This is a genomic window from Clostridium sp. AF34-13, from assembly GCF_003477845.1.
GTDB classification, from domain to species: domain Bacteria; phylum Bacillota; class Clostridia; order Lachnospirales; family Lachnospiraceae; genus Butyribacter; species Butyribacter intestini.
In genome coordinates this window covers 1-57,671 of record NZ_QUEB01000015.1, presented here as the reverse complement: position 1 = coordinate 57,671, position 57,671 = coordinate 1, and the positions used below count along the sequence as shown (strand labels likewise).

Genomic DNA, 57,671 nt, shown 5'->3' with positions numbered 1-57,671 from the left:
GTTTTTTTTCTGGCATCTGCCATATCTCCCGCCGCCACCGATGATACAAGATTTGGTATCATTGAGGACGCTATCGCAGTAGAAACAGCAATAGGCACACTTACAAGCAGTCTGTATTTTGTACTGTATATTCCCTGTAATGTCTTAACCACTTTATCAGAATATCCAAGTGTTCCCATTACATTGTTAAAGATGGTCACATCTATTATTCCGCTTAACTGATAAACCGTCTGACTGAGTATTATAGGCACGACCGTCACAAAAATTATTTTGTATGTCTGAACAAGAGACTCTCCTGTTGTAACCCTGTCCCTTTTTGCCTGCTTTCTCATAACCGGACGATACATCATATATATAAATAAGAGTATTATAAGTGCCGTCACTGCACCTATACAGGTTCCGAGTGTTCCACCGGCAGCTCCCCATGCCGGCAGCTTTGGCGATGCACTGTGTGCACGCATAAAGAAATATGCTGCACCGACACTTACAAATGCATTTACAACCTGTTCAAATATCTGCGATATTGCTGTCGGAAGCATAGTCCTGTGCCCCTGGAAAAGACCTCTGAACACACCCATTACCGCAACTATAAATATTGTAGGAGCCAAAACCCTGAGAGGTACAGCTATACCACTGTATTTAGAAAAGAATTTTGCCTCTATCCAGTCTGCTCCGAAATATACAAATAATGCCGCTATTCCGCCGGTACATATCGAAACTGTCATAGAACATCTGAATATTTTATATGCACTTTTATAACGCTTCTGAGAGATTTTTGCCGAAACCATTTTTGAAACAGCCATAGGCATACCATATGATGAAATTATCAAAAGAATATTGTATATCTCAAAAGCCGCTGAATATACACCATTTCCCTCATCTCCGATTATATTTGCCATCGGTATCCTATATATCATACCTATAAGTCTTACAAGTATTGACGCAACTGCCAAAATACTTCCCTGTTTAAGAAATCCGCTTGCCACTTTATTGTTCTTACTTGTTTCCATTACTGTTTTCCCCTTTAACAATCTCTTTTTATCCCAAGTGCATTAAGAATTTCTTCCTGTTTTTTCTCCATGACAATGCGTTCTTCATCTTCCATATGGTCATATCCGAGAAGGTGAAGCATACTATGTGCCGTCAAAAAACACATTTCTCTTTTTATAGAATGACCGTAATTTTCTGCCTGTTCAAAAGCCCTCTCTACAGATATGACAATATCGCCAAGCAATAGTTCACCGCTTTCAGGATTAAAATACATTGCAAGTGCATCGTCACTTTCAAGGATTCCATAGTCAGCCGGTGCCTCATAATCAACCATAGGAAATGAAAGTACATCCGTAGGAACATCCAGTTCCCTAAACTCCCTGTTGATATTTCTTATTCCCTCATTGTCAGTGAAAGTCACATTTACTTCGCACTCATATGGACATTTTTCAAGTTCTAAAGCCTTTTCTATAACCTGCCTGAGTACATTTTCATAATCGAAACCAATATCAAGTTCCTGTTCGTCTTCCATTAATATAGTCATTTATTCCTCCGCTATCATTATCTTATACTTGCGATTTTTACATAATGTTTTCATATACTTTCTTTAATTTCTTTAACTCGTCATCACTAATATCACATTCTGAAAGATTGCCTTTCTTTAAACGGTTTAGAAATATTCCTTCTATTATCTTTTCTTTTGCAGGCATGGTCTTGTCCGTATTTTTTTCAAAATAATCCACCATTGAGACAATACTGTCTGAAAGCATAACAACCGCCGTTTCTTTATTTTCAGGTTTTTTTCTGTAATTTTGTATGATAAGTCCGGTCAGAGCATTGCAAAAATCATACTTTTCAGCCGTCATTTTTACAAAATCTTCAAATTCATCCTTTTTTATCCTGCCAATCTCGTGATACATTCCTCCGGCTTTTGCAAGAGCACTGTCATATCCCATTTTCTTGGCGACACCTTCTGACATTCTGCCTACTGCCACCGAATGTATATACAGCCTTTCAGAAAAACTCTTAAGCTCTGACATAAGCTCACAGTCCTCGTTCAAAATTTCCTTTGGTATCACCGTTTCTTTGTTTTTTATGCCATAAACTGTACATACACCGGCATTTTCAAGCTGCTCTATGGTATGCCTTACTATGAGTGTTATCAGCACAACAACGACTGCCGATAAAATCTGTATTATCGCATATGCTTTACCGGCACTTATCTTTCGCATATCAAATCCATATCTTACCATGACAAACACAGCAGAAAATACCGGCAGTGACAATCCTGAAAATACAAGTTCCCGCATTGTGTTATCGGCAAACATCAGAACCATAGCTGCCCCGATTATCACATAATACAAAAGTATATTTTTGTCACCCGCATATCCACCCGAATACAATAAATATTGAACAATGCACAAAATATAGCATACTGTTCCGTGCTTCATGCCATCAATAGCTGATATAACTGCAACTGATACCAGCCACAGACAACCTATAAACAGATATTCGTTTATAATGATTAGCAATATCGAAAGGATTATATTAAAAGCATAAAGAACATTTGAATATATATTTTCCTTGTTTCTATTTTTCTCACACCTGAAAATTTCATGCTCATAAAATGATTGCAAAAGTATAATACATATAACAGCCGTCACAATATTTACAAGATTTTGCGTAAAATCCAAACCTTGTATTTTTCCCATCAGGACAGCTTCTAAAAGGATTGCTGCATATATGACACAAAAAACAATTTTACTTCTTGAAAATTTATTTCCTTCTGTTCGTTCTGTGCTCATTTTCTTTTGATTCATTTATCTTCTTTCTTCTTTCCATCTTTTTCTCGTAATCATCATAAGCAGATACAATCTTCTGTACCAAAGGATGTCTCACGACATCTTTATTTGTCAGATAAGCAAATCCTATATCCTCAACTTTTCCAAGTACCTCCAGTGCCTGCTCAAGCCCTGATTTTGTAGTTCCCGGCAAATCTTTCTGCGTAAGATCCCCTGTAATAATGACTTTTGAGCCAAAGCCGATTCGTGTAAGGAACATCTTCATCTGAGCCGGTGTTGTATTCTGGGCTTCGTCAAGTATTATAAATGAATTGTCAAGCGTTCTTCCTCGCATATACGCAAGCGGAGCAACTTCAATAAGACCTTTTTCCGTATTTCTAAGATAGCTTTCTGCACCCATTATCTGATACAAGGCATCATATAACGGTCGTAAATACGGATCCACCTTGCTTTGTAAATCACCCGGCAGAAATCCCAATTTTTCGCCCGCTTCGATAGCCGGTCTTGTAAGGATTATCTTATTGACCTCATCCTTTTTAAAAGCTTCTATCGCCATAGCCATTGCAAGATATGTTTTTCCTGTTCCGGCAGGACCTATTCCAAATACGATCATCTTTTTTCTTATAAGCTCTATATAATTTTTCTGTCCGGATGTCTTAGGCTTTATCGGTTTGCCCTGTATCGTCCTGCACACTATATCTGAGTCAAGTTCAACAACCTCGCCCTCCCTGTTTTCCATCGAAAGTGCAAGTATATAATTAATATTCTGTTCTGTTATGGTATTTCCTCTCTTAGAAAGTTCGAGCAGTTCCATAAGGATGCTCTCTGCCTGCTTTACGCTTGCAGCCTCTCCAACAAGTTTTAAATTTCCATCTCTTGCAACCATAGTCACATTAAGATTTTTTTCTATCTTTTTTATATTTGAATCAAAATTTCCAAATATATTTCTCTCATGTTCAGCCGGTATTTCCAGAACTGTTTCCATTATTGCCATTTTTCATATTCCTTTTTTGTCTGATTTTCTCATAATGCGTCTGTCTTTTAAGCCACACGAGTTTTCCCGTCGCCTTATATCCCGTACCTTCACTATCAACCATAAAACTGCTGTCAACAAGCTTATACCCTATTTTTTCTTTTTTGCAGATATAATCTTTATATTTATATTTAAGCTCTGCTGCAGCTTCATCAGGTGAATATTTTTTCCTGACATATGCATATTTTGCAAATGTCACTCTCCGAAACGAAACAGGAAATCTTTTTGTCAAAAAAGGGCATACGCATCCACCATCATAAAGTATAGCACATTTTTTTGAAGTTTCCAAATCATTTAATGGATTATGTATAAAAAAATCCTTTTTAAATGCAGTTATCTTATAAACAACCTTTTTTCTGCCGGTATATTCCTTTATTTTCTGCACTCTTTTATAATAATCCGTATATAGTTCTTCATTTTTAAGCAAAACTATACCATCTGCTCTTACCTTTAACTTTCTTATCACTTCATCATTATCTCCGACAACCGGCACTATCCCTGATATGAGCACTTTTCCCTTTTTTACTTTTTTGCCTTTTCTTACTTTAGCAGTTCCCGCACTTGTAACTATTGAAATAACTTTTCCATCATCCGACGCGACCAGATCCGCCGGTTTCTTCTTTGTTATAATCTTATCCTTTGTCATTTCCCTTACATTTACTAAAAGCCTGCTTCCTTTCTTGTTGACTGACACCCAGCCTATGCCATCATAATGCTTTCTTATCTGTTTCTCTATCTTTTCATGGTCGATATTTCCACCATACATCCCACAGTAAATATTCTTAGTATCGAGATAATCTACTATATTTTCCTCTGTATAATAGCTTTGTCCACTTATCTCTATACCCCATATCCGTGACGAAAACACTATCAGCATAATAAAAAAAATGGCAATTCCCATAACCATATTTATATTTTTCTTTGCTGCCGTCAAAAGAAAAGGAAAACCTATTCTCCTGTAAACTCTTGGAAACACATGACATTTCTTTGCTATATGATGTAATTTCCAAAAATCCGAAAGCCTTATGCAAAACCATATTATTCCTTTTTCACGATCTGCTCTTATATTCCATATCTCAATCCCGTTATTCCTGCAAAGGTTTATAAACCTTCTTGACTCACCGTATTCCATGTAAACATTTAAAAACCCAAATATCCATCCGGTTATTTTATGTACCATACAACTCCTCATTTCTGCATTTTTTGTTTTTCATAAGACTTTTAGTGATATTCTATTGAGCTTATATTTCCCAGAACACACATCTCATCTTCCCTGAAATAAGCTATAACAAGCCTGCTTCCTTTTACATATATCTTTTTCTGCTTTGTCTGAATTTTTATGCTCTCCTCTGTATATTCTATGATGCTCCGGTAATTATCTATACATAATCTGTTATTGCCGTATGCCAGAAGCATCGGTGCTTTTGCTATTATATCCTGCGGTATGTCAAATCGTTCAGAAAGTCTTTTTGATACTACAGGCTCTCTCGCCTCCGGCTTTGTCTGCATTTTATTTCCATGTTTATGTTTATGCATGATAAGCCTCCTGCATACACTAATCTTATATTATTTATATGCAGCAGCTTCGTATTCGGTCACACACATCACAAACCTCCTATTTCCATTTTACTTGCTATAATATGCCAAATAATATATAATAATGCAAAGTTCAAAATAAAATAAAACATTGAAACAGTACACCAGGCAAAATCGGTGAACAAAACAGAAACGAGGAGCATTATGCGTGAAAAAGAAAAATACAACCGCGAAATACTTGATCTTATTCGCAGTATGCAGAATATAGATTTTATCACACCTGAGGACATTCCAAACATAGACCTCTATATGGATCAGGTGACTACTTTCATGGATGAACATCTCGTATCTTCCAAGAGATTTGACGACGATAAGATACTCACAAAGACCATGATAAACAATTATACCAAAAATAATCTCCTGCCTCCACCAAATAAAAAGAAATACTCCAAAGAACATATGCTTCTTCTGATATATATATATTATTTTAAAAATTTTCTTGCCATAAATGATATAAAGGATATATTAGACCCGGTAAGCAATCTCTTTTTTGACGGAAACGGTTCAAAAAAGATGGATGACATATATTCAGATATTGTAAATCTCATACTTGAAAACATGGATTCACAGCTTAGGGATATAATTAGAAAATCAAACAAATCAAATAAATTGTACTCCGAATTAAGTGACGAAGATGAGAAAAAGACTCTCTCAAAATTTGCTTTCATATGTATGCTGAGTTTTGATGTATGGGTCAAAAAAACTATTATTGAAAATCTTGTCGATGATACACTTGGCAAGAAAAAAAATACTGTTTCGTCAAACTCCTCAAACACAAAAGCCAAAAAAAACAAATAAACAGATTAAAAAACTCCAAAAAACATCTGTGATAATATTTATCACAGATGTTTTTTGGAGTTTAATTTTATGTGCAGCCTATATTTTATCACACGGGTACAACATTCATCACAATCCGCTTTGCGTTCTTCCAGTGGTGGTTTATCCCTGTTCAAGTTCTAGCCGAAGCTGAACTTCGTCCTCGGCTTCAAGTTTAAAATCTTCGATTTTTTCCGGATTTACAACCGGAAGATCTTCAAGAGACTCAATTCCAAAATTTCTCAAAAATTCTTCCGTAGTTGCAAAAAGAATAGGTTTTCCCGGAGCATCAAGCCTGCCCGCTTCGCACACGAGATTATATTCAACAAGTTTATTTACGGCATGATCGGTCTTTACCCCTCTTATATGCTCTATCTCCATCTTTGTAACAGGCTGTTTGTATGCTATAATAGATAAAGTTTCCAATAAAACATCAGTGAGCACATGTTTTTTCGGTACATGAGCTATACGGACAAGTGATTCATATGTCTCAGGTTTTGAACACATTTGAAAAGCTCCGTCAAGTTCTATTATCTGTATTCCTCTGTTTCTCTCTGAATAATTGTCCATCATATTATGTATAACTTTGCGGCAGGTATCTTCATCCTGTCCGGTCGCAAGTGCTATCCTCTCTAGTTCAACTGCCTCACCCATTACAAACAAAATTGCTTCTATATTTGCCTCCAACTCCGGCAAAGTCATTTCTACAGCCATATTATCCCTCATTTCTGCACACATTTTTTACATAATGTGAAATATAACATATTTCACATATATGGATTTTTCGCACCAATCTCCATGCCTGTTAAAGTGCAAACTTACCCTGCACTTGACGGTATATATTCAACATCAGGTGCAAGACTATTGTATGTTATCTTTATATCGTCAAAAATCCTTTCCTGAACGATAAGCAGCTTTCCAACTTTCATAAGCTCAAGTATTCCAAGAAAAGTTACTATCACCATAGTCTTGCCCGGATTTTTCTCAAGCATTGTCCTGAAGCTGAAACTTTTATGTCTCATAGCATACTCCTCGATATAGAGCATCCTGTCCTGCAAACTTACCGTCTCTTTTTTTATCTGCCCAAACTTACTCCTTATAGGGTCTATCTTGTCTATCTGCTTCTTCATAACATCATTAAATATGCTGCGAAGCCTTGCCAGAGTAACATCTCCTAAAAGTTCAGATACATCTACTGTCTCCTTATAGTCTGCTATTCCCTTTGGAATCGTAGATTTTTTATAAAGTATTTTTTCTGCGTCCATCTGTTTATCTTTAAGCTCATATGACGCATATTTAAATGTCTTGTATTCCAAAAGTCTTTCGACAAGTTCTGCCCTCGGATCTATCTCTTCTCCGTCCTCATCAACTTGAACCGGAAGAAGCATCTTAGATTTAATCTTAAGAAGTGTTGCCGCCATAACAAGGAAATCACTCATAACATCCATATCATCAGTCTCTGATGCCGACAATATCTCCATATACTGTCTTGTTATCTCTGCGATAGGTATGTCAAAAATATCTATTTTATTTTTTTCTATCAGATGTAATAACAGATCAAGAGGTCCGTCAAACACTTCCAGTTTTACAGATATACTACTCATTTTCTCATATCTCCTTTTAATACTATAGACAGTTTTACTTTTCAGTCACAAAACAGCTATAAACAGCGACAAAAATTTTATAAAACCCATATAGCCTGCATTTATCAGATTAAGGAAAAGCGTCAGGATTAGAAGAAGTTTTATCTGAGTATCAGCTTTTATTATCCCAAGATATATCCTTGCAGATTTTCCGGCTATGATGTGCCCCATATCAAAGGTCGATACCGGAAACAGATTTACGATAAAATAATCAAAACTGAGCATCTGCATATACTGCCAGAACAATATGCCTGCCCTGCGATTTCCGGAACTATTTAGTGCAGCGGCGGCATTTGCGTTTGTACCGTAAATAATGTGAAGCATCTGAACCGACCCGAAAAATATTACTGCAAGAAACACCAGACCGCTTATTCCTATTATAAGATTTGTTTTCTTATCCCTTATCCTGAACATAAACGGCTTAGAAACCGGAACATAGCAGGTAACAGCCAGCACAAGTCCCACTGGGTCTATATAACGCCACAGTTTCCATATTCCTCTGTGTTTTATGATTTGCTTATTGTTTTCTTTTACACGCAGCAGTACAAATATGACAGCCTTAAACAGTTCGTGTAAGACCATCAAAAGTACTGCAGCAACCAGACATATCACAATCTCCAATATCAGTCTTTTCACATTCTACCTTCTTATTTATAATAATCAAACTGAAGGTCATACATTGCAACTGTATCGCCCTCCTCAATTCCCATGGCTTCAAGGTCATCAAGTATTCCGCTTGTTTTAAGGAATTTTTGGAAGAACTGGAAACCTTTCTCAGAATCAAGATTTGTATATCCAAGCATTTTCTCAATACGAGGTCCCTCAACATTGTAAACCTTATTTTTCTCATCATAAGTTACTGTGTATGGTTCATCCTCAAATTCCATCTCATCAAATGAAAATTCTTTTTCAAATACAGTCGGTTCATCAGGCATCTCGTCAAGAAGTGATTTGACATAATAAAGAAGTTCTTTGACACCTTTGCCGCTAACGGCAGATATAGGAAATACTTTTATTCCCTTTGGCTCAAACTCCTCTTTTAGAAGAGAGATAACAGTATCTTCTTCCGTACCGTAAAATACATCACACTTGTTTGCTGCGATAACCTGTGGTCTTTTTATAAGTTCATCATTGTATCTTGCAAGCTCGTTGTTTATTACATTTATATCATTGAGAGGATCCCTGCCCTCTGTCGAAGCTGCATCCACCATATGAATAAAGACCTTTGTTCTCTCGATATGCTTTAAAAACTCGTCACCAAGACCGATTCCGTCTGCCGCACCTTCAATAAGTCCCGGTATATCAGCAATAACAAATCCATCTGCACCCTCAAGATCTACAACACCCAAGATAGGCTGTAATGTAGTGAAATGATAATTTGCAATCTTTGGCTTTGCATTGCTCACTCTTGAAAGAAATGTTGATTTCCCAACATTCGGAAATCCCACAAGTCCCACATCAGCAATAGTCTTTAACTCAAGTATGACCTCAAGCTCCCTCGCAGGTTTTCCCGGCTGTGCATACTTTGGCACCTGCATTGTAGGTGTGGCATAGTTCATATTTCCTTTGCCACCTCTGCCGCCCTTTAATACAATTTCCCTCTCGTGTCCGAAAGACATATCAACAATGACTTTTCCGGTACTTGCTTCCTTTATGACCGTTCCCTCAGGCACTTTGAGGATAATATTCTCACCATCTGCACCATGGCATCTTCTTCTTCCGCCCTGCTCACCGTCTCCGGCACAGAACTTTCTGCGGTGTCTAAAATCATTCAGAGTGTTTATACCTTTGTCCACCTGAAATATAACATCCCCGCCGCGTCCTCCGTCACCTCCGTCAGGTCCTCCGGCGGCAACATAAAGCTCACGCCTGAAACTTACATGACCGTCCCCACCTTTTCCGGAACGAATATATATTTTGGCACTATCTGCAAACATCATTCCACCTTCTTTCTAAAGTAATATCTGCTATTTCAGAATAATTTATATAATAGTATTCTATAATTACGCATAATTTCTATATAATAATCTTTGATTGTATGCTAACATTCTATCTATATAACATTTTTAATGCAATAATATCAAGATGTTTGGATCAAAAGGTATTTTGCCACTAACTAATGTCACGAATTGCTTCATTGCTATCTGCTTTTGACCCTTGCATTATATCAATGTAGTACGATTCTTCTTAACTTTAATTATAACATTTCTCTCTATATAAAACAAAGAGAGACTGTCTTAGAAAGCCTCTCTTTGTATAGGTTTATCAGTTCCGGCAACAGCCGGTTAAATACCGATTATAGACTATTTAGCTTCTACAGGATATACTGAAGCCTGCTTCTTGTCTCTACCTTTTCTCTCGAAACGAACAACACCGTCAACTAATGCGAACAATGTATCATCGCCACCACGACCTACATTAACACCCGGAAGAATCTTTGTTCCACGCTGTCTGTAGATAATGTTACCTGCAAGTACAAACTGACCGTCTGCTCTCTTTGCTCCAAGTCTCTTTGACTCTGAGTCTCTACCATTCTTTGTAGAACCCATTCCTTTTTTATGAGCAAATAACTGAAGGTTCATGTTTAACATAGCCTTACACCTCCTGCTTTCTCTTTTTTCTAATCTTAATATACTTTTTTCCATATTCCGCCTGTATGCCTTCAAGACCAAGTACAAGCGAATTAAGTAACAGTTTAGCAGATTCGCTAACTTTTTCAGATTTTATACCAAATAACACTATGTCTTTTTCCTCATGGACTGCACTGTTAAATTCGTCATCCGTGAATTTTTCAACACTGTTTATCGTGTTTATAACAAGTACGGAAACAGCAGCACAAACTATATCACTGCCATACTCAGCATACTCAGCATGTCCTGTCATACGAAAACCGACATAGTCTCCACTATCATTCTGAAATAATGTCACATCTATCATATACTGTCACCTTTTCATCAACTAAGCGTTGATTTTTTCAATCTTTACCTGTGTGAAAGACTGTCTGTGACCGTTTTTCTTATGATATCCAGATTTTCTCTTATATCTGTAAACGATAACCTTCTTTGCACGGCCTTCCTTAACTACAGAAGCAGTAACTGTTGCGTTTGCTACATCGTCTCCAGCCTTCATAGTTCCATCATTTACAGCAACAACCTGATCAAAAGTAACTGTCTCTCCTGCGGAAACAGCAAGTTTTTCTACGTTAATGATATCACCTTCGGATACTTTGTACTGCTTTCCACCTGTTGCAATAATTGCGTACATAATCGCACCTCCTATTTATCATTACTCGCTAACTTTGGCGTGACAAAAGTCATCTTCAAGGAGCCTCGTCAAGCGGCATCTCATATATCATACATATATTTTTACGGATTGTCAAGCGTTTTTTGAATTTTTTGGATTAAAAAAGTAACCGTTCATTTATTACATTCATAAAAGATTGAACGGTTACTACCTGCCGTCTATCAGCACCTCTTTGTCGCAGTTTAAAAAACAAACTGCAACAGATTTTGGCAATGCTTCGCATCCTAAATTGCCAAAATCCTCACACGAAACTTTTTCTTACGATATTTTCGGTTCCGAAAATATCTACCGTCCATCTATCAACACCTCTTTACCTCTAAACGCAAAACCATAGTGATGAATGTTTTCTTCTTTCACTCCTCTTTTGATAATCTCTGCATCATAGTTTTTGTCCTCTATCTGCTTTAATGCCGCTGCAACTGTCTCCTCAAGCGAACTTTCTTTTCTAGGATTTATTACTTTAAATTCTATTACGATACCCGGATATTTTTCATTTGTTTTGTCTATTGGCTCCAGCATTATGTCATACCGTCCATAGCCGCTTTCACGATTTGAGGTAATGATGTAGTTTTCTGTCTGGTCTACCATAAGTCCTAGTACAAAGCCATGGAAAAAGTTTTCCGGTGCTTTTCTTTCTGAATTATGTTTTCCTGAGTCAAATGAACTAAATGTATTCAATGCTACATCATTCATGTACTCATTCATACTTTCTATATCACCACTTATGAGTGCTCTTATAAACTCATTTGTTTCATGCTTTGCGGGACTGAACCATCTGAGTATCATATCTTCAAACATAAATTGTATTTCCAAATTTGTTAGTGCAAGCGTATATTTGCGTGCTTTCCTTCGATTTCCAACAAGTGGCTCTGCTGATACTACCTTAAGATAGCCGCTCGCAAGCATAAGACTCCACACGGCATCCTCCGAATAATCAAGCTCTGAAAATACTATCTGCTCATTTATTGGTACATCTATTGTTTCTTCTTTAAGAAGGGTTTCCATCATCATCTTTATACATGGACTTCCTTTTTGAACAAGATTATTTATAAGTCCATTTGAACTTGAGTCCGCCCAATAAGTGTTATATTCTTTTTTATCTAAAAAGTTGATTATCGACCACGGATTATAAATATCTTTTTGTTTTCCAAAAATAAAACCATCGTACCATTTTTTTACATCTTCCTTTTCATCCGGCAGCCCCTGTTCATCAAGTGCATTAAACACCTCTTTTTCTGTAAAACCAAATGAAGTTTCATATTTTGTTGACAATGTCGTGACTATTTCAAGATTATTGAGGTCACTAAAAATGCTTTCTTTAGATACTCTCGTAATTCCTGTCATTATTGCTCGCTCTAAATATGGGTTTGTCTTAAAAGTAGAATTAAAAAGACTTCTTGTAAATGCTATAAGTTCCTCCCAATATCCATTTACATATGCTTCCTGCATAGGTGTGTCGTATTCATCAAGAAGTATGATTACTTTTTTTCCATAATAACGGCTGAGATAGTTTGAAAGATTTTTCAATGCCTCCTGTGCCACAGTATCACTCATACCAACGCACACAGATTGATATTGCATTTTTTCATTGGTATTATATATACCACTTTTCATTATATAATCATATTCATTATATATTCTTATAAGCTCATCTTTTATCTTTATAACCGTCTCATTATACTTTACCTGTTTTATTCCCGCAAAACTAAGAAATATCACCGGATATGTCCCCTGCAACTTGCGATACTTTTCATTGTTCCATATTTCAAGACCCTCGAATAAATCCCCTCTGTCCTTGTATTTGTTTGAGAAAAAACATTCAAGCATACTCATGTTTAATGTTTTTCCGAATCGGCGTGGGCGTGTTATAAGCGTTACATTATCCTTATTTTCCCACCACTCTTTTATAAAAGATGTTTTATCTATATAGAAACAATTATCTTTGCGTATTGACTCAAAACTCTGATTTCCTATACTTATAACCTTTGCCATATGCACCCCTCCTGTTTATATTTCAAATCAAACTCCGTATTTAGTAGCTTTATTTTAACATTGAAGTAACTTTATGTAAAGCAGTGCACCGCTATTTATAATTCCTTTAGTAACAGTTCAGCCCCAAAAAAGATAAGTCAATAATACATGAGCTTGCTCAATGTATTATTGACTTGTTTTTTGGGGTGGAACAGCCTTTCAATTATGAAATGAAGTAAACACAAGCTGCATAGCAGCGACTGACAGCTTGCTGGCAAGTTTACGAATGTAATAAATGAGGGGCTGAACTGTTACTTCCTTTAATTTCATCACACTAACAACGATATCCCCCACAGTACAAGTATATGTACCGGATAAAATGCATAAAAGAAATACTTAGGCATTTTTACATCATTTTTTGTGTCATCATATGCCATTATAAACGGTATTGCAAGCACCCCGAATGACTGCATCCTGCCCTGTACAAACATCAAAAAGCAGGTATATAACAAAGCATTTCTTCTGTCATTTCTCTGCATATAAAATATGGCTATTAATAATATTCCCCATATGCTATAGTCTGTTTTTAATACAACCGCAACAAATCCTGCAAGAAATACGAGTGCCATTTTTACTGCAAAACTGTATTCCCATTTTTCTACAAAATACATCATTATCACTCCGAGTAATAATGTCCACATTACATTCTGTTCGCCTACATCTATTAACTTATGTCCAAATGCAAGGTCATATGGTATCTCCGATATAACAGCAAATATCAGCAGATTTATCATATATTTTTCCCTGCTGCGGGTGTGTATAAATCCCTCCACGAGCAAAAAGCATATAATAGGAAATGATATTCTGCCTACCGCTCTGAACGCTTTATATATTATATCGCCCCTCTCCATTAAGAATACACAGCCTATATGATCGATAAGCATTGTCAGTAAAGCTGTTATTTTTAAAAAGTTTCTTCCATATCTTTTGTCCCAGAATGTTTTTTCTGTTGCTACCATTTTTATCCTACTTTCTTTTTTATATTGTTATTTATTTTATAATTTTGTATCTTATGGTTTTGTATTTTATAATATTTTCTGTTATTCTGTTGTTTTCCCTGCAAATACGAAATAAAGTATCAATCCCTGCGCAACATTTTAGTCATAAAAAGATAATTAACAATACAATGCGCTTGTATATGGATATGGTATTATTGATTTTCTTTTTATGACAGATAGCCTTTCATTTTAATCATATATCAATTTCTCAATTTTAAACTCTGATTTTTATTCTTTGTTTTTCATTTTGCAATATCAAATTTAAAATTCGACTTAAATACTTTTTTTAACCCATCCGTTATCGTTATATTTCCATTATCCTCCACGAGTACGGTATCAAATTCATTTTTATGCTCCCGCCAATAATCCAACGCTTTTTCTTTTCCCATGACAAATAATGATGTGGACAATGCATCGGCAAGCGTTCCGTTATCGCTTACTATCGTCACGCTCTTAAGACCTGACTCTGCCGGATACCCTGTTTTAGGGTCTAATATATGATGATATGTCTTTCCGTTCTTTTCAAAATATCTCTCATATCCCCCCGATGTGATGACCGCCTTGTCTTTTACCGATACCACTCCGATATAATCCGATGATTTGTCGGGATTTTCGATTGCTATCTGCCAATCTGTTCCGTCAGTTTTTGTACCGAGTGCCTGAACATTTCCACCAAGCGATACAAGACCGGAAGTCACACCACAATCCTTAAAAATCTGCATTACACGGCTTGAAGTATAGCCTTTTGCTATGCCACCAAGGTCGATTTTCATATTTTTGCCAAGTTTTATACTGCTGCTTTTTTCATCAAATTCTATCTTAGATGAGTCTACATTTTTGAGAAGTTTAGAAATCTCTCTTTTTGACGGCACATTATATTTTTGTGTTGTAAATCCCCACTTTACCATCAGAGGATATATGCTTATGTCAAATGCCCCATTTGTTGTTTTATTTATCTTAAGTGCTTCTGAGACAATGTCTTTTGTGTCTTCCGAAAGTGTACCGCTGCCTGTCTGATTAAGTTTATATATATCACTTTCTTTTTTCTGTGCACTAAGCACCGTTTCAAGCCTGTTTATCTCATCCACTGCTTCATCCACAGCATTTTCAGCATTTTTACCATATGCTGTCACCGTCATATATGTATCCATCGCAAATATGTCTTTTGATGCTTTTTTATTCTCATCACTGTTCTGGCAGGCGGTAAATGCAGCAATACATAATGTGAGTAAAAAAATCCCACCAAGTTTAAAATAAAACTTTCCTACTATCTTATGATATTTTTCTGTTTCATCTGGTGCTGTTTTATTGTATTCATGGCATGATTTTTGTGCTTTAAGTGATAGTTCTGACGGAAATTTTTCATATCCGCTCTTATATACATCCATACTTTTCATTGTCTTAATCACTTCATCTCTATCTGTAGTCATATCTGTACCTCATCTTTCTATTTCCATCCTATTTTATCAACAAATCTTTTAACCGTCTTTTCTATTCCTTATCAAAATCCTTAATAAACTTTTTAGTTTTCTTGTTTTTTCAATTTCATTAACAATCCTCATAGTTTTTTATTATCCTTTTTCAAAATCCTTAACAAACTTTTTATTTTTTTATTTCCTGTCAATATAATAAACAAACCTTTTATCTATTTTCCTCATCATAATTTTTTTCCACCTCCAGAACCTTATTCCTGACCGCCTCATCATAGCCTTTCAATGCCGCAAATGAAGCAAACTGTGCCGCCCTGTCATGTATGCTCATCGGCATATGTTTCTTTGATAAAGGCCTTTCTAAGTCTATTATATCCTCATATTTTTTCCAGTCACCATTTTCAAGCATCATGCCCTGTGACCTCCTATCTGCCTGTTTCTTTCCATAGCCGTCGCACCTTCCTCAAGGTTCATACCTTTTAATATAGCATTTTTGCCGTATTTTTTCTTTACATCTATCATCGCTTTTTGCAATCTCTTTTCTTTTTCAAGCCTTAACTTTTCTTCCTGTTTCTGCTTTTCTAACTCTCCATAATCAGTAAAAAGGTCAAGCTGTTCAAAGTCTTTCTTTTCGACTACATCTTCCTGCCTTATAATGTGATTTGCAACTACATTCATTCGTCTTACAAGAAGGTCTTTATTTATTATATCATCATATAATTTTTCGATATGCTCCATTATAATTTTTGTTGATGAAGTCATTTTTCCGAGATTTGTCGTACCATGTGCGTGCTTTGGTATCTTTCTTCCATATCTGTCTACAGTATATTCGCCTTTGTATTTTTTTCTTATCTCAGGATTTTTCAGATTTTCTATATCATACCCCACTGTAAGCACCATCTGGTCAGTCACAAGATCCTTTTCCACCAAATCAAGTACAAGCATATCTGTCATTTCCATAACGACGAGTTTAGCTTTTTTTGCATCATACGGACAGGTAAGCACCTGCCCCGAACTTATACTGTTGTTCTCAGGTTTATATGCTTTTATATCAGCAATGGTGCATGGTTCATACCCCCACGCATGGTCTATAAGAAGTTCTGCATTTATCCCAAACAATTTATAAAGAAGCTCCTCATTATAAAAATCACCTGCTTTTCCGACAGAACACATCGCCACATCTCCCATTGTGTAAATGCCGCACTCCGCAAGTTTTTTCGCATATCCCCTGCCGACCCGCCAGAAATCAGTTATAGGCTTGTGCGTCCACAATATCCTCCTGTAGCTTATCTCATTTAACTCGGCAATCCTCACACCATCCTCATCGGGTTTGATATGCTTTGCAACTATATCCATTGCGACTTTGCAAAGATAAAGATTTGTTCCAATCCCTGCCGTTGCGGTAATGCCTGTTTCCTTTAAAACTTCCCTGATAAGCATCATGGCAAGTTCTCTCGGTGTTTTTTCATAAGCCTTAAGATAAGATGTGACATCAATAAAAACCTCGTCCACTGAATAGACATGAATATCCTCAGGTGCTATATATTTAAGATAAATATTGTAAATTTTTGTGCTGTACTCCATATAATAAGCCATTCTGGGCTTTGCCACAATATATTCTACCTGCTCTCCTGTAGCCGCCTTTATCTCTTTCACTTTCTGCACAACTTCAAAAAGCCTCGCCCTCCCCGAAATTCCATATGCTTTCAGGGAAGGTGAGACTGCCAGACAAATTGTTTTTTCGGTTCTAGACTCATCAGCTACCACCAGATTTGTCGTAAGAGGATCAAGCCCCCTCTCGACACACTCAACAGATGCATAAAATGATTTTAAATCTATTGCTATATAAATGCTATTATTATTTTTGTCTGATCCGCCTTTATCAAAGCCCTCAAAACTCATCCCCATTTAACACCTCTCTTTTATCAAATTATGCACAGGCAGTCCCGCAATACTGTCACTTTGACACAGCATACAGGTAGTTTTGACCTGATAACATCACAACCTTTTAAAAAACAAACTTACCTTAAATATGTTATCATTAAGTTCTGCTTCTATTTTTCCACCCATATCCTCTGTCATTTCCTTTGCGATTGCCATCCCAAGTCCTGTTGAAGTTTTGCTCCTTACCACATCCGCCTTATAAAACCTCTCAAAAATTCGGGATATATCAATTTCATCAGGTTTTGTCACCTCATTTTGAATTGTAAGTCTTATCTCATTTTTAATTGAGTTTAAACATATCTCAACCTTCTTCTCACCATGTTCCAATACATTTTTTATTATATTTTGCAAAATACGGTGCATCATCTGCTCATTTCCATAAAAATACAATTTTTCTTCGGTCAGCTTCAGCTCAGGTACAATAGCTTTTTTCTCCCACTCGTCAAAATAAGAAAATAATGTTTCCCTGACTATCTCACTCATGTCACATTTGTACAATTTAATATTATAAGTCTTATTCTCCAGTTTTGTAAACATAAATAATTCCTCAAGCATATCTGAAAGAGCTTTTATCCTGCCTTTTATCACTGAAATATACCGTTTGTTTTTCTCCTTATCTTCTGATTCTGACAAAAGCTGAAAATATCCGTCAAGTGATGTAAGCGGAGTTCTTATATCATGTGAAAGATTTGTATATATACATGAAATTTCATTTTCTTTTTTCTTCCACATCACACGCTCAGCCCTGTGATTCTCAAGCATTTCATTAAGTGCAGCTGCAAGTGCTTTTGATCCGCCTGCTTTCACCCGTATCGTTATCAATGCATTACTCCTGTTTTTTTCAATAAAATCAAGCTGAGCGGTGATATCCTTAATCTGACTGCGTAATGTAAAGTACATATATATAAATATACCTAATGTAATAATGAGCATTATAATTATTATTTTTTCCATTTATTTCCGGCTCCTCCCTCCATTAACACAATCAGACATTTTCAAAACTCAGTCGTTCTTTAAATAAGTCAAGCAGATATTCGCAAACAAAAAAACATATACTGAGTTTCACAACCACCTGTATATCATACCATATCTCTCTTTTCCACGCTAATTATTCCCACAAATACGGAAACAATGAAATATACAGCCGCAAATACTATGATGTTCCTTATCTGTGCCATGTCCATATTTGGAAGCATGTTGCCTATTTTTGTTGTAATGAGATATTTTTCCAAAGAAACCTCACGGTTTAAAAGCTTATATATTCCGGCGTCAATTCCCATACACGCCAGCTTGCCCATTCCAAATGACATGCATACCGCTACCGTCATACTGAAAACCCTGCTTTTTGTTATTATTGCGATTGCCGTACAAACGGTTACAAATACATATTGTAACAAAAACTGCGAAATAATAAAAGTAATATATTCGCTAAAGCTGCCTGCCCCAAAATTTCCTTTTGCAATAAACCATATTACTGACTGAACAACCAGCAATATAAGGTCAAACATAAAAATATATATAAATATAGCTGTCAATTTGGAAACAAAAAGCTGCCAGCGGTGTCTGACCTGTCCTCCGATGTTTTTAATATATCCGTTTTTATTTTCACTTAACGCAAATATCATTGTGAAAATAACACTAAAAAAGAGATAGAACCCTGATGACATAAAGCTGCTGTATATCGTTAAAACATTCTGCTCAGTTCCAAGAAGCTGCGAATCATCAACATCTACCCCAAGTTTAACATTCTGATCTTTATCTTCATATACAGTAGTAGCATTGCTGCCCTTTAAATCTGTTTTATCAGCATCAACAACCACAAACAACAGCATGATTGCAACAGATACCATTGCAATTATATTTACAACATAAAACGACCTCATTTTAAACATTTTATATAAATCCATTTTTATTATATTAAACATAATAATCTCCATTTCTGCACAAATTTTGTGTTACACATATTTTGTGTTACACATATTTTTATCTTTTATGCTATATAACTTTGCGTCAGGTATGCACAGACACAAAGCCTGTATAGTAACACTTTTACTTCCCACACCACTGTTTATCAACGGCTTTCTAATCCGCCGTCATATTCAAAAAATAACTTTCAAGTTCTTCCTGATTTACTTTTATCTCTCTCGGACACACTCCTGAATTTACAAGTCTTTCATTTATATAAGCACTCTCCTCAAGTCTTTCATAAATGTAAATATGTGACTTATCAATGACTTCATAATCGTGAACTCCTATTTCATCAAGTGTGACAACTGCCTTTTTAGGCTCATCAAGCACCAGTTCAATACGCTTACTGCACTGCTGCATAAGCTGTTCCTGCGAAAGCTCCTGTAAAAGATTTCCTTTGTGTATTATGCCAAAATCCGTACATACTTTTGAAAGTTCCTCTAATATATGACTTGATATAAGAATGGTAATGTTCCTTTCCTTAGCAAGTCCTGCAAGCATATCCCTGACTTCCACAATTCCCTGCGGATCAAGTCCGTTTATCGGCTCATCAAGTACCAGAAAATCAGGATTTCCAACCATTGCAAGAGCTATGCCAAGACGCTGTTTCATACCAAGAGAAAAATTCTTTGTTTTTTTCTTTCCGACATCTGCCAAGCCTACCATATCAAGAAGCTCAGAAACATATTTTTTATCACTTATCCCAAAAAGCTTTGCCTTTATCATAAGATTGTCATATGCTGACATATTTATATAAAGACCCGGTTCTTCGATAAGACAGCCAACCCTTGACCTAACCTTTGATAAATCCTTTCCCGAATAACCAAACAGCGAATAATCACCGGAAGACGGATTAGCAAGACCACTTATCATTTTTAAAAAAGTGGTCTTACCGGCACCATTCCTCCCAATAAAACCATAGATACCTCCCCGTTTTATATGCATATTGATTTCATCAACTGCCTTATGTTTCCGAAACTGTTTCGTTAATGCGTGTGTTTCTAATAAAATATCACTCATAATAGTTTTTCCTTTCTATTTTTATTTTACAACATTTATTTTAAGAGCCATTTCATAATAAAACGCTAAGAAAAAGTAAAGAAAAAGTAAAGAATTTATATTTTCCCATAAAACAGTAAAATCAAAGCAATAAGCCGTAAATCTGCCGGCTAATGCTTTGATCTGTTTGTTTCTACACATATATTTAGTCCGCAAAGCGGTATCCGATACCCCATACCGTCCGGATAAACTCTTTGTCAGTTATCTTTTTTATCTTTTTTCGTATATTGCTTATATGCACATCGAGTGTTTTTGTTTCGCCCATATATTCCTCCTGCCATGCATATGTAAAAATTGCCTCTTTGCTAAATACTCTTTTGGGATTTTGTGCAAGCAGCCTTAAAATTTCAAACTCCTGCCTGGTGAGCTTTTTAAGTTCCTCTCCCTCTATCCATATCTGATGTGTTTTTATATCCAGTTCAAATCCATCAATTTTTATTTTCTCATCCTCTTTTTCATGTCCTGCATGGCGAAGCTGTATCTTTACCCTCGCAGCTACCTCGTCTATATTAAAAGGCTTTGTAATATAATCGTCTGCTCCGTTTTGCAGAAGATTAAGTTTTTCGTCCATCCCGTCTTTTGCAGTAAGCACGATAACCGGTATATCGCTGTTTTCTCTTATTTTTGCAAGCACCTGTTCTCCCGTCATACCCGGTAGCATAAGGTCTAACAGTATGACCGACGGTTCTTCCCTCTCAAGAAGCAATATGGCTTCAGTCCCCGAAAATGCCTGTCTGCACACATACCCCTCACGCTCAAGAGCCTCTTTCAGCAGATTGTTTATATTTACATCATCCTCCGCTATCAATATATTTTTGCTTTTCAATCTAATAACACCCTTTCCATATATAAATAGTAAATATAACTTGGATTACTATAACTAAAATAAGACCACACAGAAACACGGACAACTCCGCATTTCCATATAGCCTTATTCTAAAACAACTTAAAACAATCCGTCAACCATCTCTTTAGTGACAGTAACGCTCTCCACCTTATCGACCTCTATCTGATAAAGTGTATTTGCCGCAATGTGCTCTGCTGCCTGCTCAAGGTCGCGTATTCCTGTTGTATTTGAGAATTTTTCGACTACTGCTGCCACCGCCTCAGGTGTAACGATACATTCCTCATTTCTCATGCCCATTCTCTTAAGTACCTTTGGCATACAGAAATTCTTGAAAATAACCTGTTTTTCCTCTGCCGTATAGTCAGGTATATCTATAACCGCAAATCTCGACATTAAAGGTGCACTTATCTTTGATTTGTCATTTGCGGTCGCAATAGGATAGACACCGACTGTCGGAACCATACATTCTATGTAGTTGTCAGTAAATCCGATATTGTCAAGGAGCGTGAGAAGTACATCCGCCGGATTTCCATGACCTTTGTTTGATGTTGCCTTGTCAAGCTCGTTTATGATAAATACAAGATTTGACTCTCCTGCCATCTCAAACGCATCTATAATGATACCTGATTTTGCATTTGAATATATTCTTGAACTTCCCGTAAGCTGTTCCGGGTCACTTATCGAACTCATATCAAGTGTTGTCCATGGAAGTTTGAGTATTCTTGCAACCGCATATGCAATCTGTGATTTACCTGTTCCTGCAGGTCCTACAAGCAATATTCCATATGCCGGAAGTGTATGCGTACGGTTTATCTGTACTATCGTTTCTATGATACGCTGTTTTACTCTCTCCATTCCATAGAGTTCTTCATCGAGTATCTTTCTTGCCTCGACAATATCTATCGTTTCAAAGTAATTGCTTTTCCACTTTATGTTCATCATGATAGATAATGCTCTCTGTGCGTGCCGTCTTTCCTCCGGAGATACTTCGTGCGATTTTGCTACCGCAAGGTTTCTTCTCGCCCACAGTCTGATATTATCAGGAAGTGTTGCCCCCGCACAGTTGATAAAATCGGTAACACTCTGAAGGCTTGTCAGCTTCATTCCATCTCCGCTCTCGTCTTCCTCCTCGTCATTTACGACCTTTGAAGGAGCATCACTCGCAAAAAGTCTTTCTATCATATATTGAAGGAAACCGTCCTCCGCAGATAACTTTGAAGTATTTCCGTGTGCAACTTCGCTTATCTTATAAACAGCATATCCCTCAGCCGTATTTTCGCCTGAAAGCCTTACATTGATATGGCTCTCTCCAAGCCATTTGAGCAGACTTACAAATCTTGCATCAACCTTTAATATATCTGAAACTTCAACTCCCGCATCTTCATTAAATTCAAATGTTGTGCGTTTTATGGGATTGGTAAACATTCCATATGAATGATGCTTCCATTGTTTGTTTTTATTATCTATCACCAGTATAGGCTTTTGAGGTGATGCACTCTCCTCGCTTGACATAAATATCTCGTATGTGCATACCGCATTTTTCTTTTCTTCATCAGGTACACTGTTAAAATCAAATACAGGCATCATTTTCTCCTCTCGTATTAAAATTCGATTTCCTTTAAATAACGCTCAACTGCATCCTGCCATGTCGGAAGCGGCTTAAATCCATTCTTAACAAGTTTGCTCTTGTCAAGTCTGCTGTTAAATGGTCTTGCGGCTTTTGATACACCGTACTCTGCCGTTGTAACAGGACTTACCTGAACTTTTTCTTCGCTGTACTCAGTTCTGCCAAGTTTTACTGCCTGTCTGAATATCTCCTTTGTAAAATCATACCAGCTTATATAACCGCCCTCATTTGTAGCATGATAATAACCATACTTGTCAGTTTCTATCATATCGACAAGAAGCCTTGCAAGGTCAAATGTATAAGTTGGTGTACCTATCTGGTCATTCACAACAGTAAGTTTGTCATGTGTCTTTGCGACATTGAGCATTGTCTTTATAAAGTTTGAACCGTTTTTTCCAAATACCCATGCTATTCTTACTATAAAATATTTATCTAATATGCCTGATACGGCAAGTTCACCCTTAAGTTTTGAACTTCCGTAAACATTTAAAGGCTTATAATCCTTGCAGTCAGGCTCCCACGGTTTTTCTCCCTGACCGTCAAACACATAATCAGTGCTTATATACATCATAGGAACATCAATCTCTTTACATACTTTTGCTATATTTTCTGTTCCTGTTGAATTGATTGCAAAAACTTTTTCCTGCTTGTCCTCATCTTCTGCCGCATCAACCGCTGTCCATGCCGCACAATGGATAACCGCATCGGGTTTGATTTCTTTGATATTTTTTGAAACTGCATCACCATCTGTTATATCCATCTGCACATAAGGTGCATCAATAGATGTAACCTCAGCTAAAATATCACTTCCAATGCCTTCATGACCACGCTTTGCAAGTTCGTTCATCACATCAAAGCCGAGCTGTCCGCCGACACCTGTAACTAAAATTTTCATGTCTGTTCCCTCACTTTATAATATTGCATTTTCATTTTTTATAATGTTTACCCAGACTCAACCGGTCCTTAAAATTGCTGCATTATTATGCAATCATCACTGTTTTTCCAATAGATGACAATTTATATGTAAAAATACATTTCTATCTGTTTCCTAACATACTGCATCACTTTATATTTATTTACAGGGATGTATGCTTAATATCACACATCCCTGTCTTATTTTTTATCAAGCTCTTTGTAAATTCTCATCCTCTTGAATTTCAGCCAAGAAACATTTTACTCTTTCAGCCTTTGATTATTTTCCTGACACTATTTCAAAAAGCTACCTTTATTTTCAGCTTTTGATTATTTTCTTAACCTTAATCCAAAAAGTATCCTTCACTTTCAGCTTTTTTTACTGTCTGTTTCCGTACATCTTCTCGTAGTAATTCTGATATTCGCCTGAAATGATAGTCTCCCACCACTCTTTGTTATCAAGATACCATTTTATTGTCTTCTTTATTCCATCTGCAAATTTTGTTTCAGGAAGCCAGCCAAGCTCATTGTGAATCTTTGTAGGATCGATGGCATAACGCATATCATGTCCTTTACGGTCAGCAACATATGTGATAAGGCTCTCAGGCTTTCCAAGTTCTTTACAGATTATCTTAACAATATCAATATTTGTCATCTCATTATGACCACCAACATTGTAAACCTCTCCTACTCTGCCATTGTGAATGATAAGGTCGATGGCACGGCAGTGATCCTCAACATAGAGCCAGTCACGCACATTTTCACCTTTTCCGTAAACAGGAAGTGGCTTATCATTGAGTGCATTTGCAATCATAAGAGGTATAAGTTTCTCCGGGAAATGGTATGGTCCATAATTGTTTGAGCAACGGCTTATCGTTACAGGAAGTCCATAAGTTCTGTGATAAGCAAGTACAAGAAGATCTGCTGAAGCCTTAGATGAACTGTAAGGACTGCTTGTATGTATCGGTGTCTCCTCTGTAAAGAAAAGATCTGGTCTGTCCAACGGAAGATCTCCGTAAACTTCATCTGTTGATACCTGATGGTATCTCTTGATACCGTATTTGCGGCACGCATCCATGAGTACGGCAGTACCCATGATATTTGTGCGAAGGAATACCTCCGGGTCCTCGATTGAACGGTCAACATGGCTCTCAGCCGCAAAGTTTACTACCATGTCAGGCTTTTCTTCCTCAAATAATTTATAAACTGCCTCACGGTTAGTTATATCCTCTTTTACAAATCTAAAATTAGGATTGTCCATAACCGGTGCAAGTGTTGATAAATTACCTGCATATGTAAGACAATCAAGACAGATTATACGATAATCCGGATATTTATTTAACATATGAAAAACAAAGTTACTTCCAATAAATCCTGCTCCACCTGTTACTATAATAGTCATTTTAGTTCTCCTTTTATCAATATAAATTTTCCTGGTATTTTCCGTCGAGTACATCTTTAAGGTACTGTCCGTACTGGTTTTTCTTTAAAAGTTCATATACTTTTAAGACTTCCTCTTTTGAAATCCATTCGTTAAGATATGCGATTTCCTCAAGGCAGGCAATCTTTCTGTGCTGGTGCTGTTCAACCGTCTTTACAAAGTTTGTTGCTTCCACAAGACTCTCATGTGTACCTGTATCAAGCCATGTAAATCCCTGTCCTAAAAGTTCAACATTTAAGCTACCTTTTTCAAGATATATACGGTTGAGGTCTGTTATCTCAAGCTCACCTCTCGCCGACGGTTTGAGGTTCTTTGCATACTCTACTACCTTATTGTCATAGAAATAAAGACCTGTCACGCAGTAATTACTCTTAGGTTTCTCAGGTTTTTCTTCAATGGAAACAGCCTTTCCATTTTTGTCAAACTCAACGATACCAAATCTCTCAGGGTCGTCAACATAATATCCGAATACTGTCGCACCCTTTCCGCTCTCAGCATTTTTAACTGCCTCGTTAAGACGCTTTTTAAGACCATGTCCCGCAAAGATATTGTCTCCGAGTACCATCGCAACATTGTCATCACCGATAAATTTCTCACCGATTATAAATGCCTGTGCGAGTCCGTCAGGACTTGGCTGTACCTCATATGAAAGATTTACGCCAAACTGATGACCGTCGCCTAAAAGTTCTTCAAATCTAGGTGTGTCCTGAGGTGTTGAGATAATAAGAATATCTCTTATTCCTGCATTCATAAGCACTGACATAGGATAATAAATCATCGGTTTGTCATAGATTGGCAAAAGCTGTTTACTTGTTACTCTTGTAAGCGGATAAAGTCTTGTACCTGAACCGCCTGCTAAAATAATTCCTTTCATAGTAATCCTCCATTTTATCTGTGAGATCATTCTAAATTTCGTACATGATCCCAACTGAATTTTAACTGTGACTACATTATAAAAGGTGCCCTAAGGGCATATGCAAGTCTTTTTTTATTTTTTATATAATTTTTATATTTTATATGCTAAATTTTCTATATTTATATGTATTTTTATCATATATTATCTAATTTTTTCAGCTTCTCGACAGTTTATTCCTTATATTATCATTTATTTTTTCTTTCTTCTTGCCTTTTTCAAAAACATCTCTTACTTTAAGCCAGATTTATTTTTTCACGGCACGAAAAACCCCCGCCTCTTTCGTTACATCAAAACCGTACTTTGTCTTTTTCTTTACAAAAGACACAAAATCATTGTATCTGTCAACTATAAATCTATTCTGGTTTCCATGGCACGAAAGAACATACGAGATAAGAGACTCCGGTTTTGTCACCTCAAGATAATCCTCATATTCAGACCATGAAACATCTGAAAAAAACTTTTCAAGTATCTTGCCGCCGTTTTGTTTACCAAATTTTTCATAAAGTCTGTCAGCAGACAAAACTATCCTGCTGTCGAAGTCACTTACAAGCATACTTATCTCTTTCATGTGAGCATTTCCGTAAGTGCTGCCAACAAATCTTCCGCCCGGTTTTAAAACACGCTTTATCTCACTGCACACCTTTTCTAAATCCTCACAGTAAAAAAGTACATGGTTTGCAATAACTATGTCAAAACTCTCATCTGGTGCATTTATATGATGTGCATCCATGACTTCAAACAAAAAATCTTCTCCCATATCTTTCATTGAACGCCTTACATCTCTTATCATACCGTCAGAAATATCTGATAAAATAACATTTATCTTTTCAGGTATCTTCTCCCTGTTCATCCTCCACAAAGAGGCATCTCCGCAGCCAAGTTCAAGCACACTTTCACCTGATTTAAGCTCACACTGCTCAAAAAGCCATGGAAACCAACCCTGCTTATTTTTTGAAAATTCCTCATGAAGATTTATCCTCGCCGAGATATTTGATGAGTTCTGATACTGGACTTTAAGCTTGTGTTCCATTTCATTTACATTTACAAGCTGCATCATCTTGCTCCAGTCAACATTTTTTTCCTGCTTGACTGCCTTTGACGCATCAACTAATGCCGTCTTTATAAGCTGCATCTGTTCTATTTTTTCCTCAATAAGACCAAGCTGCATATGAAGTGACTCTGAGAAAAAATGCTTATCTGAATTTCTGACTGTCATTTCCTTTATATCAGCAAGAGAAAAACCAAGATATTTAAGAAATAATATCTGTTGTAGTCGTGCAAAATCTTCATCCGAATAAAATCTCGCACCACTATCACTTACAAAAGACGGTTTTAATATGTTATGCTCGTCATAATATCTTATCGTCTTTTTGGTGACATGAGCTTTTTTTGCAAATTCACCCGATGAATAAAATCCCTCTTTTTTCATATTGCTCCTTATTTTGTATTAAGAATAGTATAATACTTTACACCTTACTTTGCAATAATGAAAATTTCCACCTCCGTTTCCATACACAACAACCCCCTTATACCGCTAAAACGCACTTGAAATGCCCTTCACACAGTATAAAGGGGTTGTTATAATTATTTTTCAGTTAATCCATATATTTCGTATCCTGCCACAGATGATCAGGCAGTCCGTTTTTGTAATGGAGCATTATCTCACCATTTATAAGCGGCTTAACATACTCAAGCATATTGTCCGTCACATTATTATGAGCTTTATTTATCCACTCTAAAGGCACTTTCTTTTCTACATTCGCAATGCTTTTTAGGTCTGCATATTCTATAACCGACCTGTATGGTTCATCGGATATTCTTTTCAAAACAGGGATAAAACCTGTATTGCCCTCTATCGCATATTTTGCTCCGGCAATTCCAAGCTCATAGGCTTCTCTGATATCCGTCCCTGCTGCCATATGTGCTGCACATCGTTGCATGATATTGATTTCCACACTCCTGCATTTTATATGAAGCTTTTCTTTCACCAGAAGCTCAAGAGTTTTTGCCGCACCACCAAGCTGATCATGACCAAAAGTGTCTGAAGTGCCTGCATTGATATAGTTTCCGTCACTGTCATGTATCCCTTCTGATACTGCAACCATAACGCAATTTGATTTTTTCAGCTCATTTTTTACATCTTCTATAAATTCATCCTTATCAAAATCCACTTCGGGGAGATATATAAGCTGCGGCAGCTCGTTGTATTCACTTCTCGCAAGTGCCGCAGCACCCGTAAGCCATCCTGCATTTCTTCCCATCAGCTCTATGATAGTCACACACGGAATGTCATATATTTTTACATCATGTGCCATCTCCGCTATTGATGCCGCTATATATTTTGCAGCAGAACCATATCCCGGAGTATGGTCAGTGTGCGGAAGATCATTGTCAATAGACTTAGGAATACCTGCAAATCTTATATCAGAGCTTATGCTTTTTGCATATGCTGACAGCTTATTTACGGTATCCATGGAATCATTTCCGCCAATATAGAAAAACATACCGATATCATTCTTGTCCAATATAGCAAAAATCTTCTCATAAAGCTGTGAATCTTCTTCATAAAACGGAAGTTTAAAACGGCATGAACCAAGATACATCGACGGAGTGACTGCAAGCCTGTCTAGCTGAGATTTTGGACACCACGCTTTTTGAACATCATCATTGCCTGATGTCACGATATCACTGATACTGTCATTGCCTGCTTTTACATCATTTTCAAATATCGAGAGGTCTGTAAACCTTTCATTTAATACACCCAAAATCCCATTGGCTGCTCCAATTATCCTCTCATATTCACCAGACCTCACAACACCTGCAATAACTCCTGCAAGCGATGCATTGATTGCCACTGTCGGACCTCCTGACTGTGCAACTAAAACTCTTTTTCTCATAATGCTATTTGTTCCCTTCTGATTTTTTATACAATATGCAGAAACAACTTACAAACAATAAAGTCATTATCCGCATATTGTAAAATTTTATCCCGAAAGCATTATACTCCTTTATTTTCATTTGAGAAATCTAATTTTCATGGTAACAAATAACTGTTTTTTAATGTATTTTTGTCAGACAGCTCCTTTACCGACTTTTATTTAGCTTTTAATACATTAACGCTGACTTTTTTCTTTATGCCATTATGTGTAATACAATAAATCACGCACTTCCCTTTTTTCTTTCCGGTCACCTTTCCTGCCCCTGTTACAGTTGCAACATTAACATTCGATGAAATAAATGTTATTTTCTTTCCTTCAAATACAGGTGTTTCGTCTGCTTTGTCACCTTGAAGTGTCTGTCCCCACTTTGCATCATCCATCACCAGTACCGACTTTTGAATTTATCTTATTCTACATTTTTAAGTGCATCACTCTTTGGTATCTTCTTTATTTTTATCATCTGAATGACACATACCGCAAGATAGCTGATAACACCCATAACAAACATTTTAACATAACAACTGTCTGATATGATATAAGGAATATAACCTGTCATCTGGGTATAAAGATACGAAGAAAACATCCAACGCATAATGACATTTACTATAGGTATCGACAAAAGCAGTGATATAACCACCACCGCAAAAGTGGTAATGATATAAAGACCTCCTATCTCCATGTCCGAATATCCGAGTATCTTTGTGAGTGCTATTGAATTGCTATTTTTCTCTATTATCTGTTTTGATAACAGGTACATCAAAAGTATAAACATTATAACACCAAAATACTTTATCAAATCCATAAAATCACCCATCGACACTTTCATCTGTGTTGACACTTTTCTTAAATCCTTTACTGTAATTATTCCCGCAACATAATCATCGTCTATATCCTTTAATTTTTTATTGCTGAAATACCCACTATAGTAATCATCATCCTTATCAAATTTTTTTATAAAAGTATTTCTGTTCATAAACACCGATATAACGGCATCATATTTATATGAGCCTGCAACTTCAAACTTATATTTCTTGTTGCTGTAAGGGTCTTTAAGTTCTATTTTATCTCCTTTTTCTATACCGAATTTATCCATATAACCATTTGACACATAAACCTTTCCGTCAGGTATATCAGCTTTAACATATTTGCTGTTATCTGATATTCCATAAATCGTTATCTCATCTTCCATATATTTTCCCGGAAGTGTCTTTAAACTCTCCACACAATATTTTTCAGCTCCTGATACCTTAGTTTCTGCAGGTGCTTTAAGGACATATTGATAATCAGCTATTATACTCTTTCCAACAAGTTTTGAATAATCATCAATAAGCGGACCAAACATAAGACTGAATATAACTATGACCGACGCAAATAAGATACCTGCAAGCAATGTTATGTAGTTTGATATATTTTGAAAAACAACCCTCAATCTGAACCGGTGCATAAACGGTATCTTCGTGTTTAATCTCACTGCTTTTCTTCTCGTCCTTTTAGAAAGTTCCCTGCGTAAAAATTTAAGCGGTGAAATCCTTAATTTTGATGCTAATACAAAATAATTTATGATAAACATTAGTATCACCGGAATAACAGTCGTATCTATAAATGCTTCTGCATTCCATAAAGTATTGTATGTTGGCAGACTGTAACTGTTATAATACATTGATGCCATATATTTTACCATAACAGTATATCCCACGACATTTCCTATTATAGCAGATATAAGTGTAACTGTTACAGGATTTATCATATAATGTCTTACGATTTCTCCTCTGGTATATCCTGATGCCCTTAAAGTGCCTATAACACCTGCCTCTTTTATTATCGTGTTGGATGTCGTTATGGCAAAGACAAATGCAAGTATCGCTATTACGATATAGTCAAATAAAATAAACATTGCCTTATCTCCGCCCATATCATCTCCGGTAAAGTTTATTGCTTTATTTTCACAGCGAGGTATATAGGAAGTGACTGCAGCTTTTTTCGCCAGACTTTTGAGAAAATCATCAGACATATTTTTCTGTTCCTTGTCACTTTTTGGCTTCTTGTTATATCTCATGGCATAACAGTAATTTAACTTACTCTTTTTAAGCTTTTTAAGACCTGAATCCGTCATCGAAGCCACACCGAAATTTACTGAATCAAACATCATATCAGCGTTATCTTCAAACAGACAACTATAATCAGGCATTGCCACAAAACCTGTTATCTTATAATCTTTATCTCCTATTTTTATATTGTCACCAACTTTATAATCATTGTTTTTTGCAAAAACTCTGTCAAGTGTAATCTCGTCATCAGCTTTTGCAAGCCTGCCTGACATTATACAAAGCTTATTTACTTCTTTCCTCTCACCATATACTCTTATGGTCGCATTTCTCTTTGACTCCTTTAATTTATAATACCTCTGGTCATAAATCCTGACTTTATTATCGTTTTCAAGCTCTTTTATCGTTTCGTCAGACATTTCGTCTGCCGTCACGAAATCTGCATATTCCACATTGTATTTTTCAAATCCCTTTTCATATGCATCATATACGCTATTGTCAGCCACCAAAAAACCAGACACAAGACTGATAAGCATAGTCATAAACAAAAAGATAACAAGATACTTGCCTATATCTCCTTTTAACTCTCTCGGAAGTCTTTTTATAAGTGGATTTCTCATATTAAGCCTCTTTTCTACACACTTTTTGTGCATATTAAGTTTGTGTCAAGTGTGCACAGACACAAATATTGTGCGTGCTGCCCCTTTACCATTCAAGTTCCTTAGCTGAAATCTTATTTACATTTTTATAGTTTTTTCTTATCTCTCCGTCTCTCAATGTGATAACCCTATCAGCCATATTTTTAATTGCATCATTATGAGTTACGATTATTATGGTATTTCCATATTTCTGATTTATACTCTCTATCAGCTTAAGGATTTCCTTAGATGTATTGTAATCAAGTGCTCCAGTTGGTTCATCACAGAGCAGAAGATCAGGATTTTTTATTATCGCCCTGCCTATAGATGTCCTCTGCTGCTGTCCGCCTGAAAGTTGATTTGGAAGCTTATGTCTATGCTCGTAAAGCCCAAGACCTTTTAATATCTCATCTGTATTCATAGGATTGTCGCTAAGATAGGCACCTGTCTCGACATTTTCCTTTATGTTAAGGTTTGGTATAAGATTATACATCTGAAAAACATATCCGAGATGCTTTCTCCTGTATCTTGTAAGCTGCTTCTCATTCATATCCTCAATCTTATCACCGTTTATGGCTATATAACCATCATCGGCATAATCTATCCCTCCGATGATATTAAGAAGCGTAGACTTTCCCGAACCTGACGGACCAAGCAGAACACATATCTCACCCTTTTCAATCTCTATGTCAATTCCTTTTAAAACCTCAACCCTGCTTTCTCCCTCTCCATAATGTTTTCTGATATTTTTAATTTCAAGAAACATAATATCACTCCTTCCAATGCGGATACTCTCCTAGGTGATTGCGAAACTAATTATGTATTGTGTTAATTGCACAATTTAATCAAGGTTTATGATAGTTTCGCAAATACCTACAGAATACTCTCCGTATATTTTTCATTTTTGATTTTGGCAACCATTTCATATGAATGATTGTTCATATGAATATATGTATCACATTTTCATGCATATGTCAATGGATTCCAACAAAAAAGTTAGCATACACTAACACTTTTATTAGTATATGCTAACTTTAATTAGTTATCAATATTTGATTTTAATTTTTTTACTTTAATTTATTAAACACCGATGTCCCGATAGTGCCCTCCGGCATTTCCACACCAAAGTTCTCTGCAACTGTTGCTCCGATAACGGCAAATGTGTCTGTCTCAGGCAGCCCGCCACTTCCCTTAAATGATGGAGAATATGCCACAAACGGCACTTTTTCTCTCGTGTGGTCTGTCCCCTTATATGTCGGGTCATTTCCATGGTCTGCCGTTATTATGAGAAGATCATCTTCCTTGAGTTCATCAAGCAATATGCCAAGATTTTTGTCAAACTTTTCTATCTCTTTTGCATAGCCGACCGGATTTCTCCTATGACCCCAAAGTGCATCAAAATCAACAAGATTTACAAAACAAAGACCTGTAAAATCTCTTTTTGCTATCTCTATGGTCTGCTCCATACCGTGAACACTTGATTTTGAACGATTGCTCTCAGTGATGCCCTCTCCTGCAAATATGTCATTTATCTTACCCACTGATATAACATCAAGTCCTGCATCCTTAAGTGAGTTAAGAACAGTGCGTCCTGTCGGCTTTAAAGCATAATCATGTCTATTGCTCGTTCGCACAAACTCACCTTTTTTACTGCCTGTATATGGTCTTGCAATAACTCTTCCGACACGCCACTCGTCTCTCATAGTAAGTTCTCGTGCTATCTCACAATATCTGTAGAGATTATCAAGCCCCATCGTTTCTTCATTGCCGCATATCTGCATAACCGAGTCAGCAGAAGTGTAGACTATCAAAGCTCCTGTCTTTATCTCCTCCTCACCAAGTTCATCCAATATAACAGTGCCGCTTGCGGCTTTATTTCCTATTATCTTTCTGCCTGTTCTTTTTTCAAGCTCTGCGATAAGTTCCTTTGGAAATCCTGTTTCGGTAAATGTGATAAACGGTTTTGTGGTGTTTATTCCCATCATTTCCCAGTGTCCTGTCATGGTATCCTTGCCATTGCTTCTTTCATTCATCGCAAAATAATATCCGAGTGGCTCTTTTACCGGTGCGACCTGTTTTAAAGGCTTAAGATTGGCAAGCCCCAGTTTTCTGAAATTAGGTATTTCAAATGTTTCAACGGACTGCGAAATATGTCCAAGTGTATCTGCTCCTGCATCATCAAAATTTGCCGCATCTGCCATTTCACCAATACCCATTGAATCAATAACTATCGTAAAAATCCTCTTATATTTAAAGCTCATACTATCCCTCATTTCTGAACAACTTACCACGAAGTTGTATAAAACCTATTTGTTGTTTGGACAGCAGTTAATCATGTTTTAATAATGCCATTATATTAAATCTGCTCTGCGTTACCCGCCTGAAAGCCAGTGACATGATGCACTACTCAAGATTTTCCGGTCCAAATCCCTCCGGAAGTATATCTTTTAATTTGATAACTTTTATGTCTCCGGCTGAATTCCCAAGAACTATCTCAAACTCCTCAGGGTCACAAAACTCCATCATAACCTGTCTGCATACACCGCATGGCGAGCAAAAATCATAATCTTTTTCACCCTCTTTTCCACCGACAATAGCGATAGCCCTGAAATTTCTCTCTCCATCACTTACAGCCTTAAAAAATGCTGTTCTCTCCGCACAGTTTGACGGTGTGTATGCTGCATTTTCAATATTGCATCCTGTGTATATTTTTCCTCTCTCAGTTAAAAGTGCTGCTCCTACCTTAAAATGCGAATATGGTGCATATGCTGAATGTCTTGTCACCGATGCCATTACTAAAAGTCCTTCTGCGTTCATAATTATAAGTCCTCCATTTTTTCATACTTTCTTTTTTATTTTATACCTGTTTTAATGGTATTTATCTGTTTATTGTTTTTTTAATATTATCCTTTTTAATAAGTTCTCTTACTGCTCCAACTGCTGTTTCTATTGCTGTCTTTGTGTCGTGCACCTGCACATTTGAAAGTCCTTTTTTAGCTCTCTCCTGATTGGCAAGCACTAAAAAACACGCACCGACTCTCACTCTGAGATAACTTCCTGCAATGAGAAGTGCCGCTGTTTCCATCTCCGATGCAAGACACCCCATCTTTATCCATGCATCCCATTTGTTCTGAAGTTCATATCCTACAGGCATAAGCTCCGGCTCATGCTGACCGAAAAAAGAATCCTTACTCTGAACTACTCCGACATGATATTTTAATTTTAATTTTTCTGCCGAAGTCATCATGGCGTTTATCACATTTATATCTGCCACCGCCGGATATTCTATAGGTGCATATTCTTTTGAAGTGCCCTCCATTCTTACGGCTCCGTTTGCGATAACTATATCACCACCGAGTACATCATCCTGCATACCTCCGCAGGTACCGACTCTCAAAAAAGTGTCTGCTCCACAGGCTGTAAGCTCCTGAAGTGCTATTGCGGCAGATGGTCCGCCTATCCCGGTCGAAGTGACACTAACCTTAATGCCATCGAGTTTTCCGGTATATGTAACATACTCTCGGTTGTCTGCAACAAATTTTGGCTCATCAAGAAAAGCAGCTATCTTTTCACATCTTTTGGGATCTCCCGGCATTATAACATATCTTCCAACATCGCCCCTTCCAACGCCCGTATGGTACTGTTTTCCTGAGCCCTCGCTATAGTCTACCATGTCCATTCCTCCTCCTTGTCTTTTTGTACCCTTGGAATTTTCTGAATGAATAATTTCAAGGGTACATAATATTATCACTAACTATATTTTACTAATATATGACGATATGGTCAATTATTTTTCAATAAGAATTGATTTACCATTATTTCAAATGCCGCAAATATCATCTATCAGTTTTAACTCCTCATCAGAAAAATCTGCCGCCTGCATAACTTTTAAGTTTTCAAGTATCTGCTGCGGTTTTGACGCACCTATCAGAACACTTGTAACATCACTGTCCTTTACAACCCACTTAAGTGCCATCTGTGCAAGTGTTTCACCTCTTTTTGATGCTAAATCGTTTAACTTTCTGATAACGCTTATCCTGTCCTCTCCCAGTTGTTCTTTATGCAGAAATCTTCCATCTGTCACAACACGGCTGTCTGTCGGAATACCATTTAAATATCTGTCCGTCAGCATACCCTGTGCAAGCGGGCTAAATGAAATAATTCCCTTTCCGCTTTCCCTTGCCGCCTTTTTAAGTCCGTTATTTTCTATTGTGCGGTTAAAAATATTATATGAATTCTGATTTATGATAAACGGACATCTAAGGTTATTTAATATCTCACAAGCCTTTTTCATCGTCTCTCCGTCATAGTTTGAAAGACCTGCATATAAAGCCTTTCCGCTTTTTACTATCTGGTCGAGTGCACCCATTGTCTCCTCAAGAGGAGTATCCGGATCCATTCTGTGATGATAAAAAATATCCACATAGTCAAGCCCCATACGCTTTAAACTCTGGTCAAGACTTGCTATCAGATATTTACGGCTTCCCCAGTCACCATATGGACCCTCCCACATATCAAAACCTGCTTTTGTGCTGATTATCAGCTCATCACGGTATGGTGCAAAATGCTCTTTTAATATCATACCAAAATGCTTTTCAGCACTTCCTGGTTCCGGTCCATAATTATTTGCAAGGTCAAAATGTGTTATGCCATTATCAAATGCCGTAAAACACATCTGTTTCATATTGTCATAAGATGATATATCACCAAAATTATGCCATAGACCAAGTGATACTATCGGCAACTTTAAACCACTTTTGCCACATCTGTTATACTGCATACTATCATATCTTTTTTTATCTGCTTTATACATATACACTGTTACCTCCATTTTTTTATGTTGACTCTTTTACTTCTACTCAATAAAAGTCCATTGCTTTCGGCTTAATCTATTTTTATTTATTGGCTCATTTTAAATTATCATTTTCTCCACTTTCAGTCAAGAAATATTCTTCGATTTTAACTTTTAGCTAGATCAGCTATTATTTTCAAACTCTTGCCAATCTTTATTTTACTAAAACACTTTCTTTAGCTTTATAAATATTTATCTACTCATACCAAGTTATCACATTTATAATTTCCAATCAATATTTTAGTTATAAACGGCTTCATATATTACATTTTAATTTTATATCACAGACTATACACAATAAAAAATACTTTACATATGCCTGCATATGTCAAAAAATTCCGGACAGATTTATTAAAATATATAAATCCATCCGGCATGTTTTTTCCTTTTTTAATTGTATTTTCTAGCAGTATTTCCAACTCTGCGTTTCAAGCTGCATATCAAACATATGCTTATAAATGCCGTTCTGCTCTTTTAATTCTTCAGGTGTTCCCTGCTCTGCAACTACGCCGTCTTTAAGCACAACTATCTTATCTGCACCGTCGACCGTCCTCATTCTGTGTGCGATTATAAGAACAGTTTTATCTTTGATAAGTTTTGAAATAGACTCCTGTATGACAGATTCGTTATCAACATCAAGAGAAGCTGTCGCTTCATCCATAAGTATTATAGGTGCATCCTTTAAAAATGCTCTCGCAACTGATATTCTCTGTCTCTCTCCTCCTGAAAGTTCCGAGCCGTTTTCACCTATCATAGTATTCCACCTATCAGGAAGTTTTTCAATAAACTGCGTACAGTTTGCAAGTTTTGCTGCTGCCATGACTTCTTCGTCTGTCGCATCTTTTTTACCAACCCTTATATTTTCCATTATCGTGTTGTTAAAAAGTGTTACATCCTGAAATACTATTGAATAAAGCGACAATAGACTTTCAGGCTCTATCTCTGATACATCCATTCCACCAACAGAAATCTTTCCTCTATTACAATCCCAAAATCTTGCGGCAAGTCTTGATACGGTAGTTTTTCCACCTCCTGACGGTCCGATAAGTGCTGTCACTTCGCCCTGTTTTGCGACGAAATCAACATCTGACAAAATGACCTTTCCGTCCTCATAAGAAAATCCCACATTTTCAAAAGTTATGTCATAACCGTTGTTTATAAGTTTCTCTTTTCCTGTCTGCTCATCATGTGACAATATTTCGTCCATTCTCTCACAGGTAGTGTCAAGGCTTATCAATGCAGACAGATTTTGTAATGCTATCTGTAAAGGCTCATACATTCTCGTAACCACCAGCAGGAAAACAAATAATGTAAGCACATCTATCTCTCCTTTAATAAGAAGTGTACTTCCCACAAGTGCAACCGTTCCTATTCCAAATTTTAATATCATCTGTGCCGAGCAGACAAAGGCTGCATTTGAAAATTCAAGAACAATGGAATGTTTCTCTATATCTCTTATCTTTGACTCAAGACCGTCCATATAATTGTCCGTCATGTTGTTAGCTCTCAAATCTCTTATCGTCTCAAGTCCCTCCTGAATACCATCCTGACACGCAAGTTTATATTTCATTGTCTTTTTATGTGTATTTCTTAATGCCTTTCTTGAATTGAGAACTATAATAAAAGCTATAGGCATCACCCACACTGCTGCAAGTGCCATCTTCCAGTTAAAGAAAAATAATCCTATCACTATAAGCATTGTTGAAATCATTGCACCGATAAGCTCAGGTATCCAGTGCGAACTTGCCGTTTCGATAAGTGCACAGTCAGACATTATCGCATTTGTAAGGTCCGACAAATCCTTCTTTCCAAAAAATGATAACGGAAGTCTTCTTAATTTCTCAGCAAGTGCCCTTCGTCTGACACCGCTCTCAACATAAGTTGATAAAAATGTTGCCCTGTACTGAAATACTGTTGTAAGTGCGATAAGAACAAGCACAACTACTATTCCGCCAATGAAAAATCCTTTCTGCTCTGTCGGTACTTTTCCCTCAAACAGATATGATGCCAGTTCATACAAAAGACCTACCGGAAGCATAAGCACGAGGTTTGCAAGCGTAACTGCCACAAAAGCCTTTACCATATCTTTTGCACCTTTTTCTGACAGTGCATATTTATGTTTTAATCTATCTATCATATAGCTTTACCTGCCTTTCCAACCTGCCAGTTTACAGATTTATTGTATTCATTCCACATATGAGTATAAACACCGCCAGCATCGACAAGTGTCTCATGTGTGCCCGACTCAGCTATCTTTCCATCTTTAAGGACATAAATACGGTCGGCATTTGTCACCGTTGATAATCTGTGTGCTATCATTATTACAGTCTTGTCTTTTGAAAGATTTTCAAATGCAAGCTGTACTTTTCTCTCGTTGTCAGGATCAGCAAATGCCGTTGCCTCGTCAAGTATAAGTATAGGTGCATTCTTCAGGAAAGCTCTCGCAATGGAAAGACGCTGCATCTCGCCGCCTGATACATATGTACCTTTTGAGCCGATAACAGTATTTACTCCCTGCGGAAGTTTGGCAATAATATCACTGCATTGTGCTTTTTTCAGTGCATCGAGAACCTCTGCGTCAGAAGCATCAGGTCTTCCCATTCTTATATTTTCAAGAATCGAAGTCTTTAAAAGTTTACTGTCCTGAAAAACATAAGAGATAGTATCCATAAGTTTATCAGATTCAATATTTTTTACATCAACACCGCCTATTGATATGCTTCCGCTATTTACATCCCAAAATCTTGCAATAAGTGATGCAAGTGTTGTCTTTCCGCCGCCTGACGGTCCGACAAATGCAATATGCTCACCTGCTTTTATATCAAGTGAGATGCCATCAACGGCATTAGTCTTTGCATCGTCATATGAGAATTTAACATTCTTAAGCGAAACAGATGCATCTTTAATCTTATTGTCAGAAGTTCCGTTCGGAAGTTCTTTTACATCAAGTATCTCATCCATTCTGTTTAATGCATCCTCAACTATCATCTGCGACTCACCTGCATATGCAACTTTCATAAGCGTTGTGGTGAGTGTTGCCGTTATAAGAATATAAAAGATAAGATTTAACAAAAATGTATCTGTAATAGTGTTGCCACAGAGTACATATGCAGCTATTATAAGTGCCGCAAATATGGCATTTGAAAATACGGTAAAGCCTATCATCGGAAGCATCATTGCCTTTGTATAATCGATAGTCCATTTTTCATAGTCATCTATCGCAGCCTTAAATCTCTTAAACGAGAACACCGTCTGACCAAAAGTCTTTAAAACCGGCACACCTCTTACATACTCGACTGCCTCAGCAGACATTGTTTCAAGCGAATTCTGATATTGTTTCATATCCTCCGCCATCTTTGGTCCCATCATCATCGTTCCCATAATGCCAAATGCAAGTACGGTAGGAATCAGACTTATAAGCCCAAGCCGCCAGTCAAATACTGCCATCATAGCAAGAAGTCCTATAGGTGTCGCATAGGAAACTGCCTTATCCGGAAGATTGTGTGCAAGATATGTCTCAGTAGCCGCAGACGAATCCGTAACTATCTTTCTTATCTTACCTGTGCCCTTTGACTCTACATAACCAAGTGGCAGCTTCATTATATGCTCCATCATATACACACGCATATTTGCCTGTACCCTGAATGCCGCTTTGTGCGAACACATAAGTGATGCGATATAAAATGCCATCGCAAGCAGTGCAAATCCTACCGCCTGCCAGCCGTATGAGGTAATATGTACTGCCTTTGAAAAATCAGGTCTTACTTCAAGAACCTCCTTTATGATGCACCACACATCATAAAATGGTATCAATGCAACCCATGCACTGATAACTGCCAAAACACATGAAATATAGGAAAAATATTTATGATTTCCGGCAAATTCCATAAGTTTTGAAAATGCAGATTTCTTTTTTGTCTCCATTTATGAGTCCTCCTTGTTTGTTTTATATTACTATAATTAGTTTTTACTAACCTAAAGTTATTTTTTTAGGCAGTAACAATATTTAACTGATAATTATTGTACTGCCATTATTAACTTTTTTATTTTATAAAATTTATACAACTTATAAAAAACTTTTTATTTAGACTCCTCTGTAATTCCAAGAACGGCTTTCCAGCCGGCATAATTAAATGTCCTTACATTATCCATATACTCTTTCGCCTCCTCATAACTCTTATCATGTGACACGATCTCATAAACATACTGCCATCCCGTTGTGCAATATACATGTATGAAAAAATCATCTACACTATGCTTTCCGTCTGAAAATTGTTTTGCAAACTGTCTATAATAATTTTCTTCAATTGCCGCAAGTTTATCAAAATAATTTTCATATTCAGTTCCCACAGAACAGCAGAATATCAGTTTAAATTCATCCTTGTACTTATAAATATACTTTAATACAATGTCCGTACCCTCACCGCCAATCTGCATTGCCTGTTTAACATCAAAAGTTTCCTTTGCTTCACTGATACTATTCAGATAAATTTCCATAAGTCCGTCTGCCGCTTCTTTCACAACAGCACCAAAAAGTCCGGTCTTATCGTGAAATCTGGTGTATATGGAATTTGTACTGACGCCACTTTTTGCTGCAACCCTTCTAAGGCTCGCATCGTGAAAACCATATTCTAAAAATTCATTCTTTGCACTGTCAAGCAGAATTTCTGTCACTCCTGCCGCTTCATGTCGCATATTTTTTGTCCTTTCTCTTTGTGTAACAATGTTATTGTAACACTGTTATTTTATTTGTCAAGTGGGTATTTTTCAATAACACATTCATGCTTCTTTGTTTTTTTATCATAACTTATTCCAACGAGTAATATATCCCCGTTGTATTGCTTTACTGTATCTGAATAATTCTTCCCTTATCTCCTCATTTGGCACAAATGCCATCTCTCTTTTCTGATCATATGCAAGATAGCCAAGATGTATAAGATATGTCAAAATATCATCTTTATCTTCAAAATTGACTGTATCATTTTGAAATGAAGTTACATCTGTTTCTACTGAACCGCCAGCCAACATCTCTATTATCGCACTCTTTAACCCGTCAAAATCCATATTTATTAACGGAACTATTATCCTGTATGAACCTGTTTCCGACCAATAACTCCTATACTCCCCCTCCATCATAAGACTTACTACCGCATTAGGATTATAAATATGATATTTGCCGAGCTGATAGCCATCATACCACTTTTTTACTTTGTAAAAATCCCGTTCATACCTGTCACATAATTTTTTTACTTCCTCCTCTGTAAAACCGATATATTCTGCCAATGGTCCAGGATTTAACATTGTATATTGTTTAAAATTATTAAGTGCCGACTGTGTTTTCAACTTCTTTATCGGTAAAATCCCCGTAAGATAAGCAAGCCCTATATATTTTGTCGGTTCAACCCCCTTAAACATTGCTCTTAAAAAATTGATATATTCTTCCTGAACTTTTTTATTATTTGCCTCATCACGAATTATAATATCCCATTCATCTATAATAATAATAAATTTCGTTCCATTCATCGAATTTATTACAGATAACGCTTCGGGAAGTGATTCTATTTTTTCAGACAATTCATTTGGATAATACTCTCTCAATTCACATATCGTTTTTTCTGTTATATATGACACTACATTTTCTGAACCACCTGCCGGTTCGATGCACCATTGAATGTCAATATGTATAACATCATATTTATTTATATTTTTTTCAAATCCTATACTTTCACTTATTTTTAATGTTGAAAACATTTCTCTCGAATCACAGCCTTTACTGTAATATGCTGCAAGCATATTTGCCGTGACAGACTTTCCAAACCTTCTTGGACGGCTGTTACATATATACCCCTGCAATGTATTTATGACTTTATTTGTATATTCTAACATCCCCGTTTTATCCACATAGATTTCTGAATTTAATGCCACCTGAAAAGCACTATTGTCAGGATTAACAAACATTCCCATACCTTTACACCTCTTTCTCCTATATATTGTTTATTATTTTAACATACTTTATTATCATTTACCATAACAACGCCTATCTGTTAATGTTGCACATAGTCATGAAACAGCAAAACTTCTTTAAAGTAACGGTTCAGCCTTTAAAAGACACAATAATGTAATAAATTTGTAACTCATTTTTGCCTGACATGATATATAATAATATTACTAAGTACTGCTGTTCAACCTATTATGCAGACAGCAGCCTTAATTTCAACTAATAAGGAGGGATTTCAAATGAAAAAGATTAAAAAAATTATATGCCTTATCTTAACTTGCTCACTTTTATGTTCAGGTACACAAAATACAACGGCAGCAAAAAAACATTACCTGGCAAAATCTGTTGACTGGGGATTGGGTCTTAATAAAAATCATACGACACCCGGTGGAACTTTACCCTATAACGGATTTTCATTAAAAAAGTACAACACCATATTCACTGGCAACACTAAAAAGAAATACATATACCTCACTTTTGACTGCGGATATGAAAACGGACATACAAAAAAAATACTCAATATTTTAAAAGAGAAAAACATCAAGGCAATTTTCTTTGTCACAAAACCATATATTGAGGGCAATGCGAAACTTGTTAAACGCATGAAAAAAGAGGGACATTTAGTTGGTAATCACACCTCAACGCATCCAAGGCTTGGTGAATGTAATACTGATAAAATCCGTTCTGAATTAAAAAGTGTTGAGAAATGTATGAAAAAGAAAACAGGCTACAAGCTCGACAAATTTGTCCGCCCGCCGGAGGGTAATTACAGTGAGCTTGCATTAAAAACAATGCAGGACATGGGATATACCACTGTCCTCTGGAGCCTTGCCTGGTATGACTACAATCCTGCTGACCAGCCTACCACAGATTATGTTGTAGGAAGATTTAAAAGCTATTACCACAAAGGAATGATTCCTCTGCTGCATGCTATATCAAAAGCAGATACAAATGCACTTCCAAAGATTATTAAATATATGAAATCAAAGAAGTATGAATTTAAAACACTCGATACAATAAAAATTAAAAATAAAGTTTCCTGATAAATTAAAGACTGAACTATTGTGAAACTATAATAAAATCAGATAAATTGCAAGGATATAACAAATAAATTTATTATATCCTTGCAATTTATCATTATTTATCAATCTGTTGTTACTTCCATATTCCTTTCTGCTTTCTGACTACATAGTAAAGATCGTTTTCCATAGCCATTACTTTTTCAAGTGGAACATGTTTAAAAATAGGCATTTTCATCTTAACTTTTATCCAAATGGCTGAGTAGATACCAAGAACTAAAAACGAAACTCCGGTCAACAGCCATATCATCATTCTTTCATGTGGGTCTGTAGATATGTTAAGAATCATATACGCCGTTCCCAAAATTCCTATTACCGGCAATGTCCATCCGCCCGGAACTTTAAAGTTTCTCGGTGCTTTTGGCAGTCTCTTTCTAAATACAAGTACATCAATATGTGCAAGAATATACGAAACCATCCATATTACTGAGCCGGCAAGTATAAGGAAATCTATCATGTCGGCTGAATTGTTGCTGACAAATGCAAATAAAAATATTGCCGCACTTACAAATACCTGACCAAACCATGGAACTTTATATTTATTTGTCTTTGCAAATATCTTTGGCATCATGTTCATTTTTGCCATGCCCTGACATATAACGGCAAGTGAATTTACTGTAGAATTCTGCGTGCTTATTACTGCAAGTGCTCCAACCAACATCATCCATATCTTACCGAATTTTCCAAGGATGGCATATCCGTAAAGAAGATGTGGTGCTGCTGAATCAGCAAGTTTTCCCCATTCAACATAATTGTGAAATCCAAGTACCATAACCGACTGCATTATGAAGATAAGGAAAAGTCCTATCATCATTCCAAGAGGTACATTTCTCTTTGCATTTTTTACTTCTTTAGAAATCGGAATAGCATACTCTGCTCCGATAAAAAGCCAAAATGCAACTGCCGTCATAGATGCTATACCTTTAAAGTCAGCTTCAAGTACAAACGGCTGGTCTACTTTCGCTCCCATGCCTGCACCTATCATTCCGATAAATCCCATTACGACAAGCGAACCTACAAGCAAAAATGCAACAATATCCTGAATTTTTGCAAACATATCAACTCCACGCAGGTTTGCAAGAAGAATTATAAATGTCATTATAAAAGTGTAAACTATGCTGGGTATATTTCCACCTATCGTATCCGCAAGTGAAAATGAAAAAATCGAAGCCTCAACACCGCATGACATTGTATTGCATATTATGTAACCGCCAACCATTGATACAAGTGTAGGCAGAGGTCCAAGTGCTGCAAGTGTGTACTGTGCAAGACCTCCCGTCGTATTTGGCATGAGTGCATTTAATTCTGATAAAGATGCAACAATAGTCATATTTAAAAGCATTGCTATTGCCATTGCAAGTATGAATGTAACTCCCAATGTTCCAGAGCCTTCTCCCAATGAAACAAGACAGCTTGTCGCAACTACAAGACCGACTGATATTGATACTACATTTGCAAGTCCTAATTTCTTTTTATTCATAAGCAAGTCCTTTCTATTATAGAGCCTCCACACCCTCGTCTCCGGTACGCACTCTTATTACATTATCGATTCCATAGACAAAGATTTTTCCATCACCGATATGACCTGTATAGAGTTCTTTTTTGACAAGGTCGAGTATCTTATCTATCTTATCATCCTCAACTATAATATTTATCTGCTGTTTTGGCAAAAGTTCCATGACTTCATTTAATTCAACTTCGTACTCTTTTGTTCCAAGCTCAATGCCGCAGCCAAGCACCTGCATGACAGTCACACCACGCACACCTACTTTGCTCAATTCGCTAATAAGATTTGTAAGTTTCGACATTCCCGTTATTACTTCTATTTTAGATATTCCCATAGTCTTACTCTCCTTTACAACTTATAAATTTTAATTTTTCACTCTTTTGTTAGTATTTATCATTTTTCTGTATTGCTCTAAAGTAACACCTGAATATTTTTTAAATTCTTTCATCATATGCGGTTCATCGTAATATCCACAATCAAGTGCCACCTGTTCATACCTGACACCCTCTTTGTCTGCCTGCATCAGGAGATTTTGAAACCTGATATACTGAGCAAATTGCTTTGGCGAAATCCCGTGAAAACTCTTAAATATCCTTCTCAGATAACAGGCTGAATAGTTAGTCTCATCCTCAAGCTGCCGCATTGTTATCATGCCTTTTGTCCTGCTTATTCTGTTTACGAGATATTCATTTATCTTTTCCTTATCTGAAAGAGAATTTCTTCCTAAAACCATATCTTCATATGCCTTTTTGAATATGTCTATTCTCTCACTCATGGTCTTTGCCAATGCAATTTTCTCCGTAAGATTTTTCCCAAAAATATCTCCATCTATTTCAATGTCATCATTAACTATCATTTCCATTGTAATATCTTTTGGAAGTATTCCCTGTCCCGGCTGAAACCTCACACCAAAACAATCGTCCTGAGTACCCAGTTCCCACTTCTTTACACCGAACACCGTCCCGCTGATATATGTAGAAACTTTGTTTTCGCCTATATTGAAAAGCAAATCTATGCTCGCATCAGGAACGGCTTTAATACAGTGTTTTTTCTCATCATGAATCGTAAATTCATAAAAGTGTGAAATTCCGTAATCAGTTCTGTTAATCTGGCTGTAACCATCCATCTCCAAAGTCATGTACGGCTGAAAAGGATTTATAATATCTGTCTGCTTCATAGTAATCTCCATTCCTGCAGACATTCTCACAATCAATGAAGTTCAGGTTCATCCCACAAATGAAGTTTCACTCCTATTCCAAGCTTTAAGGCATTTTTATAAACAGTCTCGCCCCATGCTATGTCCTCAACCGGCATACCACCTACTGAATAGATTATCCTCTGCTTATCATTATCCCTTCCCGAAACCTTCTTTGTGATAACATCTGCTATATCTATAATTTCTTCTCTTGTTATCTTTTTGTCATGCAGCAGATCCATAAATTTTGCTCCGACCACCTGTACCGGGTCATAACTAGGATATGGATATTCATCCGCCCATGCCTCATAAAGTTTATAATTGTCAACCACCAGCTTTGTGTTTTCGTCAAGATAAAATTCTTCATCAAATCTTGCTGCTGACGGCATACAGATAAGTGCACCCTCTTTTATCCATTTCTCATCTATGTATGGGAAAAGACTTTCCTTATCACCTACGGATGTTGCTGTGTTTATTATATCACTGTCCCTGATAGCTTCTTCCATAGTCTCGCATACTTTTATCGTTGTTACCTGTGGAAATTCTTTCTTTACATATTCAACAAATGAGTCTATCGAATTTTTTCCACGACCTTTAATCTTTACCGTATCAATCTTAGGACATACACTCATAAATGCTGCAAGTGCTGTTTTTCCCATAACACCCGGTCCGACTATTGCAACTGTTGTTGAATCTTTTCTCGCAAGGTATTTTGCTCCGACTCCCGGAATGGCACCTGTTCTGTATGCACTTAACAGATTAGCGGACATAAGTGCAAGTGGAGCACCTGTATCCTTATCATTAAGCATCATCATAAGAATGGAACGCGGCAGTCCTTTCTTTTTATTCTCGATATTTGAACCATACCATTTCATTCCTGCCATCTGAAAGCTGCCGCCAAGATATGCAGGCATTGCCATAAATCTTCTGTCCTCACCATTCTTTGGCATCCCTTCAAACTCCGGATTATCAGGGAAAGTCACCATACATCCGTGTGAGTTATGATTTTCACCTCCCATGACATAATCCCCTTTGTTCAAAGTAACCATCATGTCCTCCATAACTTCCACGCATTTTCCCATATCTTTTACACCGGCTTTTATCATGTCCGGTTCACTTAAATAAATAAAATCAATTTTTGCACTCATGTTTTATCCCTCCGCTTCCATTACTGTTCATAACTGTAGTATAAACACTATCCAACTTTCACAATACATGGCAAAGGAATAAATTTAGTTTATATTATATATGCATTACCGCTGTTTTCAGTAATTATGCCATAATAAAACAAAAAAGTGCCAACGGAATTTAACCGTTGACACCTTTGTCATGTATTGATAATACCATAATTGTAAAATTTTTACAAGTATTGTTAGTCTTACTTTTTGTTTACAAGTAACAGTTCAGCCTTGCATTTCTTACATTTACAATAAACATATTATTCTTTTTTATATTGTTTGTATTGTAAAAAGCGATACAAGGATTATGTTTTTTATACTCTGCCAAAATCATCCATAAATGCAATATCAATCATAAACTCATACTGCTGTAAAATATTCTTCTCATCACTAGCATCTGCCAATACAAGATAATACTTACCCAGAATTTATCAGTCAATCCATTATCAGCCAATGCCTTAAAGTATTTTCCACTGTCACCTAGCATCATCTGTTTAACGACCTCCTCAAAATTCGGAGTTTTCACATCTGTAAGCACGGCAATCAAACCAATATCAATCGTCTGTGCATTGTAATAGTCAATTCCAAGTTCCTTAAACTTCTCAATACGATGCTTATTTTTCCAGAAATTGCCATACTGCGACAAATGCTCCTTAAAACGATTATCAATACCAATCTCCTGAGACATCTGTGACACTCTGTCTGTATAATAATGTATTGAGTAATTCATCATTTTCAAGGGCATTCCACGGATGTCCACTGTGAAGCTGTTCAAAAATAATTCTATAGCCTTTTATTGTATCCTGATTCAACACATCTAACCCAAACTCATCCAACACCTCTACATCACCAGATATATCTCTCTGGTCTGCAAACATTGCCCGGACAGCCTCCTCTGTACAAAGGAAATCACCTTCATAATCTCTTTTATAAGTGCCTTTCATTGGATCTGTTCCAATATAAACCGGCTTATCGTGCCTGTCTGCCGCAGGAACATCAATTCTTAGTATTTTCTTTTTCCCTACTATCACTGGTCTGTATTCTATCATTAATTTTATGAATGTAATAATCCTTATAAAACAAAATCAGTCAAGATAAAGTCCACACAACCACTTATTATGTAAGACTTTCTTAATAGTGTTAAATGATTTTAAAAATAAAAAGTAACCCACAAGTCTTTAACTCGTAAGTTACTTTTTACAATAATCATATTTTTATCAAAATTATCTCACCGGCTTAAACCTGTTATAATTAAGTGCACTTATATCAACCACTGTTTTCTCGCCGACTACCATCTGTGCAAGCATTAGTCCGACTGCCGGTGCAGTTCCAAATCCATGTCCCGTAAATCCGCACGCAAGTATCAGTCCCGGTGCTTCTTCTACCGGACTTAAAAAAGGTACTCCGTCAAATGCTTCGTCAAGCCATCCGCACCAGCTTCTTACTATTTTTGCGTCCCTGAGTGCAGGTATATAACTCTGAATCGCCCTGCTGCTTGCCGATAATGTCATTGAATTTGTTATAAGTTTTGACGGGTCTGCCGTGTTTGTTGACGGGTCTACCATCTCGTCTACTACCTCCCATCCGGAGTCTGAACCAAATACAAATGAACCATGATGTGTCTGATGTCCGTAAAAATCCGCTGTAGCACAGCCAAACATTACATCTATCATATGCGGCTGCATTTCTGTCACAAGACATTCATCTATAAGTCTTGTCATTGGTATATCTATGCCTATGGTTCTTGCTATCTCCCTGCTTTCATAGCCTGCCACAAGAATTACTGTTTCGCCCTCAAATACAGTGCCGTCATTTAAGATTACTTTTCTTACTTTTCCCTTGACTTTCTGCAATGCTTTTACCGGTGCATCAGTATAAAATCTTACTCCCATCTCAAGTGCTCTCTTATAATATCCGAGTGTTGTTGTGAGAGGATTTGCATGACCGTCCGTAGGACACCAGCTTGCTCCTATAACTTCATCTGAAAGATAAGGACATATCTCTTTGACTTCTTTTTCATCTATCATTCTCACATCAAGACCTACTGATTTTGCACTGTCTGCAAGTGTCCGGAGCTTTTTAAGATGTTCTTCTGTCTTACCCATTCGCAAATTTCCTTTCTGGGTATATTCAGTATCTACACCAAGCTCCTCTGACAATGTAGGCCACATATTTTTAATACCATACATTGCATATGGCAGTTCTCTTACATCACGGCCTGACTGACGGACACCGCCGCCGTTTCTCGATGAACCTCCATGTCCTATACTGTTTGTCGCCTCAAGTACAACTACATCCTTAACACCTTTTTTTGCAAGATAATAAGCAGCTGCACATCCGTTTACTCCACCACCTATGATAACTACCTCTGCTGTTTTATTCATGGCTTACACCTCCATCCTCTGCTAATATACACATCTCAATCGGTCTCATTGGTGCTCTTGAACTTGCAGGTACAACCTCTGACGGAGATACTTTAAGTTCAGATGCAATAATTGATTTTACCATTTTCCCACAAGTCTGCCCCTGACAAAGTCCCATTCCCGATCTCAAATATCTTCTCATTTCTTCCAATGTAAATATTCCCTCATGGACAGCTTTTCTTATCTGTCCCTTAGTCACTTCTTCACAACGGCATACCAGAAGGTTGTCGTCAGCACCCTCAACAAATGGTCCTATTTCTTTTAATTTTGCCTGAATGTCTGTCATAGTTAAACCCTCCTTATGCTTCTTTCTTATAAAATCTTGCTTTCATTACCATATCGTTAGGAACTTTTATTGTAAGCAGATTCGTGTGGTCAAATACAGGTGCACATCTCACTTTTGTGACTTCCGCCTTACATACTTCTTTTCCGTCCCTGCCAAGTGCAATACCCTTATCGCCAACCTCAGGAACAGGTAAAAATTCATATGGCATTGTGACTTCTCCAAATCCCGGTTCAACATCTTCCTCAACTAAGAAAATTGACTGACCTGAACATGATGCCACGCACATTCCGCAACCGATACATTTTTTCTCCTCATCAATAGCAGGAAGTGATGTAATATTTTTTCCTATACGGATGCAGCCCATCTTACAGGCATCCTGACACGGATTACAAGGAATGTTCTGCGTACACTCGATGACCGGATGGATTCCTTTCTGGTGTGTGACTCCCGGAAATCTTTCTATCTCATCATCAGCCACAAAACCTTTATTTAAAAGATTCATAGAAACATCAATTCCCTCATCTGTCTTTTCGACAAGTTTACCTCTGTTCTTTGGAGCAAACATACCCTGTCTTAATGTTTCAAGCTGATTTTCAAGTTCCTCTATTCTGGCATCTCTTTCTTCTTCCGTCATATATCCGAGATAGCACGTAATAGAAGCTCCTGACATTCTTCCCTCTATCATTGCTGAACTTGCTTCCTCAATGCCTGAAACATCACCTGCCGCATATATTCCCGGAACACTTGTTGCACCGTACCTGTCAATCTCAGGAACATGACCGCCTTTAGTATCATTCATCTTTACTTCAGCCTGCTTTAAAAGCTGTGACATCGGCGACAAACCGACAGCAAGGCAGACCGTGTCAACATCAAAATGTTTTTCAGTGCCGGGTATTATCTTCCAGTCAGCTCCTACCTGACCTATAACTACTCCCGTGACGGCATCTTCACCCTCAACTCTTACAATAGTATGTGAAAGATAGAACGGCACGCCACATCTTGCAATTTTAGCTGCATGAACTCCGTATCCTCCGACTCTCGGAGCTGCATCTGCAAGTGCTACGACCTCGCATCCCGCCTGCAAAAGCTGATAACTTACAACAAGACCGACATTTCCCGAACCGAGCATCAAAATCCTGTTTCCCGGTTTAATGTGATGAAGATTCATCATTGTCTGTGCAGCTCCCGCACCGATAACCCCCGGCTTAGTCCATCCTTCAAAATTGACCATATTTTCACTTGCTCCGGTTGCGACTAAAACTGCATCTCCTTTATAATGCCTGACGCTCCCGCCAACTTTTACCGTAACTTCCTTTTCAGGATAAAGACCTACGACTGTTGCATCTAAGATAACCTCAACACCGTATTTCTCAGCTTCATCAAGAAGCTCCTCACCAATCTTAAATCCTCTCACTTTAGCTTTGTGTTCCTTTGAACCAAAAAACTTATGTATCTGTTTAAAAAGCTGTCCGCCCGGCTTTGCATTTTCATCAAACACAATAGGTTTTAAACCTTTCTTTGCCGCCTCTATCGCTGCCGATAAACCAGCCGGACCTGCACCGATAACTATCATGTCATATCGTTCTATCTTCATAACTCTACCTCTTTTCTTGCGATCTCTTATCCAATACCAAACTCAAAAGCTCAATTTTATCTGTGCCAAAACACCACTTACTTTTCTTCAAAAATAACTATCAACTGTTATTTAAATATTCTTGCCGTTTATTCTATCTTTATCAATATCTTTTATATCCGCCAACAGCTTTATTCCTGCTAATATCCAGATAATTTATGCATCGGGTTTTGCCGAAACACCATACTGTGTCTGCACAACCATTCCTGCTTCAAGAGGTGTAATGCAAGTCCTGATATTTGGTTTACCGTCAACTATCATTACACAATCCGTGCACCTGCCTATTGCACAAAAAATTCCTCTCGGCTCATGTTTTTTCGCCGTATATCTGTGAGCCATAACACCCGCTGCCTTTAACGCTGCAGCAATCGGTTCACCCTCATATCCCTCAAGAAGTTTTCCGTCATAACTAAAAGTGACTTTCTTACGCTTAGGTGTCTCCCCTAAGATTGGATGATTTTCTATTCTTTCCATATATATCAGACCTCCTTAATCTCATTAATACACTTTTCTGCCCCTGAAAAAAATCCAGAAATAAAAATCCTGTGTCAAAACTTTTTCTTATACAAAGAACACATATATGCCATTTATATAAGAAAAACAAAAGACGCCTGTTATCTCTAACAGACGCCTTTGTCTTAATCATTTGTTGATTAGACTTTATCACTAAAATATTCAGTTGTATTGTAAAAAACGATATAAAGTCAGGGGATATTCACAATATTCTCCTATTTACTCTACAGTTCATCACTATCCAGCAGCACGGTAAAAGGACCGTCATTTAAAAGTTCAACTTTCATATCTGCACCAAACTCTCCCTGCTCTACTATCTCAATCTCCTCTTTGCATTTTGATATTATATATTCATACAATTCTTTTGCCATATCAGGTGCTCCCGCTTTGACAAATGATGGTCTGTTTCCTCTCTTGCAGTCAGCATACAATGTAAACTGCGATATAAGCAGCAGGCTGCCACCCACATCCTTTAAACCTAAGTTTGTCTTACCATTCTCATCCTCAAAAATACGCAGATTTATCATTTTATGTATCATCTTATCTGCAATTTCTTTCGTGTCACTCTCTCCCACACCTATAAGCACCATAAAACCTTTTCCTATCTGACCTCTTATCTCATTATCAATTGTCACTTTTGAATTTGATACTCTTTGAATTATAAAACGCATTTTCCCTCATTTCCGCATATGCTAACTAATCATTTAAAAACAATGTTTTTTATTTTATTCCTGCTTATCCCGTCATCATATTTAACATTTTCAGGGCACTTTGAATTATTTTTAAACCTGTTATCCTTAAACAGGATACCGTCACATTTCGCCAGTATTATTTCATCTTTTTTATTACCTTTTGAAAAATCATTATTTATAACTTTGCAGTCATAAACCGTACCGGTAGTTTTATCATTACTCCACCCTCCAATACGAAGCCCGCAATACAAATTATTATACATGATATTTTCACTGATTTTTATATCTCTTACATAATTTTCTTTTGTATAATAACTTTTCCACTCTTCAGATCCTACTTCTATTCCATAGTGATTTTTAAATGTCTTATTTCCTTTTACCAAAATATCTTTAGCACCATCTATATAGATTCCGGCATTTTCTGCAAATGAGCTTTTGCAATTATAAACCGTATTGTCAATACATTTACAATTTCTTGGCTGGTCCATTGTTAAATCATCACAATATCCTGCATTTCCGTAAAAATCTATTCCAATATTCGTATTATTGTAAACCTTATTGTTTTGAACATATATATTTGTACAATTACCTGCCACGGATATATTTTCAGACCATCCGTTTATATTATCATGCACTTTATTTCCCAAAATATAAACATGATGAATACTCTTTTTCTTCTCTCCAAGTAATAGTACAGCATTTGCTTCACCACCAGGCTTTTCAATACTTCCAGGTCTTGTAGTAATTATATTTCTGAACTCACATTTTTCTATCACAATACTGCTTTCACTGTTTTTCATCAATATACCGCATACATTTTCAGCTTTAATATTTCCAATATGAAGTTTTTGTATTTTGATATAACTCTGTCCTCCCATATCAAATACTGCCGCACTTATATTATCTTTATTTGATATGTTCACTTTTTCATTTTTATATGCAGCTATTGTAATATATCCTCTTTTTTTATTCCCTGATTTGTGAAATATAAACGGTCCTTTATAATTTCCCTCTCTTATATAAATTACTGTTCCCGCATCAGCTTTATCTATGGCTTTTTGCAGAGAAACGAACGGATATTTTTTACTGCCCGTTGATTTTTTATTTCTTTTCTGAGATACATAAATGATTTTTTTGTTATTCACTTGTTTTGCATTGATGGATTTTCCAAAAATAATGCCAAATATGCATAATAACATTATAAAACTCAATAAAAATATTATTTTTTTATTAACATTTTTCATTCTTAAATATTTTTTCTCCAATCCGATATATTTTGCTTACTTACAAATTAATATATGTTGACCTGCTTTGCCATTTTGTCAACAAGACCAGATTTGACTGCATGATTGCAAAAATTACATTACAATATATCAATCCATGACATCAAATCCAGACAAAAAACTTTTCAACTTAAACATTTTGAAAGCCTGCATATGTAAATCAAAAAAAACAGAGATGACATAATCTTAAACATATGTACATCTCTGTTAAATCCAGTGTCTGATGTCAGCATATACTTCAATAAAATAATCATTTACCTTATACCAAACCAGACATTTTTCTAAATCAAAACCATTATAAATTCTCAAATTGATTATTCAGCTGCTTCTGCAAGTATCTCTTTCTTATTGTAAGAACCGCAAGACTTGCATACTCTATGAGACATCATCAAAGCTCCACATTTGCTGCATTTTACCAAATTTGGTGCTGACATCTTCCAATTTGCTCTTCTTTTATCTCTTCTTGATTTTGAAGATTTATTCTTTGGACAAATAGACATTACATTCCACCTCCTAGCCTTTTCCTTTACAACACTTCTCCGATTATACCTAACTTTCGGAGATTTGTCAATATATTTTCAAACTTTTTTTATTGTATTAGTAAAATGCTCGTAAAGCAGTGTAACACCAGGAGCAAAACGCTGGTTTTGCTTTTTTATTATTTCACGAGTCTTGCTGTCTCTCTTGCAATAGCAAGTTCTTCGTTTGTAGGAACTATCCATACAGGTACTTTACTGTCTTTTGTTGAAAGAAGTATTTCTTCTCCGCGTGTCTGGTTTGCTTTCTCATCAATCTTTACACCAAGTGCACTGATTCCCTCCATGATCATCTCACGAACTTCTTTGTTGTTTTCTCCTGCTCCTGCCGTAAGTGCTATAGCATCTACTCCACCAAGTGCCATATAGTAAGCACCAATATACTTTACAATGCGATAAACAAGTACATCAAGGGCATTTGCTGCATCTTTATTTCCGCTTTCTCTTGCGTCTACAAGATCTCTGAAGTCATTTGATACACCTGAAAGACCAAGCACACCTGACTTTTTATTCAAGATAGTTGTCATCTCACTTACTGAAATGTTTTCTTTCTGACATATGAACTCTATGATAGCAGGGTCAATATCTCCTGAACGCGTCCCCATTACAAGTCCTTCAAGCGGTGTCATTCCCATGCTTGTATCGATTGATTTGCCGTCTTTGATAGCTGAGATACTTGCTCCACTTCCGATATGGCAGACAATCATCTTTGAATTGTTATAATCAAGTCCTGCAAGTTCTGCAAGTCTCTTTGATACAAAACTGTGGCTTGTTCCGTGGAAACCATAACGGCGAACTCCGTATTTCTCATAATACTCTTTTGGAAGACCATATAAATATGCTTTTGCCGGCATTGTCTGATGAAATGCTGTATCAAATACTGCAACATGCTTCACACCTGGCATTGCTTCCTGACATGCACGCACACCTAATATATTTGCAGGATTATGAAGTGGTGCAAGATCATTACAGCTCTCAATATCCTTGATAACATCTTCAGTTATGACAACTGATGACGAAAATTTCTCGCCACCATGTACCATACGATGTCCCACTGCATGAATCTCATCAAGTGAATTTATAACACCTCTCTCTTTATCTACAAGAAGTTCAAGCACCTTCTTAATCGCAATACCATGCTCCGGAAGATCTGTCTCCGTAACAAACTTATCTCCATGAGCCTTATATGTAATCTTTCCGTCAAGACCGATTCTCTCACAATTTCCTGATGCACTTACCTGCTCTGTCTCTGAATCGATAAGCTGAAATTTAAGTGATGAACTTCCACAATTTACTACTAAAATATTCATTTTCTGTTTCCTCCGTATAATAATTTACTTGTGCTCTCCATAAAAGAATAATGCCACCGTACCGGGTCCTGAATGTGATGCTATAACCGGATCTAACATCCTGATCACAACTTCTCCGATATTGAAATTTTCTCTGACTTTCTTTGCAACATACTCTGCATCTTCAATGCAGTCTCCATGACTTATATATACCGACTGACCGTCAGGTACTATAATACTGCTTTTCATATGCTTCACAAGTGCATCAAGAGATTTTTTTCTGCCTCTGGCATTTTCCATAGGAATCAGATGTCCATTATCATCAACATGCAAAACCGGCTTTATACTTAATGCTGTACCTACAACGGCGGTCGTGGCAGATATCCTGCCACCCCGCTTCAGGAAAAATAAATCATCAACAGTAAACCAATGGCATATATTGTTTCTGTGTGCTATTATCCAGTCTGCATTTTCAGAAATCGACATACCCTTTTCTTTATTGTCAATAACATATTTTACCAGAAGCCCTTCGCCGAGTGCCGCCGCCAGTGAATCGACTGCATAAAGCTTTCTATCAGGATATTTCTGCGATAATGAGTTTGTGACAAGTGATACTGCCTGAAAAGTTCCGCTAAGTCCCGAAGAAAATCCCACATAAAGATAATCCTTTCCCTGCTTTACTATTTCCTCAAGCATATCCATGGCATCACCGACCGTAACCAAAGATGTGGTTATTTCTTTTTTCTGACGCATCATGCTGTAAAAATGTGCCAAATCAGTCTTTTGACCTTTAATGTATCCTTTGTATTCCTCTCCGTCTACATAATAATTTAACGACAGAATCTCAAGTCCATACTTTTCAATCATATCTTCCGGCAGATTTGCGGTCGAATCCGTAACTATCACATAGTCATTTGACATTTCACTACCTCCATATCCCACTGCTATATATATTATACTGCATATATATGTTACATACGCAAATCACTTAATATATAAAGCATAATTTTTTGTTTACCGTTCACACTTGCAGTGCTATCAGTTCCCCTTTTGTTACTATGTCAATGAAATAAAATTACTGTCCATAAATCTACAGACAGTAATTTATAAACAACTATGTTAAGTATAATGTAATTTCACCTGATTGGCAAGTATATGTTTTTATAAAATATTATATTCAGGTAACACCTCATTTGCAAAACTAATTTCCACCCCTATATGACTTGTCG

General features: G+C 36.7%; 56 protein-coding genes (1 of these 56 running past the window's edge). 2 read left to right on the top strand and 54 right to left on the bottom strand.

The genetic code is table 11. The annotated features are described in order from the left end of the window. The 6 genes from DWZ63_RS12645 to DWZ63_RS12620 all read right to left on the bottom strand — a co-directional run. A protein-coding gene (locus tag DWZ63_RS12645; protein ID WP_055942135.1) for a polysaccharide biosynthesis protein crosses the window boundary here: on the bottom strand, window positions 1-1,010 show its 5' portion. It extends 637 nt beyond the left edge of the window; 1,010 of the gene's 1,647 nt are visible here — the first part of the coding sequence; the start codon lies at window positions 1,008-1,010; its stop codon lies beyond the left edge, outside the window. Between the two features lie 14 nt (window positions 1,011-1,024). After that, entirely contained in the window at window positions 1,025-1,534 is a 510-nt protein-coding gene (gene ybeY, locus DWZ63_RS12640) for an rRNA maturation RNase YbeY (RefSeq protein ID WP_055942138.1), read from the bottom strand. 37 nt (window positions 1,535-1,571) lie between these two features. Then, on the bottom strand, window positions 1,572-2,702 hold the full coding sequence (locus DWZ63_RS12635) for an HDIG domain-containing metalloprotein (protein WP_172794147.1): 1,131 nt from the start codon (window positions 2,700-2,702) through the stop codon (window positions 1,572-1,574). 64 nt (window positions 2,703-2,766) lie between these two features. After that, on the bottom strand, window positions 2,767-3,786 hold the full coding sequence (locus DWZ63_RS12630; RefSeq protein WP_055942142.1) for a PhoH family protein: 1,020 nt from the start codon (window positions 3,784-3,786) through the stop codon (window positions 2,767-2,769). Beyond that, the gene (locus tag DWZ63_RS12625) at window positions 3,749-5,005 is read right to left on the bottom strand and encodes a sporulation protein YqfD (RefSeq protein ID WP_055942146.1); all 1,257 of its coding nucleotides are present in this window, start codon (window positions 5,003-5,005) and stop codon (window positions 3,749-3,751) included. The genes DWZ63_RS12630 and DWZ63_RS12625 overlap by 38 nt, the downstream gene beginning before the upstream one ends. 41 nt (window positions 5,006-5,046) lie before the next feature. Next, entirely contained in the window at window positions 5,047-5,361 is a 315-nt protein-coding gene (locus DWZ63_RS12620) for a YabP/YqfC family sporulation protein (RefSeq protein WP_055942149.1), read from the bottom strand. A 204-nt stretch (window positions 5,362-5,565) separates the two neighbouring features. On the opposite strand from DWZ63_RS12620, the gene DWZ63_RS12615 reads away from it, so the two are divergent. Next, window positions 5,566-6,219, top strand: a complete 654-nt coding sequence (locus DWZ63_RS12615) for a DUF1836 domain-containing protein (RefSeq protein ID WP_055942152.1) — start codon at window positions 5,566-5,568, stop codon at window positions 6,217-6,219. Window positions 6,220-6,360: 141 nt separating this feature from the next. Here DWZ63_RS12615 and scpB read toward each other — a convergent pair whose 3' ends face one another. The 33 genes from scpB to DWZ63_RS12450 form a co-directional block, all read right to left on the bottom strand. Beyond that, window positions 6,361-6,951, bottom strand: a complete 591-nt coding sequence (gene scpB, locus DWZ63_RS12610) for an SMC-Scp complex subunit ScpB (protein WP_330672324.1) — start codon at window positions 6,949-6,951, stop codon at window positions 6,361-6,363. 104 nt (window positions 6,952-7,055) lie between these two features. After that, window positions 7,056-7,841, bottom strand: a complete 786-nt coding sequence (locus DWZ63_RS12605; protein ID WP_055942157.1) for a segregation/condensation protein A — start codon at window positions 7,839-7,841, stop codon at window positions 7,056-7,058. A 45-nt stretch (window positions 7,842-7,886) separates the two neighbouring features. Next, window positions 7,887-8,516: a hypothetical protein gene (locus DWZ63_RS12600; RefSeq protein WP_055942159.1), complete on the bottom strand. Its 630-nt coding sequence runs from the start codon at window positions 8,514-8,516 to the stop codon at window positions 7,887-7,889. 11 nt (window positions 8,517-8,527) lie between these two features. Further along, window positions 8,528-9,817: a GTPase ObgE gene (gene obgE, locus DWZ63_RS12595; RefSeq protein WP_055942162.1), complete on the bottom strand. Its 1,290-nt coding sequence runs from the start codon at window positions 9,815-9,817 to the stop codon at window positions 8,528-8,530. 366 nt (window positions 9,818-10,183) lie between these two features. Beyond that, window positions 10,184-10,471, bottom strand: coding sequence for a 50S ribosomal protein L27 (gene rpmA, locus DWZ63_RS12590; protein ID WP_022015279.1), 288 nt, complete (start codon window positions 10,469-10,471; stop codon window positions 10,184-10,186). 4 nt (window positions 10,472-10,475) lie between these two features. Beyond that, on the bottom strand, window positions 10,476-10,817 hold the full coding sequence (locus DWZ63_RS12585; protein ID WP_022015280.1) for a ribosomal-processing cysteine protease Prp: 342 nt from the start codon (window positions 10,815-10,817) through the stop codon (window positions 10,476-10,478). A gap of 21 nt (window positions 10,818-10,838) precedes the next feature. After that, on the bottom strand, window positions 10,839-11,144 hold the full coding sequence (rplU, locus tag DWZ63_RS12580) for a 50S ribosomal protein L21 (protein ID WP_022015281.1): 306 nt from the start codon (window positions 11,142-11,144) through the stop codon (window positions 10,839-10,841). A 324-nt stretch (window positions 11,145-11,468) separates the two neighbouring features. Further along, complete coding sequence (locus DWZ63_RS12575) at window positions 11,469-13,175, bottom strand: AAA family ATPase (protein WP_118500069.1); 1,707 nt, start codon at window positions 13,173-13,175, stop codon at window positions 11,469-11,471. 308 nt (window positions 13,176-13,483) lie between these two features. Beyond that, complete coding sequence (locus DWZ63_RS12570) at window positions 13,484-14,173, bottom strand: TraX family protein (RefSeq protein WP_055942168.1); 690 nt, start codon at window positions 14,171-14,173, stop codon at window positions 13,484-13,486. Between the two features lie 281 nt (window positions 14,174-14,454). After that, window positions 14,455-15,642, bottom strand: a complete 1,188-nt coding sequence (locus tag DWZ63_RS12565) for an FAD:protein FMN transferase (protein WP_243020619.1) — start codon at window positions 15,640-15,642, stop codon at window positions 14,455-14,457. A 211-nt stretch (window positions 15,643-15,853) separates the two neighbouring features. Beyond that, window positions 15,854-16,054: a hypothetical protein gene (locus DWZ63_RS12560; RefSeq protein WP_055942171.1), complete on the bottom strand. Its 201-nt coding sequence runs from the start codon at window positions 16,052-16,054 to the stop codon at window positions 15,854-15,856. Continuing rightward, window positions 16,051-17,550, bottom strand: a complete 1,500-nt coding sequence (locus DWZ63_RS12555; RefSeq protein WP_243020617.1) for a DNA methylase — start codon at window positions 17,548-17,550, stop codon at window positions 16,051-16,053. The genes DWZ63_RS12560 and DWZ63_RS12555 overlap by 4 nt, the downstream gene beginning before the upstream one ends. 90 nt (window positions 17,551-17,640) lie before the next feature. Continuing rightward, entirely contained in the window at window positions 17,641-18,540 is a 900-nt protein-coding gene (locus DWZ63_RS12550) for a HAMP domain-containing sensor histidine kinase (RefSeq protein WP_118500068.1), read from the bottom strand. A gap of 125 nt (window positions 18,541-18,665) precedes the next feature. Then, window positions 18,666-19,511 (bottom strand): ABC transporter permease, encoded by an 846-nt coding sequence (locus tag DWZ63_RS12545; protein ID WP_055942174.1) that lies wholly within the window; start codon window positions 19,509-19,511, stop codon window positions 18,666-18,668. 157 nt (window positions 19,512-19,668) lie between these two features. After that, window positions 19,669-20,574, bottom strand: a complete 906-nt coding sequence (locus DWZ63_RS12540) for an ABC transporter ATP-binding protein (protein WP_055942177.1) — start codon at window positions 20,572-20,574, stop codon at window positions 19,669-19,671. A gap of 184 nt (window positions 20,575-20,758) precedes the next feature. Beyond that, complete coding sequence (locus DWZ63_RS12535) at window positions 20,759-21,439, bottom strand: response regulator transcription factor (protein WP_055942180.1); 681 nt, start codon at window positions 21,437-21,439, stop codon at window positions 20,759-20,761. A 120-nt stretch (window positions 21,440-21,559) separates the two neighbouring features. Continuing rightward, complete coding sequence (locus DWZ63_RS12530; protein ID WP_055942183.1) at window positions 21,560-23,044, bottom strand: AAA family ATPase; 1,485 nt, start codon at window positions 23,042-23,044, stop codon at window positions 21,560-21,562. Between the two features lie 17 nt (window positions 23,045-23,061). Continuing rightward, window positions 23,062-23,982, bottom strand: a complete 921-nt coding sequence (gene rfbD, locus DWZ63_RS12525) for a dTDP-4-dehydrorhamnose reductase (protein ID WP_055942186.1) — start codon at window positions 23,980-23,982, stop codon at window positions 23,062-23,064. A gap of 396 nt (window positions 23,983-24,378) precedes the next feature. Next, window positions 24,379-25,401 carry a dTDP-glucose 4,6-dehydratase gene (rfbB, locus tag DWZ63_RS12520; protein WP_022014226.1) on the bottom strand — a complete coding sequence of 341 codons (1,023 nt, stop codon included), beginning with the start codon at window positions 25,399-25,401 and terminating at the stop codon, window positions 24,379-24,381. Between the two features lie 16 nt (window positions 25,402-25,417). Next, window positions 25,418-26,314, bottom strand: coding sequence for a glucose-1-phosphate thymidylyltransferase RfbA (gene rfbA, locus DWZ63_RS12515; protein ID WP_055942190.1), 897 nt, complete (start codon window positions 26,312-26,314; stop codon window positions 25,418-25,420). Between the two features lie 286 nt (window positions 26,315-26,600). Continuing rightward, on the bottom strand, window positions 26,601-27,785 hold the full coding sequence (locus DWZ63_RS12510; RefSeq protein WP_022014228.1) for a methyltransferase domain-containing protein: 1,185 nt from the start codon (window positions 27,783-27,785) through the stop codon (window positions 26,601-26,603). Between the two features lie 166 nt (window positions 27,786-27,951). After that, window positions 27,952-29,253: a 6-phosphofructokinase gene (locus DWZ63_RS12505; RefSeq protein WP_118500067.1), complete on the bottom strand. Its 1,302-nt coding sequence runs from the start codon at window positions 29,251-29,253 to the stop codon at window positions 27,952-27,954. Window positions 29,254-29,450: 197 nt separating this feature from the next. Continuing rightward, window positions 29,451-29,675: an Ig-like domain-containing protein gene (locus DWZ63_RS12500; RefSeq protein ID WP_055942197.1), complete on the bottom strand. Its 225-nt coding sequence runs from the start codon at window positions 29,673-29,675 to the stop codon at window positions 29,451-29,453. A 26-nt stretch (window positions 29,676-29,701) separates the two neighbouring features. Beyond that, the gene (locus tag DWZ63_RS12495; protein ID WP_055942200.1) at window positions 29,702-31,960 is read right to left on the bottom strand and encodes an ABC transporter permease; all 2,259 of its coding nucleotides are present in this window, start codon (window positions 31,958-31,960) and stop codon (window positions 29,702-29,704) included. 85 nt (window positions 31,961-32,045) lie between these two features. Continuing rightward, entirely contained in the window at window positions 32,046-32,744 is a 699-nt protein-coding gene (locus DWZ63_RS12490) for an ABC transporter ATP-binding protein (RefSeq protein ID WP_055942202.1), read from the bottom strand. 301 nt (window positions 32,745-33,045) lie between these two features. Continuing rightward, complete coding sequence (locus tag DWZ63_RS12485; protein ID WP_055942204.1) at window positions 33,046-34,239, bottom strand: phosphopentomutase; 1,194 nt, start codon at window positions 34,237-34,239, stop codon at window positions 33,046-33,048. A 142-nt stretch (window positions 34,240-34,381) separates the two neighbouring features. Continuing rightward, entirely contained in the window at window positions 34,382-34,795 is a 414-nt protein-coding gene (gene cdd / locus DWZ63_RS12480) for a cytidine deaminase (RefSeq protein WP_022013365.1), read from the bottom strand. 61 nt (window positions 34,796-34,856) lie between these two features. Further along, complete coding sequence (gene udp, locus DWZ63_RS12475) at window positions 34,857-35,651, bottom strand: uridine phosphorylase (protein WP_055942207.1); 795 nt, start codon at window positions 35,649-35,651, stop codon at window positions 34,857-34,859. Window positions 35,652-35,798: 147 nt separating this feature from the next. After that, window positions 35,799-36,791 carry an aldo/keto reductase gene (locus tag DWZ63_RS12470; RefSeq protein ID WP_055942210.1) on the bottom strand — a complete coding sequence of 331 codons (993 nt, stop codon included), beginning with the start codon at window positions 36,789-36,791 and terminating at the stop codon, window positions 35,799-35,801. Between the two features lie 442 nt (window positions 36,792-37,233). After that, a complete protein-coding gene (locus tag DWZ63_RS12465) occupies window positions 37,234-38,967 on the bottom strand; it encodes an ABC transporter ATP-binding protein (RefSeq protein ID WP_055942214.1) in 1,734 nt (577 codons plus the stop codon). After that, window positions 38,964-40,754, bottom strand: coding sequence for an ABC transporter ATP-binding protein (locus DWZ63_RS12460; protein WP_118500066.1), 1,791 nt, complete (start codon window positions 40,752-40,754; stop codon window positions 38,964-38,966). The genes DWZ63_RS12465 and DWZ63_RS12460 overlap by 4 nt, the downstream gene beginning before the upstream one ends. Before the next feature lie 156 nt (window positions 40,755-40,910). After that, a complete protein-coding gene (locus tag DWZ63_RS12455; RefSeq protein ID WP_055942220.1) occupies window positions 40,911-41,525 on the bottom strand; it encodes a TetR/AcrR family transcriptional regulator in 615 nt (204 codons plus the stop codon). 105 nt (window positions 41,526-41,630) lie between these two features. Further along, entirely contained in the window at window positions 41,631-42,794 is a 1,164-nt protein-coding gene (locus tag DWZ63_RS12450; protein WP_118500065.1) for an AAA family ATPase, read from the bottom strand. A gap of 273 nt (window positions 42,795-43,067) precedes the next feature. Between DWZ63_RS12450 and DWZ63_RS12445 the strand changes: the two genes are divergently transcribed. Continuing rightward, the gene (locus tag DWZ63_RS12445) at window positions 43,068-43,871 is read left to right on the top strand and encodes a polysaccharide deacetylase family protein (protein ID WP_182431520.1); all 804 of its coding nucleotides are present in this window, start codon (window positions 43,068-43,070) and stop codon (window positions 43,869-43,871) included. A gap of 112 nt (window positions 43,872-43,983) precedes the next feature. Here DWZ63_RS12445 and DWZ63_RS12440 read toward each other — a convergent pair whose 3' ends face one another. From DWZ63_RS12440 to DWZ63_RS12370, 15 genes are all read right to left on the bottom strand, one after another. Next, complete coding sequence (locus DWZ63_RS12440) at window positions 43,984-45,387, bottom strand: APC family permease (protein WP_118500063.1); 1,404 nt, start codon at window positions 45,385-45,387, stop codon at window positions 43,984-43,986. A gap of 16 nt (window positions 45,388-45,403) precedes the next feature. Further along, window positions 45,404-45,748, bottom strand: coding sequence for a P-II family nitrogen regulator (locus DWZ63_RS12435; protein WP_118500062.1), 345 nt, complete (start codon window positions 45,746-45,748; stop codon window positions 45,404-45,406). 30 nt (window positions 45,749-45,778) lie between these two features. After that, window positions 45,779-46,591, bottom strand: a complete 813-nt coding sequence (locus DWZ63_RS12430; protein ID WP_022013359.1) for an AraC family transcriptional regulator — start codon at window positions 46,589-46,591, stop codon at window positions 45,779-45,781. Between the two features lie 32 nt (window positions 46,592-46,623). After that, entirely contained in the window at window positions 46,624-47,757 is a 1,134-nt protein-coding gene (locus DWZ63_RS12425; protein ID WP_022013358.1) for a tyramine oxidase subunit B, read from the bottom strand. A 382-nt stretch (window positions 47,758-48,139) separates the two neighbouring features. Next, window positions 48,140-48,475 (bottom strand): hypothetical protein, encoded by a 336-nt coding sequence (locus tag DWZ63_RS12420; RefSeq protein WP_055942232.1) that lies wholly within the window; start codon window positions 48,473-48,475, stop codon window positions 48,140-48,142. After that, window positions 48,453-48,836 (bottom strand): hypothetical protein, encoded by a 384-nt coding sequence (locus DWZ63_RS12415; RefSeq protein ID WP_055942235.1) that lies wholly within the window; start codon window positions 48,834-48,836, stop codon window positions 48,453-48,455. The genes DWZ63_RS12420 and DWZ63_RS12415 overlap by 23 nt, the downstream gene beginning before the upstream one ends. Before the next feature lie 174 nt (window positions 48,837-49,010). Then, window positions 49,011-50,171 carry an FAD-binding oxidoreductase gene (locus DWZ63_RS12410; RefSeq protein ID WP_055942237.1) on the bottom strand — a complete coding sequence of 387 codons (1,161 nt, stop codon included), beginning with the start codon at window positions 50,169-50,171 and terminating at the stop codon, window positions 49,011-49,013. Next, window positions 50,164-50,496: a (2Fe-2S)-binding protein gene (locus DWZ63_RS12405; RefSeq protein WP_055942240.1), complete on the bottom strand. Its 333-nt coding sequence runs from the start codon at window positions 50,494-50,496 to the stop codon at window positions 50,164-50,166. The genes DWZ63_RS12410 and DWZ63_RS12405 overlap by 8 nt, the downstream gene beginning before the upstream one ends. A 13-nt stretch (window positions 50,497-50,509) precedes the next feature. After that, window positions 50,510-52,084, bottom strand: coding sequence for an FAD-dependent oxidoreductase (locus tag DWZ63_RS12400; protein WP_055943056.1), 1,575 nt, complete (start codon window positions 52,082-52,084; stop codon window positions 50,510-50,512). A 201-nt stretch (window positions 52,085-52,285) separates the two neighbouring features. Then, the gene (locus tag DWZ63_RS12395) at window positions 52,286-52,603 is read right to left on the bottom strand and encodes a (2Fe-2S)-binding protein (protein ID WP_022015072.1); all 318 of its coding nucleotides are present in this window, start codon (window positions 52,601-52,603) and stop codon (window positions 52,286-52,288) included. 263 nt (window positions 52,604-52,866) lie between these two features. Continuing rightward, entirely contained in the window at window positions 52,867-53,313 is a 447-nt protein-coding gene (gene dtd, locus DWZ63_RS12390) for a D-aminoacyl-tRNA deacylase (protein WP_055942242.1), read from the bottom strand. Window positions 53,314-53,342: 29 nt separating this feature from the next. Further along, entirely contained in the window at window positions 53,343-54,533 is a 1,191-nt protein-coding gene (locus DWZ63_RS12385) for a right-handed parallel beta-helix repeat-containing protein (RefSeq protein ID WP_172794148.1), read from the bottom strand. Between the two features lie 398 nt (window positions 54,534-54,931). Then, on the bottom strand, window positions 54,932-55,117 hold the full coding sequence (gene rpmF, locus DWZ63_RS12380; protein ID WP_022015076.1) for a 50S ribosomal protein L32: 186 nt from the start codon (window positions 55,115-55,117) through the stop codon (window positions 54,932-54,934). 158 nt (window positions 55,118-55,275) lie between these two features. Continuing rightward, window positions 55,276-56,463 carry an acetate kinase gene (locus tag DWZ63_RS12375; protein WP_022014326.1) on the bottom strand — a complete coding sequence of 396 codons (1,188 nt, stop codon included), beginning with the start codon at window positions 56,461-56,463 and terminating at the stop codon, window positions 55,276-55,278. A gap of 24 nt (window positions 56,464-56,487) precedes the next feature. Beyond that, window positions 56,488-57,363, bottom strand: a complete 876-nt coding sequence (locus DWZ63_RS12370) for a DegV family protein (protein ID WP_055942248.1) — start codon at window positions 57,361-57,363, stop codon at window positions 56,488-56,490. Window positions 57,364-57,671: the final 308 nt, after the last annotated feature.

Bases quoted from the DNA above. Each gene is read 5' to 3' on its own strand.
- DWZ63_RS12500 (WP_055942197.1), bottom strand. From the start codon at position 29,675: ATGGATGATGCAAAGTGGGGACAGACACTTCAAGGTGACAAAGCAGAC.
- DWZ63_RS12460 (WP_118500066.1), bottom strand. From the start codon at position 40,754: ATGGAGACAAAAAAGAAATCTGCATTTTCAAAACTTATGGAATTTGCC.
- DWZ63_RS12550 (WP_118500068.1), bottom strand. From the start codon at position 18,540: ATGGAAAAAATAATAATTATAATGCTCATTATTACATTAGGTATATTT.
- DWZ63_RS12605 (WP_055942157.1), bottom strand. From the start codon at position 7,841: ATGAGTAGTATATCTGTAAAACTGGAAGTGTTTGACGGACCTCTTGAT.
- DWZ63_RS12560 (WP_055942171.1), bottom strand. From the start codon at position 16,054: ATGATGCTTGAAAATGGTGACTGGAAAAAATATGAGGATATAATAGAC.
- ybeY (WP_055942138.1), bottom strand. From the start codon at position 1,534: ATGACTATATTAATGGAAGACGAACAGGAACTTGATATTGGTTTCGAT.
- obgE (WP_055942162.1), bottom strand. From the start codon at position 9,817: ATGTTTGCAGATAGTGCCAAAATATATATTCGTTCCGGAAAAGGTGGG.
- DWZ63_RS12385 (WP_172794148.1), bottom strand. From the start codon at position 54,533: ATGTTATTATGCATATTTGGCATTATTTTTGGAAAATCCATCAATGCA.
- DWZ63_RS12465 (WP_055942214.1), bottom strand. From the start codon at position 38,967: ATGATAGATAGATTAAAACATAAATATGCACTGTCAGAAAAAGGTGCA.
- DWZ63_RS12470 (WP_055942210.1), bottom strand. From the start codon at position 36,791: ATGTATAAAGCAGATAAAAAAAGATATGATAGTATGCAGTATAACAGA.
- DWZ63_RS12490 (WP_055942202.1), bottom strand. From the start codon at position 32,744: ATGTTTCTTGAAATTAAAAATATCAGAAAACATTATGGAGAGGGAGAA.
- rfbA (WP_055942190.1), bottom strand. From the start codon at position 26,314: ATGAAAGGAATTATTTTAGCAGGCGGTTCAGGTACAAGACTTTATCCG.
- DWZ63_RS12530 (WP_055942183.1), bottom strand. From the start codon at position 23,044: ATGCCTGTATTTGATTTTAACAGTGTACCTGATGAAGAAAAGAAAAAT.
- DWZ63_RS12540 (WP_055942177.1), bottom strand. From the start codon at position 20,574: ATGAGTGATATTTTATTAGAAACACACGCATTAACGAAACAGTTTCGG.
- DWZ63_RS12615 (WP_055942152.1), top strand. From the start codon at position 5,566: ATGCGTGAAAAAGAAAAATACAACCGCGAAATACTTGATCTTATTCGC.
- DWZ63_RS12440 (WP_118500063.1), bottom strand. From the start codon at position 45,387: ATGAATAAAAAGAAATTAGGACTTGCAAATGTAGTATCAATATCAGTC.
- DWZ63_RS12495 (WP_055942200.1), bottom strand. From the start codon at position 31,960: ATGAGAAATCCACTTATAAAAAGACTTCCGAGAGAGTTAAAAGGAGAT.
- dtd (WP_055942242.1), bottom strand. From the start codon at position 53,313: ATGCGTTTTATAATTCAAAGAGTATCAAATTCAAAAGTGACAATTGAT.
- DWZ63_RS12585 (WP_022015280.1), bottom strand. From the start codon at position 10,817: ATGATAGATGTGACATTATTTCAGAATGATAGTGGAGACTATGTCGGT.
- cdd (WP_022013365.1), bottom strand. From the start codon at position 34,795: ATGAACGCAGAAGGACTTTTAGTAATGGCATCGGTGACAAGACATTCA.
- DWZ63_RS12405 (WP_055942240.1), bottom strand. From the start codon at position 50,496: ATGACAGACATTCAGGCAAAATTAAAAGAAATAGGACCATTTGTTGAG.
- DWZ63_RS12485 (WP_055942204.1), bottom strand. From the start codon at position 34,239: ATGAGCTTTAAATATAAGAGGATTTTTACGATAGTTATTGATTCAATG.
- DWZ63_RS12635 (WP_172794147.1), bottom strand. From the start codon at position 2,702: ATGGGAAAAATACAAGGTTTGGATTTTACGCAAAATCTTGTAAATATT.
- DWZ63_RS12415 (WP_055942235.1), bottom strand. From the start codon at position 48,836: ATGATAGAATACAGACCAGTGATAGTAGGGAAAAAGAAAATACTAAGA.
- DWZ63_RS12510 (WP_022014228.1), bottom strand. From the start codon at position 27,785: ATGAAAAAAGAGGGATTTTATTCATCGGGTGAATTTGCAAAAAAAGCT.
- rfbB (WP_022014226.1), bottom strand. From the start codon at position 25,401: ATGACTATTATAGTAACAGGTGGAGCAGGATTTATTGGAAGTAACTTT.
- DWZ63_RS12370 (WP_055942248.1), bottom strand. From the start codon at position 57,363: ATGTCAAATGACTATGTGATAGTTACGGATTCGACCGCAAATCTGCCG.
- DWZ63_RS12420 (WP_055942232.1), bottom strand. From the start codon at position 48,475: ATGTCTCAGGAGATTGGTATTGATAATCGTTTTAAGGAGCATTTGTCG.
- DWZ63_RS12505 (WP_118500067.1), bottom strand. From the start codon at position 29,253: ATGAGAAAAAGAGTTTTAGTTGCACAGTCAGGAGGTCCGACAGTGGCA.
- udp (WP_055942207.1), bottom strand. From the start codon at position 35,651: ATGGTAGACTATAGCGAGGGCTCAGGAAAACAGTACCATACGGGCGTT.
- DWZ63_RS12455 (WP_055942220.1), bottom strand. From the start codon at position 41,525: ATGCGACATGAAGCGGCAGGAGTGACAGAAATTCTGCTTGACAGTGCA.
- DWZ63_RS12410 (WP_055942237.1), bottom strand. From the start codon at position 50,171: ATGAATAAAACAGCAGAGGTAGTTATCATAGGTGGTGGAGTAAACGGA.
- DWZ63_RS12395 (WP_022015072.1), bottom strand. From the start codon at position 52,603: ATGGAAAGAATAGAAAATCATCCAATCTTAGGGGAGACACCTAAGCGT.
- DWZ63_RS12430 (WP_022013359.1), bottom strand. From the start codon at position 46,591: ATGAAGCAGACAGATATTATAAATCCTTTTCAGCCGTACATGACTTTG.
- DWZ63_RS12545 (WP_055942174.1), bottom strand. From the start codon at position 19,511: ATGTTTAATATAATAAAAATGGATTTATATAAAATGTTTAAAATGAGG.
- DWZ63_RS12625 (WP_055942146.1), bottom strand. From the start codon at position 5,005: ATGGTACATAAAATAACCGGATGGATATTTGGGTTTTTAAATGTTTAC.
- DWZ63_RS12630 (WP_055942142.1), bottom strand. From the start codon at position 3,786: ATGGCAATAATGGAAACAGTTCTGGAAATACCGGCTGAACATGAGAGA.
- DWZ63_RS12375 (WP_022014326.1), bottom strand. From the start codon at position 56,463: ATGAATATTTTAGTAGTAAATTGTGGAAGTTCATCACTTAAATTTCAG.
- DWZ63_RS12555 (WP_243020617.1), bottom strand. From the start codon at position 17,550: ATGGGGATGAGTTTTGAGGGCTTTGATAAAGGCGGATCAGACAAAAAT.
- DWZ63_RS12435 (WP_118500062.1), bottom strand. From the start codon at position 45,748: ATGGGAATATCTAAAATAGAAGTAATAACGGGAATGTCGAAACTTACA.
- DWZ63_RS12570 (WP_055942168.1), bottom strand. From the start codon at position 14,173: ATGGTAGCAACAGAAAAAACATTCTGGGACAAAAGATATGGAAGAAAC.
- DWZ63_RS12620 (WP_055942149.1), bottom strand. From the start codon at position 5,361: ATGCATAAACATAAACATGGAAATAAAATGCAGACAAAGCCGGAGGCG.
- DWZ63_RS12450 (WP_118500065.1), bottom strand. From the start codon at position 42,794: ATGGGAATGTTTGTTAATCCTGACAATAGTGCTTTTCAGGTGGCATTA.
- DWZ63_RS12565 (WP_243020619.1), bottom strand. From the start codon at position 15,642: ATGACTACAGATAGAGATGAAGTGATTAAGACAATGAAAAGTATGGAT.
- rpmF (WP_022015076.1), bottom strand. From the start codon at position 55,117: ATGTCTATTTGTCCAAAGAATAAATCTTCAAAATCAAGAAGAGATAAA.
- rpmA (WP_022015279.1), bottom strand. From the start codon at position 10,471: ATGTTAAACATGAACCTTCAGTTATTTGCTCATAAAAAAGGAATGGGT.
- DWZ63_RS12575 (WP_118500069.1), bottom strand. From the start codon at position 13,175: ATGGCAAAGGTTATAAGTATAGGAAATCAGAGTTTTGAGTCAATACGC.
- DWZ63_RS12445 (WP_182431520.1), top strand. From the start codon at position 43,068: ATGAAAAAGATTAAAAAAATTATATGCCTTATCTTAACTTGCTCACTT.
- DWZ63_RS12425 (WP_022013358.1), bottom strand. From the start codon at position 47,757: ATGAGTGCAAAAATTGATTTTATTTATTTAAGTGAACCGGACATGATA.
- rfbD (WP_055942186.1), bottom strand. From the start codon at position 23,982: ATGAAAATTTTAGTTACAGGTGTCGGCGGACAGCTCGGCTTTGATGTG.
- scpB (WP_330672324.1), bottom strand. From the start codon at position 6,951: ATGGCTGTAGAAATGACTTTGCCGGAGTTGGAGGCAAATATAGAAGCA.
- rplU (WP_022015281.1), bottom strand. From the start codon at position 11,144: ATGTACGCAATTATTGCAACAGGTGGAAAGCAGTACAAAGTATCCGAA.